This is a genomic window from Duganella sp. CY15W (genome assembly GCF_009857555.1).
Taxonomy (GTDB): Bacteria; Pseudomonadota; Gammaproteobacteria; order Burkholderiales; family Burkholderiaceae_D; genus Rugamonas; species Rugamonas sacchari.
Window position 1 is genome coordinate 792,588 of sequence record NZ_WWCQ01000003.1, and the last position, 57,671, is coordinate 850,258.

Sequence of the window (57,671 nt, forward strand, 5' to 3'; positions counted from 1 at the left end):
GGAGGGGGCGGCGATGCCGACACCTCCAGTTCAAAAATGAAATTGCTGGGCGCCGCAGTACAGGGCGCAGAAACCACCGCGGCGGCGGCGTGTCCAGCCTGGTCATCCACAGCGATCTACACGGTCGGCATGTGCGTGACCTACAGCGGCAAGACCTACACCGCCAAGTGGTGGACGCAGAATAACGTGCCAGGCACGGAAGAATGGGGACCATGGGCGGTGAGCGCCGCGCCGCCAACCCCGACACCAACGCCGACACCGACACCCACTCCAACGCCGACGCCGACACCGACACCTACTCCGACGCCGACTCCGACGCCAACGCCTACGCCGACCCCAACTCCGACGCCGACCCCAACTCCGACGCCAACGCCAACCGGCGGCCGTGAGATCGGTTCATACTTCGCGCAGTGGGGCGTGTACGGCCGCAGCTACGAAGTGGCTGACATCCACACCACCAAGACGCCGGTCAACGGCGTGCAGACCAGCGTTGCCGACCAGCTCACGTTCATCAACTACGCCTTCGGCAATACCTACGCTAAAAACGGCGGCTACGAGTGCGATATGGTCACGCGTACCGAAGTCGGCAACGACAATCCGACCTCGCCTGCAGCGGGCACCGGCGGCGACGCGTATGCCGACTACCAGCGCTCGCCGGGCCGTACGGTCAATGGTCAGGCGGTACCGTGGGACGCTCCGCTCAGCGGCAACTTCCTGCAACTGAAGCTGCTGAAAGCCGCGCACCCGAACCTGAAAGTGTTCATCTCGCTGGGCGGCTGGAGCTGGTCGAAAAACTTCTCGGCCGCAGCCAAGACCGACGCGCTGCGCAAACAGCTGGCCAAGTCCTGCGTGAAGCTGTTCATCGCCGGCGACCTGCCGGTACAGGATGGACGCGGCGGCGCTGGCTCAGCCAAAGGCGTGTTTGACGGTATCGACATCGACTGGGAATACCCGGGCGGTGGCGGCCAGCCATACAACACGGCGGACGCGGTCAACGACAAGCACAACTTCACGCTGCTGATGCAGGAGTTCCGCGCGCAGCTGGATGCGCAAGGTGCGACTGACGGCAAGCGCTACCTGCTCACCGCCGCCATCGGCGCCGGCACCGAGAAGATCGCGCAGACCGAACCAGCCCTGTACTCGCAATACATGGACTGGGTCAATCTGATGACCTATGACTTCCACGGCGGCTGGGAAACCACCACCAACTTCCACGCACCGCTGTACCACGATCCGGCTGATCCATCGACCGGCGTGCTGGCCAAGTACAACACCAACGACGCCATCACGGCGCTGGTGGCGGCCGGTATGCCGAAGAACAAGATCCTGCTGGGCGTACCGTTCTATGGGCGCGGCTGGAAGGGCGTAGCGGCTGGCCCTAATGCCAATGGCCTGTATCAGAGCACGACTGGTGCGGCTGCAGGTACCTATGAAGCCGGCATTGACGACTACAAGGTCCTGGTCAACAAGTCCGGTTCGCGCTGGTACCACCCCGTCACCAAACAACTGTTCCTGTACACTGGCACGGGAGAATGGTGGAGCTACGATGATCCGACTGTCATCGCAACCAAGATGCAGTACATGCGCGATCAAGGCCTGCGCGGCGCCTTCTCCTGGGAGCTCGATGGCGACGCCAGCGGCGCTTTGACTAGCGAAGTGTGGAAAGGACGATAAACGATGAACCGTCATGGTGCCGTACCGCAGACCGACGTCAATGACTCATGGCGTGGCTGGATCGCCGAGAACCTGATACTCGGCGGCCATCCGGAGACGCTGGTCGGCATCATGGTCCAATCGGGCATTGTTGAATCTTCGGCGCGCGCGGAGGTCGATGCCGCGCTGCGCAGCCCTTACCTGCGGGGCGTATCGCGTCTGCACAACCGGCTGGCCAAGCGTGACTGGGTGCTCGGCATCCAGTCGCGCCTGAACCAGCTGGCGCAGTACGAGGTGCCGCGCAGGGAGCGGCTGTCCGGCGAGGTGTTCCTCAACGAGCACTATCGGCGCAATCAGCCGGTCATCATCACCGGCATGCTGGATGATTGCGTGGCCCGCAGCCGCTGGACTTTCGACTACCTGGCCGCGCAACTGGGCGACCGCGAAGTGGAAGTGCAGTTTGGCCGCAACGCCGATCCCGACTACGAATTAAACAGCATGTCGCACAAGCGCCGCATGCCTTTTGGCGAGTACGTGGCGATGGTGCGCGACGCAGGCGTCACCAACGATTTCTACATGACCGCCAATAACGACGGTCACAATCGCGATGCCTTGCGTGAGCTGATGAGCGATCTGCCGCCGCTGACCGAGTATCTGCAGGAAGGCAGCAACGGCTTTTTCTGGTTTGGCCCTGCGGGAACGATCACGCCGTTCCACCACGACCTGACCAACAACTTCATGATCCAGATAGCCGGGCGTAAAAAGGTGCGGCTTATCGCGCCTTGCGACACGCCCAAGGTGTACAACCAGCGTCACTGTTTTTCGCCGGTCGATGGACGCAACATCGACCTGCAGCGCTTCCCGATGATGGCAGACGTGCCAGTCATCGACTGCGTGCTGGAACCGGGCGAGATCCTGTTCCTGCCAGTGGGCTGGTGGCATTTTGTAGAAGCACTCGATGTAACCATCACGGTCTCGACTACCCACTTCAAGTGGGATAACGACTTCTATACGCATTACCCAAGAAATCAAGACTTCTAAAAGGGGACAAAAATGAAGCAAAATCTTTTGATGCTGACGCTAGTCGGCAGCACTCTGGCCGCCTGTGGTGGCGGCAATGGCACCACCGACGCACCCGCCGGCAAGACGCTCGGCGGCGTACGCATGGGCGCCGCTGCCGCGACTTGCGATGCCTGGAGCTCAACGGCCGTCTACACCGCCGGCATGTGCGTGACCTACAACGGCAAGACCTATAGCGCCAAATGGTGGACGCAGAATAACGTGCCGGGCGCGGAAGAATGGGGACCATGGGCGCTGCAAACCACGCCAACTCCAACGCCGACGCCTACACCAACGCCCACTCCGACACCGACACCCACTCCGACGCCAACGCCAACGCCAACGCCAACTCCGACACCTACGCCTACGCCGACACCTACGCCGACGGCGACACCAGTCGCATGCCGTCCGGATGGCCTGACCACGCCGGTGCCGAACGTGAACTACTGCGGCGTCTACGATACCAACGGCCGCGAGAAACTGGCCAATGGCCTGAACCGCCGCATCGTCGGCTACTTCACCAGCTGGCGCACCGGCGCGGGCAACACACCGTCCTATCTGGTGCCGAACATCCCATGGGACAAAGTCACCCACATCAACTACGCCTTTGCCTCGGTCGGCACGGACGCCAAGGTGCAACTGGCCAGTGGCGCCAACAACCCGGACACGGGCCTGACCTGGCCTAACATTCCGGCCGCCGCCATGGATCCGTCCTTGCCGTACAAAGGCCACTTCAATCTGCTGTCGCAATACAAGAAGCGCTACCCTGGCGTGAAAGTGATGCTGTCGGTGGGCGGCTGGGCAGGCAGCGGCGGCTTCTACGGCGCCACCACCAACACGGATGGCTCGGTGAACACCGCAGGCATCAACACCCTGGCCGATTCCATGGTTGCCGTGCTGCGCCAATACACCTTCTTCGACGGTATCGACATCGACTACGAGCATCCGACCACCAACGATGAAGCAGGCAATCCGCTCGACTTCCCGACCAGCAAACCGCGTCTCGCCGGTCTGATGAAAGGCTATAACGCACTGCTGAAAACCGTGCGTGAAAAGCTCGACAACGCCGCTGTTGCGGACCACAAGTACTACATGCTGACCATCGCCGGTTCGGCCTCAGGCTGGATCTTGCGCGGAGAAGAAAACCTCTCCGGCCTCAAGTACCTCGACTACGCCAGCCTGATGTCCTACGATCTGCACGGCGGCTGGAACCAGTACGTCGGCCCGAACGCACCGCTGTTCGATGACGGCAACGACGCTGAACTCCGCGCCGGCAACGCCTACAGCTACGGCGGCATCGGCTACCTCAACGTCGACTGGGCTTACCGCTACTACCGCGGCGCACTGCAGGCGGGACGCATCAACATCGGCGTGCCGTACTACACGCGTGGCTGGAAGGATGTCACTGGCGGCACCAATGGCCTGTGGGGCACCTCGCCGGTCGTCACCAGCACCGTCACCTGCGCTGGCGTGAAAACCTGCGGCACCGGTGCGGTCGGCATCGACAACGTCTGGTATGACCTGGATACGACCGGCAAGCCGGTACCTGGCGGCGGCAATCCGCTGTGGCATGCGCTGAACCTGCAGAACGCCATCGTGCCGGACTACCTGGATGCCTACGGCGTCACCGAGAAGACCATCACCGGCACCTACACGCCGAACTACAGTTCCACCATGGCCGCACCGTGGCTCTGGAACGCGACGCGCAAGGTGTTCCTGTCGGTTGAAACCGCACAGTCGATTGCTGCCAAAACGCAGTACATCATCGACAACGGCATCGGCGGCATCATGATCTGGGAGCTGGCTGGCGACTATGGCTGGGACGCAGGCAAGAATGCCGGCAAGGGCGAGTACTTCATGGGTTACACGCTGACCACCAATATCTACAACGCCTTCAAGACCGCCAGTGCCTATGGTGCGGTACGGGCGGAGTCGGTGATCCCGGCCAGCAGCGCCAAAGTCAGCATCGCGCTCGGTGGCTGGAAGCTGGGCGACAGCAACTACCCGATCAACCCTGTCATGACCGTCACCAACAACACGACGGTCACCATACCGGGCGGCTCGGTGGTGGAGTTTGACTATCCCGTGTCGGCGCCTGCCAATATGAGCGACCAGTCGGGCTATGGGCTGACGGTGACCAAGGCCGGTTACTCGGGGCCGAACAACATCGGCGGCTTCAAGGCCAACTTCAACCACGCCAAGTTCACCATTCCGACGTGGCAGTCGCTGGCCCCTGGCGCTTCGGTGTCGCTGACGCTGAACTATTCGCTGCCGATCTCCGGGCCATCCGCCTACGTGATCACGGTGAACGGCACGCGCTACGCGCTGAGCGAAGAGTATCCTGACCTGCCGGTCTTGCTGAAGTAAGGGGAGGGCGAGATGAAGAACCATTTCATACTCGCCTCGCTTACCGCTGTACTGCTCACCGCCTGTGGCGGTAGCAGCAGCGATCAGGCGAGCAGCGCATCGCCACGTCTGCTGATGGGCGGCGTGGCTGGCGTGGCGGCGGCATCCTGCCCGGCATGGAGCGCTACTGCGGTCTATACCGCTGGCAGCTGCGCCATCTACCAGGGCAAGCAGTACGAAGCCAAGTGGTGGGTGCAAGGCACCGTGCCGAATGCAGGTGACCAGTGGGGGCCATGGAAGTACGTTGGCGACGCCACCAACCCGCCGACCGATCCCACCACACCGACCACGCCAGGTGGCGTGCCGACCAAGGCGCAGGCGGAAGCGCGGGAAGCGGATCTCACCAACAATGACTTCTTCCGCAAGGTCAAAGCCTCGATCCGCACGCTGGACAACGCACTGGTGGACGCTGTCGCACCCGGCGCGTCGGCCAATCCGGCCAACGTCAAGCGCGTGGAACGGTTGCTGAGCTCCGCCAAGTGGGACTACTACTTCGGCATCCGCGAGCCAAGCTACACCTACACCCGCTTCCTGCAGGCGGTCGCCAAGTTCCCGGCCGTGTGCGGTGACTACACGGATGGCCGCGATGCCGATGCCATCTGCCGCCACTCGCTGGCAACCATGTTCGCCCACTTTGCACAGGAGACGGGCGAGCACAATGCCAGCCTGCCGATTCCGCAGTGGCGCCAGGGCCTGAAGTATTTGCGGGAACTGGGCTGCGATGAAAACGGCACGGGCTGCGGCTACAACACCGAGTGCGCGGATCCGGTCTTCAATTCCGTCTGGACTTGCGGGAAGAACGCCGACGGCAGCTACAAGAAGTATTACGGGCGCGGCGCCAAGCAGCTCTCGTACAACTACAACTACGGGCCGTTCTCGCAGGTGATGTACAACGGCGACCAGTCGGTGCTGCTGAAGAATCCCGACCTGGTGGCGTCCACGTGGCTGAACCTGGCCTCGGCGACGTTCTTCTTTGTCTATCCACAACCACCCAAGCCATCGATGCTGCATGTGCTGGATGGGACCTGGGTACCGAATGCGGCGGATAACGCGGCGGGAGCGGGCAACAACTTCGCAACCACCATCATGATTATCAACGCCGAATGCGGTACGGGCACGGAGAAGCCGGCAGCGCAGAACCGCATCGACTACTACAAGCAGTTCGCGGCGGATCTGGGATGGAATGTGGGGAGTGAACAGCTGTCGTGCGCCAGCATGCAGCGTTTCAACTCAAGCAGTTCGGCGGCCTACAACATCTACTGGGAGAAGAACTGGAACACTGGCGGCGATTACCAGTGCCAGCTCGTGAGCTATCAGACGCCGTACAGCGCCCTCATCGCCGGCAACTACACCAAGTGCGTTGAGAAGAACTGGAACGTCACGCTGAAGTAAGGTTGTACAATCGACTGGCCGACATTGCTCACGGAGGCCAGTCATGCCCATGCACTACCTGCGGACCTACGCCGGTCCGCACCGCACCGACATCAGCAACCGCCGCCTTGGCCGTTCGCTTGCCTTCGTGGCTGGCGCGGTCAACGCAGGCGGTTTTTTCGCTGTGGGACAGTACACGTCGCATATGTCCGGCATCGTGTCGGCGCTGGCGGACAACCTGGCGCTGGGCGAATTGGCGCTGTTGTGGGCGGGACTGGCGTCGCTGGCGGCATTCTTCATGGGCGCCGCCACGTCGGCCATCCTGATTAACTGGGGACGCCGGCACGAAGCCCACAGCCGCTATGCCTTGCCCTTGCTGCTGGAGGCAACGCTGCTGCTGGTGTTCGGGCTCACGGGCGCGCAACTCGCATCGCAGGGCCATGTCGCCGGCACTGTCGCTTTGCTGTGCTACGTGATGGGTTTGCAGAACGCCATCGTCACCACGGCGTCGCGTGCGGAGATCCGCACAACGCACGTGACGGGCCTCGTTACGGACATCGGCATCGAACTGGGCAAGCTCGCCTACTGGAATCGCGATGTCAACGCCGCCCGCGTCACGGCAGACCGCCAGCGTCTGGCGCTACTGGGCTCCCTGCTGGCCATGTTCCTGCTCGGTGGCGTGACTGGCGCCTTTGGTTTCAAGTACCTGGGTTTCATCGCCACCGTGCCGCTGGCCGTGGTGCTGCTGTTGCTGGCTATTGTTCCGTTGTTTGATGATGTGCGCGGGCGCGTGGGAAGTAGTCTTTGACGTAGCGCTTGGGCACTTCGACAAAACCGTAGTCTTCGTAAAACAGGTGCGCTTGCGGGCGGCGCATGCTGCTTGAGAGTTCGGTATGGCTGCATCCGCGCCGTATTGCCTCCTGTTCCGCGCAGCGCATCAAGGCGCTGCCTGCGCCGCTGCGGCGTACGGCCGCATCCACCACAAAGGCGCTGACCACGGCATATTGCGCGGTGGTGCTCATGGGAAGAACGTAATTCTGGGTCAGTACGCCGATGATGCCGGCCGGCGTTTCAGCGATCCAGCAATCGGCGTCGCGGTCATGGAAAGCTGGCCAGCGCTGCGCCAGCTGTTCAAGCGTGTTGGGATAGCCCAGCTGGAAAAATAATTCGGCAATGCGGGGCAGGTCGGTGGGTTCGGCTTTTCGGATAATCATCGTGCTTGAAATAGATGCGCAGGGACGGCGCCATCCCTGCGCTGGTTAATCATCAGAATGCGTGACGCAGGCCGATGTTGAACTCGCGCGTACCCGCCACCGCGCCGGTTTGCGTTGCCGTCGGCAGCGTGGCGTTATAGGTGTGGTAGGTGGCGCCATTCTTGTTGGTGACGCGCGCAGCGGACATGTAGGCGATGGTGCGCTTGGACATATCGTAGGTCCAGGTGACGGCAATCTGATGGGCGTCCTTGTCCGCGCTGCTCTTGTCGTCCTTGCGGATATAGCTGGCCAGCAGGGTGTTGGCGCCAAACGGAATCGATGCGCCCAGCAGCAGGTCGCGGTTGTCGGTGCTGCCCGTGCCCTTGTTATTGCCATAGATGGCGATGGCCTTGAGCACCTGGAAGTTGTAGCTGCCGCTGATAACGTAATTGGTCGACTTGTCCGTGGCGGTGGCATTGTTCAACGAGTTATAGCCCACCTTCACCAGCACCGGGCCATCCGCATAGGTGATGGAGGCGCCGATATCGCGGCCGGCGGCGTTATTGCCTGCCACCTCGCCAAAACCATACAGCACGTCCGCAGTCACAGCGCCCATGGCCGGCGTGGTGTACTTGACCGAATTGTTCACGCGCTTGCCATTGGTGGCGAAGAAGTTACTGCCCGCGCCGGCAAAACCGTCATCCATCGGCTCGACCAGCTTCCATGCCAGATACTCAGGCCCGTACTGGCGGCCCAGCGTAATCGCTCCCAGCGTATTGCTCTTGAGTCCCACGAACGCCTGGCGGCCAAACAGCACGCCGCCCTGATCGGAAGCGCCGGTATCCGCCAGGATGCCCGATTCCAGCGTGAAGATCGCTGACAGGCCATTGCCCAGATCTTCGGCGCCACGGAAGCCAAGGCGGCTGCCTTGCAGCGTACCGCTTTGCATCTTGGTGTCGTTGCCATTGAAGCCGGTGCTGCCTGCCGTGGCACCGGAAACGGTGGCAACGCTCAGATCCATCACGCCATAGATGCTGACATTCGATTGCGCCAGCGCGGCGCCGGTGCAGCTTGCGCACAGCGCGGCCGCCAGGAGGTGTTTTTTCATTGCGATGATTTCCATTGAGAGATGGTGGGGTGGAGCGCCGAAGCTTAGTGATTAATTATTACAAGATCGTGACGTCTAGATGACTAAATCTATTTTTCAAAATAAAATAGAGACGTCTAGATGTCATTGTGTTGTCACATTCGATGGCTAAGATGGCGTCGCTGGCTGATGCGCCGGCGTTCCCGTTCAACTCATTGGAGTCGTCAATGCTTCGCCCATCTCTCCGCAAGTCGATGATTGCTGTCCTGTCTTTGCTGGCCATGTCGGCCCATGCCGATACCACGCTGACCGTCTACACCGCACTGGAAGCCGATCAGCTGAAGGCCTACCAGTCGAAATTTGAAGCGGATAACCCGGACATCAAACTCAAATGGGTGCGCGATTCCACCGGCATCATCACCGCCAAGCTGCTGGCGGAAAAAGCCGCGCCGCAGGCCGATGTCGTCATGGGCGTGGCCGCGACCTCGCTGCTGTTGCTGGACAAGGAAGGCATGCTGCAGCCGTATGCACCAAAAGATATCGACAAACTGTCCAGGCGCTATGTGGACAGCGCCGTGCCGCCTACCTGGGTTGGCATGGACGTATGGGGCGCCGCCATCTGCTTCAACACGGTGGAAGCGGCCAAGCTGGGATTGAAGAAACCGGAATCGTGGAAAGACCTGCTCAAGCCCGAGTACAAGGGCAAGATCGTGATGCCGCATCCGGCCTCCAGCGGTACTGGCTACTTCGACGTCACGGCGTGGCTGTCGCTGTTCGGCGAGAAGGAGGGTTGGGCCTACATGGACAAGCTGCACGAGAACATCGCGCAGTACACGCACTCCGGTTCCAAACCATGCAAGCAGGCTGCCGCCGGCGAATTCCCGATCGGGATCGCGTTTGAATACCGCGCCGCCAAACTGAAAGAGGGCGGTGCACCGCTGGATGTGGTGCTGCCGAAGGAAGGTCTGGGCTGGGACGTGGAAGCAACCGCCATCCTCAAAGCCAGCAAGAACCAGGAAGCTGCGCGCAAGCTGGCCGATTGGGCAGCATCGCGCGCGGCCAATGAGCTGTATGCGAAGAACTTCGCCATCGTCGCTTACCCGGGCGTGACCAAGCCGCATCCTGCCATTCCTGCTAACTATGAAACGCTGCTGATAAAGCAGGATCTGAAATGGTCGTCGCGCGAACGTGACCGCATCCTCACTGAATGGACCAGGCGCTACGACGGCAAGGCAGAACCAAAGTAAGGCAATCAACATGAAACAGACCGACTTACTGCTCTCCGATATCGCCCTGGTGGCGCCGCAGCCGGACTGGCTGCGCATTGAAGGCGTCAGCAAGCGCTTCGGCACCGCCGTGGTGCTGGAGCAGATCAATCTGGCCGTGCGGCGTGGTGAATTCGTTTGTTTGCTTGGCCCTTCGGGCTGCGGCAAGACCACGCTGCTGCGCATCATCGCCGGTCTGGAGCAGCAGGATGGCGGTGTGGTGGTGATGGGCGGCCGTGATATCGGCCGCCTGCCGCCGGGGCAGCGCGACTACGGCATCGTATTCCAGTCGTATGCGCTGTTCCCGAATCTGACAGTGGCGCAAAATGTGGCTTATGCACTGCGCTTGCCGCGCAAGGAGCGCAAGGAACGCGATAAGCGCGTGGCGCAACTGCTGCAAATGGTGGAGCTGGATGGCAAGCAGGAACACTATCCGGCGCAATTGTCCGGTGGCCAGCAGCAGCGCGTGGCACTTGCGCGTGCGCTGGCGACGTCGCCTGGCCTTCTGCTGCTTGATGAACCACTGTCGGCGCTGGACGCCAAGGTACGCGACAACCTGCGGCAGGAGTTGAAGACCTTGCAGCGGCGTCTGGGCATTACCGCCATCATGGTGACGCACGATCAGGAGGAAGCGCTGGCGATTGCGGATACCATCGCGGTCATGTCGCGCGGCCGCATCGAGCAGACCGGAACGCCGGAGCAGGTCTATCGCGAACCAGCGACGCGCTTCGTCGCCGATTTCGTCGGCTGCGCCAACTGGCTGCCGGTGCGGCAGGACGATGCTGGCGTGGTGTCGGCTGGCGACCTGTCCTTCGGATTCAGCCTGCCCGCTGGCGCCCGCTCGGCGACAGCGTTTTGCCGGCCGGAGGATATCTGCGTCGAGCCGCATTGGTCGGCAGGCGGCAAGATGACCATGGCCATCGTCGAGCGCGTCGATTTTCTGGGGAGCGTGCGTCGTGCCTTGCTGTCGCTGGCGTCGTCGCGCGACGTGCAGCTGACCGTGGACGTGGCGCGCAACGAGCCGGGCTACGATTTGCTGGTACCGGGCCAGCGCGTGCCGATTTCCGTCGCTCCGCACAAGGTGCGCTACTTTGTCGATGGTGCGGCGTGATTGCGTTGCCGATGCCATCCTGGCTGGCCAGGCCCGGCTTTCAGAGCGCAGAGGATCGCATCGCTGCGCTGCTGCAGTGGCTGTGCCTAGCCGCGCTGCTGGTCTTTATCGCTTTGCCGCTGGCTGCCATCTTCATCAAGGCCGCCGAGGATCGCAGCGGCGCCTATGTCGGGCTGTCGCAGATTGTGCAAACCGTCTCCGAGCCGCGCATACAGGACGCTGCGTGGAACAGTCTCCAACTGGCATTCGCCACGTTGGCGCTGGTGCTGCCAGCCGCCTTCCTGTTTGCTTTCGCGCTGACCCGCTCGCGCATCGCAGGCCAGCCGCTGCTGCGATTGATCGCGCTGTCGCCATTGCTGGCGCCATCGCTGATGCCGGCCATCTCGCTGGTCTACCTGTTCGGCAACCAGGGCCTGCTCAAAAACTGGCTGGGTGGCGCAAGCATTTATGGTCCGCTTGGCGTCGTGCTGGGCGAAGCTTTTTACACCTTCCCGCACGCGCTGCTGATACTGACTGCCGCGCTGTCTGTCGCCGACGCGCGCCTGTACGAAGCTGCCACCGCCATGGGCGCCAGTCCATTGCGTCGCATGCTGACGATTACGCTGCCGAATGCGCGCTACGGCCTGGTGTCTGCGGCAACGCTGGTCCTGACCATGGTGGTGACCGATTTCGGCGTACCCAAGGTTATTGGCGGCCAAACCAATCTGCTCGCGCTGGAAGCCTACAAGCAGGTGCTGGGCCAGCAGAACTTCAATCGCGGCGCCGTCATCGGCCTGCTGTTGCTGCTGCCGGCACTCGTCAGCGCGATCATCGAGCGCCGCGTTGCGCGTCGTGCGCAGGCGGCAATGAACGGCCGCTCAGTGCAGTACCGCGCCAAGTCCAATCTGCTGCGCGATGCGCTGCTGATGTCGGCTTGCGGCGTGGTGTCGGCATTCCTGCTGGCGCTGGCCGGCGTGGCTATCGCTGCGGCGTTCATCAAGCTGTGGCCCTATAACATGTCGTTCACGCTGGCGCATTTCGACTTCGACCAGCAGGATGGCGGCGGCTGGCGTTCCTTCCGCAATAGCCTGCTGCTGTCCGGCGCCAGCGCGCTGATCGGCACGTTGTTCATTTTCCTGAATGCCTACCTGACCGAGAAGCAGCCTGCCGCGCGCAGCGCTGCCCAGCTGTCGCGTGCCATTGCCATGATACCGATGGCCGTACCCGGCATGGTGCTGGGGCTGGGCTACGTGCTGTTCTTCAACGCGCCCGCCAACCCGCTGCATGGGCTGTATGGCGGCATGGTCGTGCTGGTGGTTTCCTGCATCTGCCACTTCTACACCACCGCGCACCTGACGCTGACGACATCGCTGCGCCAGATCGATGGCGAGATCGAAGCCGCCGCGCGCAGCCTGGGGCGCGGCTGGTGGGTGTGCTGTCTGCGCGTCACACTGCCGGTGGTGCTGCCCTCGATGCTGAACGTCTTCCGCTACCTGTTCGTCTCTAGCATGACGACCGTGAGTTGCGTGATTTTCCTGTATAGCCCGCAGACCGAGCTGGCGTCGCTGGCGGTCCTCAACATGGACGATGCAGGCGATACCGCCGCAGCCGCCGCCATGGCCACGCTGATCTTCGCTGGCGCCTGCGCAGTGTCGCTGCTGGTGAATGCCATCGGTTGGTGGTGCGAGCGCCGCGTGCAACGCTGGCGTGCTGCCTGAACGGATTCTGATTTTTCACCTCACTTGATATGACACACATGCAAGCTCCATTGTTGTTAACTCCGGGTCCACTGACCACCACCGTCCGCACCAAGAACGCCATGCAGTCCGACTGGGGTTCGTGGGACAGCGATTTCAACGCGCTGACCGCGCGCGTCGGCCGCCGCCTGCTGTCCATCATCGATGGCGAACAGGATTACGCCTGCGTGCCATTGCAAGGCTCGGGCACCTTTGCGGTGGAAGCCGCCATCGGCACGCTGATGCCGCAGGACGGCAAGCTGCTGGTGCTGGTCAACGGCGCATACGGCAAGCGCATGGCGCAGCTGACCAGCATCATGGGCCGCCGGGTCGAAGTCGCCGATTTTGGCGAAACCTCGCCAGTCGATCCTGCCGTGGTGCGTGCGCGCCTGGCTGCGGACCAGGACATCACACACGTCGGCGTGATCTACTGCGAAACCAGTACCGGCATCCTGAATCCGCTGCCCGCCATCGCGCAGGAGGTGGCGGCGGCAGGCCGTAAGCTCATCATCGACGCCATGAGCGCATTCGGCGCGCTGCCATTGTCGTGCCGCGAACTGGCGTTTGAAGCAGTCATCGGCTCCAGCAACAAGTGCCTGGAAGGCGTGCCCGGCATGGGCTTTGTGCTGGCACGTAAAGACGCGCTGGCACAGGCGGAAGGCCGTTCGCATTCGCTGTCGCTGGATTTGCATGCGCAGTGGCGCTACATGGAGCAGACCGGTCAATGGCGCTACACGCCGCCGACGCATGTGGTGGCAGCCTTCGATTGTGCACTGGACCAGTACGAGGAGCAGGGCGGCCAGCCGGCACGCCTGGCGCGTTATCAGGACAACTGCAAGGCGCTTATCGACGGCCTGGCCGGTATCGGACTGCGCTCGTTCCTGCCTGCGGACATCCAGGCGCCCATCATCGTCACCGTACACGCGCCGGATCATCCGAACTGGAACTTTACTGAGTTCTACCGCCGCGTAAAAGAGCGCGGCGTGATTCTGTACCCGGGCAAGCTGACGGCGGTGGAGACGTTCCGCGTCGGCTGCATTGGCGCCATCGACGCCACGGATATCGCCCGCGCCGTCGCCGCCATCGCTGCGGTGATGGCGGACATGGGACTGCGCAAGCGCCGCGCCTATCATGGAGGTGTGCAGGCGGTGATCTTCGACTGGGCTGGCACCATGGTGGACTTTGGCTCGTTTGCGCCAACGCAGGTATTGATTGACGCCTTCGCCGGCTTCGGTGTGGACATCTCGCTGGCGGAAGCCCGCGTGCCGATGGGATTGGCGAAGTGGGATCACATTCAGGCGCTTGGTCGCCAGGATGGCGTTGCCCAGCGCTGGCAAGCGCGCTTTGGTGCGCCGATGTCGGACCAGGACGTCGATGCGCTCTACCAGGCCTTCCTGCCGCTGCAGGTGGAGCGTGTCGGCCAATACTCCGCACCGATCAACGGCGCGGTGGACGTGCTTGCAGGGCTGCGCCAGCGTGGCATCAAGATCGGTTCCTGCTCCGGCTACCCGCGCATCGTGATGGACAAGCTGCTGCCGCGCGCCGCCGCCGATGGTCTGGTGGTGGACCATGCCGTCGCCACCGATGACTTGCCGCCCGGCGGCCGTCCCGGCCCATGGATGGCGCTGGAAAACGTCATCGCGCTGGGCGTGAAGGACTTGCCGGCCTGCGTCAAAATCGACGATACCACTCCCGGCATCGCGGAAGGCCTGGCGGCTGGCATGTGGACGGTGGGGGTGGCGCTGTCCGGCAATGAAGTTGGCCTGACCGAACAGGAGCTGGCCGCGCTGCCTGCACACGAACGCGCGCGGTGCGCTGCCGTCGCGGCGGACAAATTGCTGGCGGCGGGCGCCCACTACGTCATCGGCAGCATCGCCGAACTGCCGCAGGTGATCGAACAGATCGAAGCCCGCCTGCAACAGGGAGAACGGCCATAGGCGTGCATACCACTTCACCGTTAAATATGCGACAATCGGCGCGGTTTCCTTTATGCCCGATGGAGTACTGCTGAATGTCCGAAAATTTGATCGTCCGCCAGACCGGCACCGCCGTCTGGAAGCAGATCCAGGAATCGCTGGGTAACGAGATCCTGTCCGGACGTCTGCAGGGCCGGCTGCCGAATGAAACTGAACTGGCCGAGCGCTTTGCCGTCAACCGCCACACGGTGCGGCAGGCGGTCAAGGCGCTGGTGGAGCAGGGCATGGTGCAGGTGGTGCATGGCCGCGGCACTTTCGTACGCGATGATTTCATCGATTACCAGATCGGCCGCCGTACCCGCCTCGCGCACAGCGTGGTGAAGGCGCGCCGTGTCGGTAAAAGCGAAATCCTCGATTGGGAGAGCGTGCGGCCGACGGCGGAAATCGCCGGCCTGCTGGAACTGTCCGCACGCGCCAAGACGCTGGCCATCAATTCGCTGGACGTGGTGGACGGTAAAGTCATCGGTGTCTGCACGCAGTACTTCCCGCTGCCGCGCTTTGACGGTTTCGGCGAGGCCTATGCGGAGGTGGGCAAGACTCATCTGGCGCTGGCGCAGTTTGGCGTCGAGCAGTTCCAGCGCAGGTTAAGCCGCATCACCGCGCGCCTGCCGACCAACGAAGTGGCGCAGCAGCTGGGACAACCGACTTCGCTGCCTATCCTGTATGTTGAAACGGTCTATGTCGATCAGGACAACAAGCCCTTCGAATACGGCATCTCCAACTTCAGCAGCGCTGCCGTGCAACTGGTGATTGAGCCGGATTAAAGTTGGTCTATACTTGGCGGATGAATGAAACCGCTACCACTCCCGTAGACAATCACCAGAAGCGTGCCGGCATCGAGCGCCGCGAACGTACCAGGGCGCTGCTGATCCGCAGCGCCATCGGCGTGTTTGCCCAGCTAGGCCCGGATGCGCCCGTGATTGACGACTTCATCGCCGCCGCCGGTGTCGCGCGTGGTACTTTTTACAATTATTTCAAGACCACCCACGAGCTGCTGGCTGCCGTCACGGCGGAGCTCAATGAAGAGGTGCTGGGCATGGTCGATCCGCACGTGCTGCGCTACGACGATCCGGCCGAACGCTTCTGCATCGGTACGCGTTTATACGTACACTTCGCGCTGCGCTATCCGGTGTGGGGCGCCTTCCTGACGCGCATCGGTCCTGCCCATGCGGTGCGCGGGCGTCGTCTGGACCGCTTCCTCACGCGCGACCTGGAGCTGGGCATCGCCAATGGCCGCTTTGCCGCCGGCAGCGCGCTGGTGGTGCGGGACATGATACTGGGTTCAGTCTTCTTCGGCATCGAGACCTTGCTGACCGAAGGTGGCAGCAGCCAGCATATCGAAGACATGCTGTTCACCGTATTGCGCGGCATCGGACTGGCAACGGAAGAAGCCCGGCGCATCGCCTATATGCCGCTGCCGGAAATCGGCCCGGTATCGTCGCCCGTCTTCGCCACGTTGAAGACGGTGCAGGATAACTGATGTGGTCTTGCTCATCCGTGCGCCGTATCGGAATGGGAATTGATATCATCGGCACCTGCTAACTTCGGCTAACTCTGACCCTATGCCATGACCAAGGCCAGCACCGCCACCGCTATCGACATCACCAGCTGCGAGCAGGAACCTATCCGCACGCCGGGAGCGATCCAGCCGCACGGCTTTTTGCTGGCGCTGGACGCGCAGCGCGCCGTGGTGCAGGCCAGCGATAATCTGGCGCAGTTCACCGGCGTGACGCCGGAACAGGCCCTGGGGCGTCCCCTGGCAGAGGTGATCGGCCCCGCAGCAGCCAATATGCTGGCATCCCAACTGGAGGAGCCGCTGCGCGAACGGCCCACCTACCTGGCGACGGTGCGCCTTGACGAACATCCCTATGAGGTGCTGGCCCACGCTGGCGACCAGCTGGCGATACTGGAGTTTGAACCGGGTGCCGGTGCAGGCCTCCAGCATTTATATCCGCTGGTCGGTGACTTCCTTAACAAAATCAGCGAAGCCGATTCCATCGTGGCGCTGTGCCGCCTTGCCGCCGCCGAAATCCGTGCATTGACCGGTTACGGCCGGGTGCTGGTGTATAGCTTCGACGAAGAGGGCCATGGCAATGTGCTGGCCGAATGCCTGGCCGATGGCTATGAAAGCTATCTGGGCCAGCGCTTCCCGGCCAGCGATATTCCGCGCCAGGCGCGCGAGCTGTACGTGGCCAACCGCATCCGCATGATCCAGGACGCCAACTACACGCCTTCGCGATTGACGCCCGCCGATAATCCCGTGAACGGCAAGGCCAGCGACCTGTCGTTTGCCGCCTTGCGCAGCGTGTCCCCTGTCCACCTGCAATACATGCGCAATATGGGGACCCTGGCGTCGATGTCGGTTTCGCTGGTAATCAAGGACCATTTGTGGGGACTGATCTCCTGCCACCATGCCGAAGCGCGCCCGCTCAGCTTCCACCAGCGTACTGTGTGCGAACAGCTGGGGCAAATCCTTGCGCTTCACATCCGCAACCGCAGCGATGCGGATGAACTGCAATTCCGCCTTGAAGTGCGGCGTGCCATGGTGCGCGTGCTGGGCGGCCTGACGCAGGGCACGGACTTCATCGACAACCTGCGCAGCGTGCTGCCCGAGCTGCTGCACTTCGCCCGCGCCGGCGGCGTGGCCGTGGTGGTCGAGGACCGGCTCATCACTTTTGGCGACACGCCCACCGATGACCAGGTGCGCGCGCTGACGCAGTGGCTGGCGGCCAATGTGCAGGACGACATCTTCCACAGCGCGCACCTGAGCGAACGTTATGCGCCAGCGGCGGAATTCAGCAGCAGTGCCAGCGGCTTGATGGCGATGCCGATTTCGCGCATCCACCAGCACTATCTGCTGTGGTTCCGTCCCGAGCACGTGTACAACATCGACTGGGCGGGGCGCCCGGACAGCAAGCAGGGTGGCGCCGCCCAGCTGTCGCCGCGCACCAGTTTCCAGCTGTGGCGCCAGACCATACACGGCACCAGCGCGCCGTGGCGCGAGGCGGAGCTGGAACTGGCACTGGAGTTCCGCGGCGCGCTGCTCGGTATTGCGCTGGAACGCGCCGAGCAGATGGCCGACCTGGCCGAAGAACTGGGCCGCGCCAACAAGGAGCTGGAGGCGTTTTCGTATTCGGTGTCGCATGATTTGCGCGCGCCCTTGCGCCATATCGTCGGCTTTTCCGATCTGCTCATGGAAACAGCCGGCAGCGACAACCCGGAACGGCGCCAGCGCTTCCTGGCCAATATCAAGGACGCCGCCCGCCTGGCCGGCAAGCTGGTGGACGACCTGCTGAGCTTTTCGCAGATGGGCCGCGCGGCGCTGCGCCCCATCCGTTTCAGCATGCGTGACATGGTCCAGGGCTGCATCGACAAGCTGGCCCCCGATCTGCCGCCACACCGCATCAACTGGGAAATCGAACCGCTGCCAGAGGTGGTGGGCGATCCCGCCTTCCTGCAGTTGGCGTTGATTAACCTGCTGTCCAACGCCGTGAAATTTACCGCCAACGCGCATCCCGCCGTCATCCGTATCAGCAGCGAGGAGCTGCCTGGCGAGACGGTGTTCCATGTGGCTGACAATGGCGTCGGCTTCCATATGGAGTATGTGCATAAATTGTTTGGCGTCTTCCAGCGCCTGCACCGCATGGAAGACTTCCAGGGCACGGGCATCGGCCTGGCCAATGTGCGCCGCATCGTCGAGCGTCATGGCGGCCGTGTCTGGGCCTACTCTGCGCCGGGCCAAGGCGCTACATTCTCCTTTACCCTGCCTCATCCTGATTAAGAAACAGAAACGCCTATGCTGAAACCTATCTTGCTGGTCGAAGATAACCCACACGACCTGGAACTGACATTGATCGCGCTGGAGCGCAGCCAGCTGGCCAACGAAGTGATCGTGGTACGCGATGGCGCCGAAGCGCTCGATTACCTGTATTTGCGCGGCGCCTACGCGAGCCGCGAGCAGGGCAATCCGGCCGTGGTGCTGCTGGACCTGAAGCTGCCCAAAGTGGATGGCCTGGAAGTGCTGGCGCAGATCCGCGGCACCGGTTCGCTGAAAAGCACACCGGTGGTGATGCTGACTTCTTCCAAGGAGGAGCAGGATCTGGTGCGCAGTTACGAATTGGGCGTGAATGCCTACGTGGTCAAGCCCGTCGACTTTTCGGAGTTTGTACGCGCCATTGCGGACCTGGGCATCTTCTGGGCGGTGCTCAACGAGCCGCCGCCAGGATCGCACCGTTATATCAAGCCGCAGTAGTGGAGCGGCGCCGCAGCAGGTGGCGGATGCGCGCGCTCATGGTCTCGGCGTTGTAGGGCTTTTGCAGCAGGTGCACGCCTGGCGGCAACTTGCCATCGTGCGCCAGCACGCCTTCCGCATAGCCTGAGGTGAACAGCACCTGTGCCTGCGGCTGCAGGCGTCGTACCAGTTCGCTCAATTGCAGGCTGCTGACGCGGCCCGGCATGATGACGTCGGTGAACAGCAGGTCGATGCGCGTGCCGCTTTCCAGCATCTGTGCCGCTTGCTCCGCATCGGCAGCGCTGAGCACTTCATAGCCCAGTGCCGATAGCAGGTCGACGGTGGCGGTGCGTACGTCTTCCTCATCTTCCACCACCAGGATGGTTTCCACGCCGCTGCTCAAAGGCGGCGGCGCGGGATGCGTGTCCGTCGCCAGCGCGCCATGGCTGCGCGGCAGGCAGATTTGCACGCAGGTGCCTTGCTTCACCACGCTTTGCAGCGCGATCTCGCCGCCGGACTGCTTGACGAAGCCATACGCCATGCTCAGTCCCAGGCCGGTCCCCTGGCCGGTAGGCTTGGTGGTGAAGAAGGGCTCGAAAGCGCGCTGCATTACTTCTGCCGGCATGCCGCAGCCGGTGTCGGCAATCTCAATCAGCACATAGTCCTTGTCGCGGTTGCCCTCCGAGCCTGGCAGCTGCGAACCGGCCGGCAGATTGCGCGCGCGGATGGTCAGCGTGCCTTCGCCGTCCATGGCGTCACGCGCGTTGATGGCGAGATTGAGGATGACGTTATTGAGCTGGCCGACATCGACTTCGGTATTCCACAACTGCGGCGCGATGTCGGTCCGCACCACGGCGCGCGGCCCCAGCACGCGGCGCAGCATGTCCTGGATATCCGCCAGCAGCGGTGACAGTGCGACCACCGTATTTTGCAGCGGCTGGCGGCGCGCGAAGGCCAGCAGGTGCGCCGCCAGCTGGGCGCCGCGCTCGACGCCGTTCTGCGCATTGCGGATGCGTTCCATGCCCTGCGCATTGACGCCGCCCGTCATCTGCAGCAGGTGCAGATTGCCGGCGATAATTTGCAGGACATTGTTGAAGTCATGCGCCACGCCGCCGGTCAGCTGGCCGATGGCTTCCATTTTCTGCGACTGGTGCAGGGCGGCCTGGCTGGCGCGCAGTTCCTCTTCGCGCTGGCGCAGTTCGAGGAAGGCGGCGTCGCGTTGCAGGCGGGCCTGGTAAGCGGCGCTGTGATAGCGGATGCGCGCTTCCAGCTCGCGCGCGTCGGGCCATTTGACCAGGTAGTCGTTGGCGCCCAGCGTAAAGGCGCGGGCTTTGACGTCGGCGTTGTCCTCGGAGGACAGCAGGATGATGGGCACCTGTTCGGTGTCCGGCTGCGCGCGCAGCATGCGGATCACGTCAAAGCCGTCCGCACCGGGCATGCGCAGGTCAACCAGCACCACCGTCGCCTGGATTTCACGGCAAAGCGCCACCGCCTGTAACGCATCGTGGTGGTAGCGCAGGCGTATCCCGGGCTGGTGTGACAGATGGTAGCCGATCAAATCCTCGGCCATGGCCTCGTCGTCTATCAGCAATACGGAGCAATGGAGAGAGAGGGTATCGTTCATTAGGAGCGCAAGTATGAATGCACTGATTCTACCTGAGCACGCACCCAAGGCGCGCGCGGTACGGTTATGTTAAATTGCCAGACTCAGTTAATCAGGGGAATGACGTTGGATGTATTAACCGCCTTGCGCGCAGCGACCGCGCAGCGCCACACAGAACTGGACACGCGCACGCCGCTGGCCGCGCCGGAGCCGGATCTGCGCGCCTACCGCAACCATTTGCAATTGCTGGAAGCGTGGCTGGCGCCGATCCACGCGTGGCTGCTGGCAGCACCGCTGCCGCAACTGCAACGGCGCGATTATCTGACCCTGATCCAGTCCGACCTCGCGCACCCTGCGTTGCAGGACGTAGCGGCGGCGCCGGCTCTGGCCGACGCGGAACCCTGGCCTCAGCAGGAGAGCGAGGCATACCGCTGGGGCGTGGCGTATGTGATCGAGGGATCTCAGCTGGGTGGTGCGGTGCTCTACAAGCGCCTGAGAGAGCGGCTGGCGCCGCACCCGTTGGAATATCTGCGCGGCGAGGGCAACCCCGGTCCGCGCTGGCAGCAGTTTTTGACCGCCTTGCGCGGCGCCGTGGTGACGGCGCCGCAGATCGAAGATGCCTGTCGGGGCGCCCGGCAGGCATTCGACAGCCTGATTGCGCTGCTTAATAGCTCGTCAGAGGAGACGGCTGGCCGCCCTTGAAGGTGAAGATGGTCACCGGCGACTGCTTCATGTCGCCTTTGGCATCAAATGCGTACACGCCGGCCACGCCCTGATACGAAGCGCCGCTGATGATGGCCTGCACCTTCTGCGCGTCGATGCTGTTCGCTTTCTGCATGCCCTGGGCGTACATCATCACGGCGTCGTAGTAGGCCGCCGCATACACGTCCGGCTCCTGCTTGAAGCGGGCCTTGAACTTGGCCTTGAAGGCCGGGCCGGCCGAGGCCTTGTCCAGGATCGCGCCGCCCTGTGAGCACAGCACGTTGTCGCCAACAGCATCGCCCCCCAGTTTGCCCATCTCCGCTGTGCAGATGGTGTCGCCGCCCAGCAGCTTGGCGTTGATGCCCAGCTGTTTCATCTGGCGTGCCATCGGCGCGCCTTGCGGTGCATAGCCGCCGAAGAAGATCGCTTCGACCTTCTTGGTTTTCAGTTTGGTCAGGATGGAGGTGAAGTCGAACGCCTTGTCGTTGGTGAACTCGTGGCCGGCCACGGTCATGCCGGCGGCCTTGGCCTGCTTCTTGAATTCTTCCGCCACGCCCTGGCCGAAGGCGGTACGGTCGTCGATCACGGCAACGTTCTTCAGTTTCAGTTCATTGGCGGCGTACAGCGCCATTTTGGAGCCCAGTTGGGTGTCGCTGGCGTTCACGCGGTACAGGCCTTTATAGCCTTGCTGCGTGAGCTTGGGGTTGGTGGCGACGGTGGCGACCAGTGCGCCAGCGTCGTTGTAGGCGCGCGAAGTCGGGATGGCGACACCGGAATTATAAGGACCGACGACGTAGCGCACGCCGGCGTCGATGAGCTTCTGGGCGGCGGCCATGCCGGCTTTCGGGTCGCCCTGGTCGTCTTCCGACAGCAGTTCGAATTTCAGTTTTTTACCGGCCACGGTGATCGGTTTGGCGTTGAGCTCTTCCACTGCCAGGCGCGCGCCGCTTTCATTGTCCTTGCCTGAGAAGGCCTGGGAGCCGGACAGCGGGCCGCTATGGCCGATTTTCACGACGGTGTCCTGGGCGTGGGCGCCAAAGGCGGTCATCAGCGCCAGGGCGGCGGCGGTAAGCTTCAACTTCATGTGATCTCCTGATAATGATGAGTAGTGCGGTCTGACGATTATCGCCAAAAACACAAAATATTATCGTCCGAGTTGGGGCCTCAAACAGCAGCGGTTCAGAATTTAATTCGGTGTGCGCTGGCGGATGCGTGCCAGCGCGGCGTTGATGCGGTCGATGATGCCATCGTCCTTGTCGCGCGCGATGGCGAAAAATACGCCGCTGTCGGTGCTCAATGGCTTGGGCAGCACGCTGAAGCTGGCGTTGGCGGCCGGGCCGATGGCGCGCAGGCGCGGCGCCATGTAGGTGTTGATTTCCGTCTCGATCTCATGTGCGCTCTGGGTGCTGGGCTGGAACAGCAGCACCGCATCGACGCGCTTGAGCATCAGGCGCGTGAGGCGGGTGCCGCGCGAGGCGATGTCTTCATCAGTGCGGAACTGGTGGCTGTGGCGGGCATTGTCGAATTCATCGCCGTAGTGGTAACCGCGGACGATGCCGATGGCTTTGCCGCGCAAGTCGTCGATGGTGTTGAAGGAGAAGGTAGCGTCGCTGCGGGTGACGATCCACAGGTTGTTGTAGGCGGCGACATTGGAGTAGCGCAGGGTGTGCAGGCGGTCGGCGTTGATGGGCAGGCCGAAGATCAGGCCTGCGCCGTCAAGCGCATAGCGCTCGGCACGCGCCCATGGGTACATGTGCAGCTCGAAGGTGATGTTGAGTTCTTTTTCCAGCGCGTCCAGCAGCTTGCGTTTGAGCGGGTTGAGAGGTTTGGGCTTGCCCTGTTCGTCGAGCGTGTCGCCGATCAGCAGCGGGACGATGGGTGCTGCGATGGCGCGCGGCGCCAGCATGCACCATAGCAGCAGCGCGAGCAGAAAGCCCGTCATTGCAAGGCGCGGCGGCGGCGTGGTGGATGGCATGCGCCAGATTATTACAGAAAACCCGGCTTGCAATGAAAAAACCCGCAAGGCCACAAAGGGGTCTGACCCCGTGCGGGGTCAGACCCCGGCTCAGCGCACCGGTTGAGGGGTAGAGCCGGTAGCCGCTAAGGCGCGGTGCCGATCGCGCGCGAAGGTGTGGTTGCGTTCACCGCCCCCACCCGTGGGATGGTGGCGTTGTTGGCTTGTGCTGCACGCGCATTGGTGCCGGCGACATCGTTGACGTTATAAGCTGCAATCGCAGCCGCCAGCGCCGGATTCGATCGCAGATCGCCAGGCGCTTGTGCCGCTGCCTGCTGTGCTGCGGACTGCGCGGCATTCGCCTGTTCGGCGGCTGTCTGCGCCGCAGCGGCTTGCTGTGCGGCGCTGGCGGCGGCTGCCGACTGTTGTGCGGCATCGGCTGCGGCAGCGTTGGCCGCAGCCATGTTGGAAGCTGCTTCCTGCGCGGCAGCGGCTTGCTGGGCAGCCACGCTGGCCGCCGTGGCTGCGGCTTCCGGCGTGCTGGCATTGGCTTGCGCCGCACGGGCCTGTGCCACGGCGGCAGTAGCGGCTGCGTTCTGCGCGGCCATCGCCTCGGCGGCATTTTGTGCCGCCTGCGCCTGCACCGCGGCGGCATTGGCGGCGGCGTTGGCCAGCGCCACTTGTGATGCGGCGTTCTGCGCGGCATTGGCCTGCTGGGCGTTGTTGCTGATGTTGGCTGCTGCCTGTGCCGCATTCTGCGCCGCAATCGCCTGCTGGCCGGCTTGCTGGCTGGCAGTGGTGACGGTGTTCAGCGACGTGCCGGACTGCTGGCGGGTGGTCTGGGCTTGCGCGGACGCGCGCGCGGCTTCGGCAGCGGACTGCGTTGCCGACTGCTGCGTACTGGCCTCTTGCTGCGTCTGCTGCGCCTGCTGGGTCGCGGCCTGCTGGGCGGCTTGTTCGGTTGCGGCCCGGTTGGCCGCTTGCGTCTGCAACAGCGCCGCAGCCTGCGGCGCTTGGGCCTGCTGTGCTGCTTGCAACTGCTGGGCCGTCTGCGAAATCTCTGCCCGCTGCGCCGCCTGTGTCTGCGCGAGCTGGGCCTGCTGTGCCTGAGCTGCCTGCGTGATCTGCGTCTGTTGCGCATTCTGGCCCTGCAAGGCCTGTGCCGCATTCTGCGCCGCCAGCGTTTGCTGATTGTTGGCTGCCTGCACGGCGTTCTGCGTGGCTTGCGCCTGTTGCGCATTCGCCTGCTGCTGCGCGTTCTGCAGTACCTGCGCCTGTTGGGCGGCGGCTGTCTGTGCCGTTTGATTGTTGGTCGCCTGCGCCGCATTTTGCGCTGCTTGCGTCTGCGCCAGTTGGACATTTGCGGTTTGCTGATTGTTTGCTGCCTGGGCGGCGTTTTGCGCAGCCTGTGCCTGCTGTGCATTTGCTGTCTGCGTTGCCGATTGCAGCAGTTGCGCGCGTTGTGCATCAGCGGCCTGGTCGGCCTGCGCGATCTGGGCGCCGGCGGTCAGGTTGGCTTGGGCCTGTTCCGGCGTCAGGCCATTCTGTGCCGCCAGCTGCTGATTGATGATCGGCGACCGCGTCTCAGCTTGCTGCTGTAGATTTCCCAACTGGTCCTGCTGCGCGCGCTGTGCGGCCAGGCGGTCTGCTGCCGTTTCGCGTAGTGGATTGCTGGTCAGGTTGTCCAGCTCCGCGCGCGCCAGGTCCAGCCGCGCATTGGCCGCCAGATCTTCCGGCGTCAGCGCTGGCTGCTGTGCCGACGCCAGTGCCGGCAACTGCGCGCTGCCTGTCCCCGCCACGCGTTCGGCGAAATCGGTTGCCAGGCGTCGGAAACTGTCCAGCGTATTCTGCAAAGTGGATGTGGTCTGCTGATTGTTCGCATTGAATGAGGCGCGCAGCACTTCCTGGTCCAGCGACAGGCCGCCAGTCAGGTCCGACAGCAGCGGCGGCTGCAAGGTCAGGCCCACACGCGACAGATTCTGCGCCTGCGTATTGGCATTTTCCGCCGTCTGCTGGTTCAGGTTATTGACCAGGCTATTCAGCAGTGAGGCTTGCTGTGGCTGCGCCTGATCGAAATTCACCGAGGGCAGCAGGTTAAACGCATCCACCACATTCTGCACCGCACTGTTGAGCACATCCGCGCGCTGCGCCGCATCCGGCGCGCTGTTCTGCAGCTGAGCTAACTGTTCCTGTGAATTGGATACGGTCAGCAGGAAGCTGGCCACGGGCGACAAGTCCACTGTTACCGAAGCGGCTGGCGGGGCATCCGTCGCCGTGCCGACCGCATTGATGCCGGCATTGTTGACCGCCGAGGTTTCCGCGGTCCGCGCCACTGGCTGCAGCTCAGCCGCGCCGGACGTGCTTAATGATGAGATGGGAAACATGCCGCTCTCCTTCAACATAGTGTGCGTCGTTTTTAGCATCCTCCTTATAAGCGCTCCCGTCCGTGTGTTAATTCACATAGGAAGGCATTTTTCACATTGTTAGCTTCCGCACGGTCAAGCGTGGTTGATGGGTCTATCTTGTCAGTTCCTACACTGCAAACACAACGAGAGGATCTCATCATGGATAACAGCAATAACAGCATCGACAGCAAAATCAGCAATGCCCGCGAAGGCGTCACCCAGATCGGCAAAGACCTGCGTTCGGACGCGCATGCCACCATCGACAAGATTGCCGATAAAGTGCCGCCAGCCACCGACCGTCTGGCCAGCCAGGCGCATGATGGCGTCGACAAGGTCGCCGACACCGTGGAAAACGCCTCGGAACGCTGGGCCGCACGCGGCAAGCAAGTGGTCGATGGCTACAAAAACATCTGCGAAACCAGCCGCACCCGCGTGCGTGCTGCACCAATGGTGTCGGTACTGGTAGCTGCAGCAGCAGGCTATGGCATCTCGAAACTGCTGGGCTCCCGCAACAACAAATAATTTTCTCCAGCCCGGCCGGTATCGCTGCCGGGACGATCGGTGGCGCTCCGGAGCGGGCGCCGTTCGTCTCGTTTGAAGGATATCCATGGCTACCACTAAAAATTCGCCGGCCTCCATCATGGGTGCCGGTACTGTATTGAGCACCGTATCGGGACCATCATCAGCAACGCTGCCGTCCAATCTGGGCGGTGCCAGTACGCAAGACCAGGCCTTGCTGGACAAGGCGGAAGGCGGCCAGCAAATGGCGCACGCCATGCCATTCAACGCCAACAAGGAAGGCGAACATGGCGAAGCCGCACGTGAACCTCAGCCGGGACGGACCTGTCCTGTTCCGCATCCCGTTTCCACTTCAAGCACGGCCGGCGAAACCAGCGCCTCGCCCAAGACCGGCAGCGGCGTGCCGCCGTCCGGCGTTTGCCCGGCCGGCCATCTGGACCGCGTGCGCGCCGATGGCGGCGAGCAGCCCCTCACCACCAATCAGGGCGTGCCGGTAGCGGACAACCAGAATTCGCTCAAGGTCGGCCTGCGCGGACCGACCGCCATGGAAGACTTCATCCTGCGCGAAAAAATCACCCATTTCGATCATGAGCGTATTCCGGAGCGCGTGGTGCATGCGCGTGGCTCCGCAGCGCATGGTTATTTCGAGAGCTATCAGGATCTCAGCGCCGTCACCCGCGCCGCGCCCTTTGCAGAAGCAGGCAAGCGCACGCCGGTGTTTGTGCGCTTCTCCACCGTGGCCGGCGAGCGCGGCTCCGCCGACACCGTGCGCGATGTGCGCGGCTTTGCCGTCAAGTTCTACACGGACGAAGGCAACTGGGACCTGGTGGGTAATAACATCCCCGTGTTCTTCATCCAGGATGCGATGAAGTTCCCGGACCTGATTCATTCCGTGAAACCGGAGCCGCATAACGGCATCCCGCAGGCGGCCAGCGCGCACGACACCTTCTGGGACTTCGTCACGCTGATGCCGGAATCGACGCACATGCTGATGTGGCACTTGTCCGACCGCGCTATTCCGCGCAGCTACCGCACCATGCAGGGCTTCGGCGTGCATACCTTCCGCCTGGTGAATGCCGACGGCGCATCGGTATTCTGCAAATTCCACTGGACGCCGGTGGGCGGTACGCACTCGCTGGTGTGGGACGAAGCGGCCAAGATCATCGGCGCCGATCCTGACTATCACCGCCGCGACCTGTGGGAGGCGATTGAAGCGGGCGCGTATCCGGAATGGGAACTGGGCCTGCAACTGTTCACCGAAGAACAGGCGGAGCAATTCCCGTTTGATGTGCTGGACCCGACCAAAATCGTGCCGGAAGAACTGGTGCCAGTGCAGCCGGTCGGCAAAATGACGCTGAACCGCAACCCGGATAACTTCTTTGCCGAGACCGAGCAGGTGGCTTTCTGCACGGCGCACATCGTGCCGGGCATCGACTTCTCCAACGATCCGCTGCTGCAGGGGCGCATCCACTCGTATCTGGATACGCAGATCAGCCGCCTGGGCGGCGCCAACTTCCACGAGATCCCGATTAATGCACCGCTGGCGCCAGTCCACAACAACCAGCGCGACGGCATGCATCGCCAGGCCGTGCATCGCGGCCGCGTGGCGTATGAGCCGAATTCACTGGGCGGCGGCTGTCCGTTCCAGGCGGGCATGGCCGGCTTTACGACAGCGTTCAGCCGCATGCCGCAGCCACCGGAAGACAAGGTGCGCGGCAAGCCCGAGCTGTTTGCCGACCACTACTCGCAGGCACGCCTGTTCTGGATCAGCCAGACGCCGGCCGAGCAGGCGCACATCGTCAATGCCTACCGCTTCGAGTTGAGCCGGGTGCAGGTGCCGGCCATCCGCGTGCGGCTGCTGTCCATGCTGGCGAACGTCGATCCTATCCTGGCCGAAGGCGTGGCGCAGGGCCTGGGGCTGGAAGTGCCAGACCCGATGCCGCTGGCTTCCCAGGCGCCTGCGCCGCAGTACGAGCCATCGCCGTCACTGTCGCTGTTGACGCGGCCCGGCACCACCGGCATCAAGACCCGCAAGGTGGCGATACTGGCCGCCCATGGCGTGGAAGCGGACAGCCTGAAGACGGTGTATGCCGACTTGCTGGCGGCAGGCGCCGTACCGCGTGTGGTGGCGCCGCAACTGGGACAACTGGCCGCTGCCGATGGTTCTCGGCTGGACATCGAGATCTCGATCGAAGCCGGCCCCGCCGTGCTGTATGACGCGGTAATCGTCGCCGACGGCGTCGCCAGCGCCGCGATGCTGGCCGGCGATGCCGATGCCCGCGACTTCGTGCGCCAGCAGTTCCGCCATTGCAAACCCATACTGGCCATAGGCGCAGGCAAGGAGCTGCTGCAAGCGGCCGGCATACCGGCGGCAATGCAGGACGGTGCGCCGGACCCCGCGCTGTGGATGGCGGCGGGCGACGCGGTGGGGCCTGAGCTGGAGCACTTCAAGCATGCGCTGGCAGGGCACCGCAACTTCCAGCGCGAGATGGACGCAGCACCGCTGTAACCCCTCTCACCATTGAAGTATTCAACTCTGACGAGCATAGTGATATGCTCGTCATATCTTTTCGTCTATTCCTGACCACCGCATGGACGTATACGCCCCTCAAGTCTGGCAACCGCACGAGCGTCCCACCTTGCCTGGGTCGCCGTCCACTCCACATCACGCTTTCGAAAAACGCATTGCATTCCTGGTGGTTGGCTTCATCGTGGCGATTACCGGCGGCCTGGGAAATGCGCTGGTATCGGTCAACCTGCCGTACCTGCAAGGTTCGCTGGGCGTGTATTCGGCCGAGATCCAGTGGCTGCCGGCGGCGTATGTGATGGCCAATGTGTCCATGAACCTGTTGCTGGTCAAATTCCGCCAGCAGTATGGCCTGCGCCTGTTCACTGAATTGTTCCTGCTGCTGTATGCGGTTGCCACCGTGGCGCACTTGTTTGTGCACGGTCTGGCCTCGGCCATCGCGGTACGCGCAGCGCACGGCATGAGCGGTGCGGCGCTGACCACACTGGGCCTGTACTACACGCTGCAAGCCTTCCCGGCGCAGCATCGGCTCAAGGGTGTGGTGCTGGGCATCGGCTTCTCGCAACTGGCGGTGCCGATGGCGCGGCTGTTCTCGTCCGAGCTGATGGAGATTGCCGAATGGCGCGGCCTGTACTTCTTCGAACTGGGGCTGGCGCTGCTGTCGCTGGGCTGCGTGCTGTTCCTCAAACTGCCGCCGGGCGACCGCATCAAGGCGTTTGAGAAAATGGACTTTGTCACCTTCGGCCTGTTTGCGCCGGGCGTGGCTTTGCTGTCGGCCGTACTGGCGCTGGGCCGGACGGTATGGTGGCTGGAGTCGCGCTGGCTCGGGTATGCGCTGGCCGGCTCGATTGTGCTGATTGCAGCCGCGCTGGCGATCGAACATAACCGCGCGCGGCCGCTGATTAACACGCGCTGGCTCAGTAACGGCAATATGGCGCGGCTGGCCTTGTCGGTGCTGCTGATACGCGTGGTGCAGTCGGAGGCCAGCGGCACGGTAGGCTTTTTGCAGGCGCTGGGCCTGAATAATGACCAGATGCTGGAACTGTGGTGGATCACGATGGTTGGCGCGGTGGCCGGCATGGTGGTCAGCGCGTTGACGATCACGCCGGCGCGCATCCAGGGGCAGCTGATCTTTTCCGTGGCGGTGATGGCGCTGGGCGCGTACATGGATTCCGATGCGACCAATCTGACCCGGCCTGCCGACCTGTATGTGAGCCAGTTCCTGCTGGGCTTTGGCGGCGCCATGTTTGTCGGGCCGACCTTCGTCTCCGGCTTTGGTGCAGTGATCGCAGCGCCGAATAACCTGGTCAGCTTTTCGGTCATGTTCAGCATTACGCAGACGCTGGGCAGTCTGCTCGGCACCGCGCTGACCGGGACGTTCCAGGTCTGGCGCGAGAAGTACCATTCCAGCATATTGGTGGACCATCTGACGCTGCTTGATCCGCAGGTGGCGGCGCGCATCCAGTCCGGCGGGCTGGCGTCTCTGGGCGGCGTGGCCACGCGTGAAGCCAATATCCTCGCATATAACGATGTCTTCCTGGCCGTGACGGTGCTGGCGCTGATTACCATGGCGTGGCTGCTGGCGCGGTATCTGTGGTCGATCTGTGTCGTCTGCCAGCCGGCGCCTGCGCATAATGCGCAGACCGGCATGGCCAATGTCTCTCTCAATAACTCCGGAGCCCGTTGAAATCCATGGCCAATAACAATACTCCAGACAACGAATCCTCGTCCGAAACCCGCGTCGCCGCGGTAGCTGCCGCAGCTGCGGCGGCAGCAGTCGCCGCCGCCGCGCCAACGGCGCCGGCGCCGGACCGGCGGGCGCAGATCATCTCGGCGATTCTTTTCTCGCTGGTGGCGCTGGTGGGTGTGCTGATCGTGTTGTATGCGTGGCGCCTGCCGCCGTTCAGCAGCGCCATCGTCTCGACCGAGAATGCGCTGGTGCGCGGGCAGGTGACCCTGATCGGCACGCAGCTGCCGGGTTATGTGGTGGATGTGAAGGTGCAGGACTTCCAGAACGTCACCAAGGGCGAGCTGCTGGCGCAGATCGATGACCGTATCTATCAGCAGCGCTATGAGCAGGCGCAGGCGCAGCTGGCGGCGCAGAAGGCGGCGATGGATAACTGGGTACAGGCGCACAAGACGGCGGAAGCTGGGGTGGTGCTGAACCAGGCCACGCTGGCCAACGCGGAGGCGCAGGCTGCCAGGTCGGTGGCGGACCTCAAGCGTGTCGATGCGCTGGCTGCCGATGGTTCTCTGTCCTTGCGGGAGCAGGACTCTTCGAAGGCGGCACGGGCGCAGACGGCGGCTGCGGTGGCGCAGGCGCGCGCCAGCCTGGAGATCGCGAAACAGCAGGTACGCACGGTGGCCGTCAACAAGCAGTCGCTGGAAGCTGCGGTGGCGAACGCCGAAGCGGCGTTGAAAGCGGCCAAGGTGGATCTGGATAACACCCACATCACGGCGCCGGAAGATGGCCAGCTGGGGCAGGTCACGGTACGCAAGGGCGCGTATGTGAACACCGGCGCGCAGTTGATGGGATTGGTGCCAAGGCAGCTGTGGGTGATCGCCAACCTGAAAGAGACGCAGATGAACAATGTGCAGGTCGGCCAGCCTGCCACGTTCAAGGTCGATGCGCTGGATGGCGCGCAGCTGACCGGTGTGGTGGAACGCATTTCACCTGCCACGGGTTCCGAGTTCAGCGTGCTGCCGGCCGATAATGCGACCGGCAATTACGTGAAGATCGCGCAGCGCATACCGGTGCGTATCCGCATCGATCCGGGCCAGGCCAAGGCGCGCCGCCTGGCGCCGGGGATGTCGGTGATAGTCAGCATCGATACCTCGGTGGGAGCGAAGCAATGAGCCGCTGCCTGCCTCGCGCCAGCGTCAGTGTGGCCGTGGTGCTGGCGCTGGCCGGCTGCGCGGCTTCGGTGAAGGCGCCGCCCGCATCGTCCTTGCAGATGCCGTCCGCGTGGCGCACTGCGGTGGAAGGGCAGGGCAGCGGGCCGGTGGCGCAGGAATGGTGGCAAGGCTTTGGCGATCCGGCGTTGACGGCACTGGTCAACCGGGCGTTGCAAGGCAATGGCGATTTGCGCATCGCCCGCGCGCGCGTGGAGCAGTACCGGTCCCTGATGGGCGTTGCAGCGGCGGGCCAGAAAGCCAATGTGATCGTCGATACGGCGCCAACGCGGACGCGCCAGCTGGCCTACAACGGCGTGCCGTATGTGACCAATGTTTATCAGGCCGAGTTCCAGGCCAATTACGAAGTCGATGTGTGGGGCCGCCTGGCCGCGCTGACGGATGCGGCCACGGCGACCTATCAGGCGGAGCAGGCCAATGCGGATGCGGCAGCCCTGTCGATCGCCGCGACGGTGGCCTCTGGCTACCTGAACCTGCGTGGCCTGGATGCCCAGCTGGCGCTGACCGAGGCCACGCTCAAGCTGCGCGAGCAATCGCGCGATCTGGCAAAGAAGCAGTTTGATGTCGGCTATAGCTCGCGGCTGGAATGGCTGCAGGCGCAAGCCGAGTACCAGACTACCGCCGAGCAGGTGCCGCAGCTGAAACGTGCCATCTTTGAACAGGAAAATGCCTTGTCCATCCTCACCGGCGGCAATCCCGGCCCCATCGCGCGTGGTGTGGAGCTGGAGGCCTTGCAGCCGCCGGGCGTGCCTGCGGGCCTGCCATCCGAACTGCTGCGCCGTCGCCCGGACATTGCCCGCGCCGAACTGAATCTGGTCGCCATCAACGCCAACCTGCAGGCGACCCGCGACCAGCTACTGCCGTCGTTCAAACTGACGGCAGTGGGCGGTGTGCAGAACCTGAAGTGGCATGATTTCGTCAACGCGCCAACCGCGTTGTGGCGGCTGACGGGCGCTGTGGCCGCGCCGGTGTTTGAAGGTGACCGCGTGCAGTATCAAACCGATTCGGTGGCGGCGCAGCGCGACCAGGCCATCTACGCTTACGAGAACAGCGTCCGCACGGCATTTTCCGAAACCGATAACAGCCTGGGCGCCATCGTGCGGCTGAAAGAGCAGGCAGTGCAGAACGACGCGCGCCGCGCCACGGCGGCAGAAACCCTGCGCATTGCGCACAACCGCTATAACAACGGCTACGCTTCGTATCTGGAAGAGCTGGACGCCCAACGCACGCTGTTCACAGCCGACGTTGGGCGCTTGCAGTTGAAGACGCGGATACTGGTCGCTTCAGTGGACCTGTACCGCGCCATGGGCGGCGGCTGGACTAGGCCTTGACCGGAACGCAGAGTTCCGCTTCGAAGACGCCGGTTTCCTGGTCCAGCAGATAGTCGGCGGCGTAGCGTTCAAAGCACACACCCGCATCGGCCTTGCCTTCGGCGTGCAGCTGGCCGAAGAACTCACCCCATGCCGCCGGCACGTCGGCGCCGGTGCCACGGAACCTGGCGACGGCGTAGCGGCCTGCGGGAATATGGGCTTCCTTGGCTGGCGGCTTGATCTCGTAGCCGGCCGATACTTCCACGCAGGCGTCATAGCGGCATTCGCTGGCCGGCGTGGTGTTCGGGTCGTCCTGCGCTACGCCATAGGTGACTTTGTCAGCCAGGCCATAGGCATTCTGCCATGGCGTGACTACCTGGTGCCAGAAGTCGCCGATGGCGGCGCCGAACGGGCCTTTGTAGCGCAGGTAGGCAACGCGGACTTCAGGCAGTTCTTTTATCTCGTACTGCATGTAATTCTCCTTGACGGTCAGGGGAGGCAGCCGGCTCGCGGCGCAGCTTGCCCAGCATGCGTTTCATCCAGTGTTCCAGGTCATCGACATAGGTGAACACCGCAGGTACCACCAGCAGGCTCAGTAAGGTCGAGGTAATCAGGCCACCGATGACGGTAATCGCCATCGGCGAGCGGAAGCTCGGATCTGCGCCCCAGCCCAAGGCCAGCGGCATCATGCCCGCGCCCATGGCGATGGTGGTCATCAGAATCGGACGGCTACGTTTGTGGCACGCATCGACCAGCGCTTCGAACCTCCCCATGCCCGCCTGGCGCGCCAGAATAGCATAGTCGACCAGCAGGATCGAGTTCTTGGTGACGATCCCCATGAGCATAATCAGGCCGATCATGGACGGCATGGACAGTGCGCTGTGCGTGATCAGCAGCGCCACAAACGCACCACCGATCGACAGCGGCAGCGCTGCCAGAATCGTCGCCGGCTGCATGAAGTCCTTGAACAGCAGCACCAGCACGCAGTAGATGCACAGCACCCCGATCAGCATGGCGAGGCCGAAGCTGGCGAAGAGTGACGCCATTTCCTGCGTGTCGCCGAGTTCTGCGATCTTGACCGATGGCGGCAGGTTTTTCAGCGACGGCAGGGCGCGGGCTTCGGTGTTGACTTCACCCAGCGAGCGTTTGCCCAGTTCCACTTCCAGCGTGACGTTGCGGCTGCGGTTCAGGCGATTGATTTGCGCCGGGCCGCTTTCCATGGTGATCTCGGCCACGGTGGCCAGCAGTACCGGACCGTTCTTGCCTGGCACGGTCAGGCGGCCGATGGCGTCCAGGTCGGCGCGCACGGCATCCGGCAGCTTGACGCGGATCGGTACCTGGCGTTCCGGCAGGTTCATCTTGGTCAGGTCGGTGTCGTAATCGCCGGCGGTGGCCACGCGCACGGTCTGGCCGATGGCGGCGGCGGTCACGCCCAGGTCCGCCGCTTTGGCGAAATCGGGTTTGACGATGATCTCCGGCCGCACCAGCGATGCGGTCGAACGCACGTTGCCCACGCCTTTCAGCGTACGCAGTTCACGTTCGGCCTTCTGTGCCGCCTCTTTGAGTGCGACGGGATCTTCGGAGCGCAGCACCAGCTGCATCTTGACGCCGTTGTCCGGCGGGCCGACCTTGAAGCGGGCGCCCGGGATGGCGTTCAGTTTCTGGCGGATTTCGGCTTCCAGGTCCGGCATGGATTCCTTGCGTTTGGTGCGGTGCACGGTGGACAAGGTCAGCACGGCGCTGCGGGCTTCTGCGGCGGCGCCCGGTGCGAACGAGTCGCCGCTGGAACCGCCACCGATGGAGCTGAATACCGACTTGATGCCTTTGACTTCCATGGCGGCGGCGCGTGCGCGTTCGGCCACCACCCTGGTTTCTGCCAGCGTGGAACCAGGCGGCAGTTCCAGGTTGATCTGGGTTTGCGCGCGGTCCGCCGCCGGCACAAAGCCGGTAGGCAGCAGGCCGGTCAGCATGATGGACGAGACGAAGAATGCGCCCGCTGCGCATGCGGTGACCAGGCGGTGGCTCAGGCACCACTTCATCACACGCATGTAGCGCGTCATCAGCCAGCCGTCCTGTTCTTCCTTGTGGATGGCTGGCTTGAGCAGGTAGGCGGCCATCATCGGCGTCAGCAGACGCGCCACCACCAGCGATGCCAGCACCGCAATCACGGCGGTCCAGCCGAACTGCTTGAAGAACAGGCCGGGAATGCCGCTCATGAAGGCGGTCGGCAGGAACACGGCGACCAGCGCGAAGGTGGTGGCAATCACCGCCATGCCGATTTCGTCGGCCGCTTCCAGCGCCGCTTCCATCGGGGTTTTACCCATGCGCAGGTGGCGTTCGATGTTTTCGATCTCGACGATGGCGTCGTCCACCAGCACGCCGACCACCAGGGCCAGCGACAGCAGCGTCACCATGTTCAGCGTGTAGCCGAACAGGTAGATGCCGAGGAAGGCCGGCAGCACGGACAAGGGCAGCGCGGCGGCGGCGACCAGGGTGGCGCGCCAGTCGCGCAGGAACCACCACACCACCAGCACGGCGAGGATGGCGCCTTCGTACAGCAGCTCCATCGAGCCTTCAAAGTTTTCTTCCACCGGGAAGGCGTTGTCGATGACCTGCGTCAGTACGACTTTGGGATTGTTCTGTTGCAGCTCGGCGATGGCCGCGCGCACACCTTTGGCGACCTCGGTTTCGCTGGCGCCCTTGGTACGGAAGATTTCAAAGCCGACCACCGGCTTACCGTCCTGCATGGCGATGGCGCGCGGTTCGGAAACGGTATCGGTAATGGTTGCCACCTGGTCGAGGCGCACGCGGCGGCCGTCCGGCAGCGGCAGGTCGATGGTGGCCAGTTCGGCGGCGGTCTTCACGGTGGCGATGGTACGTACCGATTGCTCGGCGCCGCTGACATCGCCACGGCCGCCCGGCGCTTCCTTCTGCACCAGGCGCAGCTGGCGCGAGACGTCCAGCGCGGAGACGCGCAGCGCGGCCATGCGGGCGTCGTCCAGCTCCACCCGGATCTCGCGGTACACGCCGCCGACGCGTTTGACGGAGCCCACGCCGTGCACGTTGAGCAGCCGTTTGGCGACGGTGTTGTCGACGAACCAGCTCAGTTCCTGGGTGTCGAGTTTTTCGCCCGGGCCTTGCGCGGCCTGCGCGGTGAAGGTTTGCACCACACGGCCTGCGGTGGTGGCCTTGGTGACGCTGGGGTCGCGCAGTTCGGCCGGCATGTCGGCCTGGACGCGGGCCACGGCGTCGCGCACATCGTTCACCGCGTCGGAGATATTTTTCTCCAGGATGAATTCGACGGTGGTGGTGGAGACGCCATCGAGCACCGTGGTGTAGATGTTTTTGACGCCTTGCAGTGTGGCGACCGAATCCTCGATCTTGCGCGAGACTTCGGTTTCCAGCTGCGCCGGTGCGCTGCCATCCAGCGCGGCGGTGACGGTGACAATCGGCAGTTCGATATCCGGGAAGTCCTGCACCGGATTGGCTTTGTACGCCATGAAGCCGGCCAGCGACAGCAGCACAAACAGCATGATCGCCGGAATCGGGTTCTTGATGGAGAGGGCGGAGAAGTTCATGGTGCTTCCTTATTTGGCCGCGAGCGTTTCTGCCACGATGTTGACCAGGTCACCATCGTTGAGGAAGCCTGCGCCGCGTACTACGACTTGCGTGTCGGCGTTGAGGCCGCCCAGCACTTCGATGCGGTCGCCCAGGCGGCGGCCCGGTTGCACCTTGATCTGGCTGACATGCCTGTCGGCGTTGAGACGGAATACGAAGCTGAAGCCGTCGCGCACCACGATGGACTGCTGCGGCACGGTCATCGCCGACGAGGCGCCCAGCTCAAACTGGCCGCTGGCGAACATGCCGGCCTTGAACGGTGCATCCTTGCTGCCGGCGTTGAGCGGCAGGTCGACATAGACCAGCGCGGAACGGGTTTGCGGATCGACCGTCGGCGCGATCATGCGGACCTTGCCCGTGACTTCGCTGCCGTTGGCGGCCTTGACGACGGCGCTGACGCCTGGCTTCAGGTTGCGCAGGTCGGTCGACACCACTTCGGCGCGCCATTCCAGGCGGCCCTGGCGGATCATGCGGAACAGTTCCACGCCCGGATTGACGACGGCGCCCACGGTGGCGCTGCGCGCCGAGATCACGCCGCTGTCCGGCGCCACCACCCTGGTGTATTTCAGGCGCAGCTGCTGGATCGCCAGCGCGGCCTTGGTGGAGGCGATGCGGGCATTGGCGGTTTGCTCGGCCGTGTTGTACTGGCTGATCTGCTGTGCGCTCAGCGCGCCGGAATTTTGCAGCGTGCGTGCGCGGGCGGCGTTGGCGGCGGCATCGGCGGCATTGGCTTCCGCTTCACGCACCGTGGCCTGCGCCTGCGCCAGGTCGGCGTTGACGGTGTCGGACGAGAACACGGCCAGCACATCGCCTGCCTTGACCACATCGCCGACGTTGACGCGTACTTCGGTCAGACGCAGGCCGGTGGTTTCGCTCGATACGCTGGCTTCCTGCCATGCGGCGACGTTGCCGTTTGCGGTCAGCCTGATCGGCAGGCTGGCGGAGGTCGGCCTGGTGGCGGTCACGGTCAGTGCCGGCTTGGGCGCATCGATCTTTTTTTCGTCGGCGGCTTCGGCCGGAACAAAGGTGGCGATGGCGGCAGCGGCAACTGCAAAGGCGGCGGCCAGAATGTAGGCGACGGGTTTGAGTTTGGTTTTCATGGTAATCAGTTCTGGTTAGTTGGCGGCGACAGTGGCTGGCGCGGTGAAGCCACCGCCAGCGGCGCGGTACAGGGCGACCCACGCCGCGCTGCGTTCGCGTTGCAGGTTGATGACGGTTTGCTCGGCGCTCAGTCGCGTGCGGCGCGCGTCTTCCAGTTCGAACAGGCTGGCCATGCCGTTCTTGTAGCGGTCCTCGACTGCGCTGTAGTTGGCGCGATAGCCTTCCAGCGCGGTTTGCGCATCGCCTGCGCGGGCGCCGGTGGCGTCCAGGTTGACCAGCGACTGTTCGACTTCGCTGACGGCATTGCGCACGGTGGCGCGGTAGCTGCTGACGGCGGCGTCGTAGCGGGCGCCGGCTGCATCGACATTGGCGCGGCGGCGGCCGGCGTCAAAGATGGGCAGCGACAAGGACAGCGGGCCGATAGTCCAGGTGTCGGTTTTTGTGTTGTCGCCATTGGCGCGGAAGTTGGCGACGCCGATTGAGCCGGACAAGGCCAGGCGCGGATAGCGCTGCGCTTGCGCGTTGCCGACATCGGCGCTGGCGGCGGCCACTTCGCGTTCGGCAGTGAAGACGTCCGGGCGCTGGCTCAGCGTATTGGCCGGCAGCTCGGCGATGGCGATGGATGGCGCATTGAACACCGCGCCTGGTGTGGCGGCGGCCAGCTTCTGGCGCAGTGCCGGCTCGGCGATCGCGGTCAGCGCCGACAGCACTTTCACATCAATGTCGCACGCGGCGCGCTGGGCGATGTAGCGGCTGTTGCCGTCGGCCGCGCTGGCGCGTGCCAGCGCCAGGCTGGCCGGCGACTGGAAGCCCGCCTTGGCGCTGAGTTCCGTCAGCCTGGCGGTGTCGGCGCGCGAGGTGGCGTCCTGGCTGGCGACGGCCAGCAGCTGTTCGCAGGCGCGCAGGCCGTAGTATTGGTTCGCCACTTCGGCGGCCACCGAGACGCGCGCGTCGTGCCAGCCGGCGTGGGCGCTTTCCAGGCGCGCCTGCGCCGCATCGCGCGCCGCGCGGTTGGCGCCGAATACATCGATCTCCCACGAGGCTTGCAATGCCGCCTGCGAGGTGGTCCCCATCGGCAGCGCCGACTGCTGGTTCGACCGGTTGACGCTTGCCGTTGCATCGAGATTCGGCGCCAGCGCCGCACCCGCCGCCACGCGTTCCGCACGCGACTGCGCAATGCGCGACGCTGCCGAAGTCACGCTCGGGCTGACTGCCTGCGCCGATTCGATCAGCTGCACCAGCAGGTCATCGGCCTGTCCGCGCCACCAGTTGGCGAGGTCGGTCTGGCTGCCGTGGTGCGGCAACGGCGCTTGCCACTGCTGCGGCGCCTGCGCGTCTACCTGCTTCGCCGGGCCTTGCACGGCGCAGGCGCTCAGCGTCGCGGCGACAGCCAATACTGTCGCGCGTAAAAAGATACTCATGCTTTCCCTTGTTGAAGTTTGGTTTTTTCCGCCTTGACCAGCACCTCGGCAAAACCGGTCAGATGGTCGGCCCAGTCGGCAATCGCTTCCGGCGTGGCCATCATGTGCGGCGTAATCTGCGCGATGATGTCGCGGCCTATCATCATCTGCACGCACATGGCGGCGATGGCGTAGGCCAGGCGGTGCACGCTGTCAGTGGGCTTTTTAAGTCCCAGGTGGCGGCACAGCACAGCCACCAGCGCCAGGTGCTCGGGCATGATGTTGGTCTCGATTTCACGTTGCCAGATGCCGGTCGGTTCCAGCATTTCGCGGTAGAAGAGACGCAGCAGCACGTCGGCATCGTCGCCCGCCATGAGCGGCGCCACCATCTGCCGGTAGAAGCCGTGCAGCGCTTCGCGGAGCGTGAAGTGCGGCTGGTTGAACTGGGCGATATTGTCCTCGGCCGGCGTGCAGATGGCGGTAAAGCAGGCCTGGTACAAGCCGGCCTTGTCGCCAAAGTAGTAGCTGATGGCGGCGACGTTGGCGTTGGCTGCCTGGGCAATCTCGCGCGTCGAGGTTTTCGAAAAGCCCTGTTCACCGAACAGGCGCATGGCTGCCTGCAGCAGGCGCTCGCGCGACTGCTCGCCGTCTGAGCGGGGCTTGCGCGCGTCGTCGGCTGGCTGGCTGGATTCGTGGATGGTGGGTTTAGCGTTCATGGCCGGCATTACATCACATAATTTAAACAAATGATATAACTAAATCGATCGTTTAATTTACTTCTGGATAGACTGACCTATGCGTAGACGTACGCCTGCCGCGTTTATTGCAGCAATTGAAAAATTTTTAGCGAAGAGGGGGAGGCAGAGGGAGGGGCGGCGGGACAGCAGGGCAGCGGGGCAAAAAAAAACCCGCGACCACACGGTGCGGGTTGAATTCCAATGTTCAGCGAACGGTTGGAGGAGACAGTTCCTACTATACCCCTCCTTATGTTGCACTGCAATACCGTAGAATTACGTTGTCATTATAGTCATCTTCTTGAATACTCAAATCCTCATTTGGCGGGAAGGGCCAGCGTGAAGGTGCTGCCGTGGCCAAAGTCGCTCTTGAAGAACAGCGAGCCGCCAATCAGGTTGGCCAGGTTCTGGCACAGGTAGAGGCCCAGGCCTGCGCCTTCCGCGTGGCGCGTGGAAGTTGAGTCCAGCTGCGAGAAGGCCTGGAACAGCTTGGTCTGGTCTTCCTCGCGGATACCGGCGCCGCTGTCGGCGACGGAAAATTCAATGAAGTGTTTGCCGCCTTCGCCCGGCTGCTCGGTCAGCGTGACGCGCACGGTGCCCGCTTCGGTGAACTTGATGGCGTTGTTGCCGAGGTTGAGCAGGATCTGCGTCAGCGCGCGGCGGTCGGTTTCCAGCACGATGGCGGGATCGGCCAGCTCCATTTCCAGCTTGAGGTTTTTTTGCACGGCCAGCGGGCGCAGCGTGTCCACCACATCCTTGACCACTTCCTGGCACTGCACGGTTTCCAGTTCCAGCGTGACCTTGCCGGCTTCGATCTTGGCCACGTCGAGGATGTCGTTAATCAGCGAGAGCAGGTGGCGCGCGCTGGTGCGGATGGTGTTGAGCTGCTTGTCCTGCTCCGGCGTCAGCGGGCCGGGGAGCTTCATGAGCAGCGCGCCGGTGAAGCCGATGATGGCGTTGAGCGGTGTGCGCAGTTCATGCGACATATTGGCGATGAAGGCCGACTTCATGCGGCTCGCTTCCGCCAGCTCCAGATTCTTCAGCGCGATTTCGCGGTTGATGGTTTCCAGTTCGCCCGCGTGGTGGGCCAGGCGCATATTGAGTTCGATAACCTGGCGTTCGCGCGCCTGCAGTTCGCTGTTGACCTGCACCGCCTGTTCGTAGGTGGAGATCAGCAAATCGAGGATCTGCTGGCGGTCGGCATTGATGAAGTGCTTTTGCTCGCCCAGATACAGGGCAATGCCGATCTCCATGTTCTGGTTCTTGCGCAGCTTCTGGTTCATCAGCATATGGCCGATGCGGTTGAGCAGATAGTCTTCCGCATACGGCTTGCGGATGAAGTTATCGGCGCCGCATTCGATGCCGCGGATGATGTCCTTCGGATCCATCAGCGAGGTCACGAGGATGACCGGGATGTCGCGCAGTTCGGGATCGGCCTTGATGGCGCGGCATAGCGTATAGCCATCCATCTCCGGCATCACGATGTCGGACAGCACCAGGTGCGGCTTGTGTTCGCGGATCGCTTCCAGCGCCAGACGGCCGTTGGACGCCACGCGCGCGTTATAGCGCATGGACTGGATCAGACGTCGCAGTCGTTCAGCCTGGGTGGGGCTGTCTTCAACGATCAGGATTTCGATTTCATCAGGCTGTATTTCGTAGCTGGTGTCCACAGACCACCCTCCTGGTACATAGTTTTAGCTATACAGACTATATCGGATTTAGCCCTTCAAGGCGAACTTTCCTGTCCCTGGAATCCTCCGGTGCGCCAGGTCAGCACCAGCGTGTCGCGATGGCCATGCGCCGCCAGCGGCTGGATCGGAGTGGATTCATGGATGACAGTTGCGTCATCGAGCAGCAGCATGGTCCACGGCACCGTCATGGTGAAACGTTTGCCATTCGGGCCATCGGCTTCAAACACGCGCGTCTCGCCGCCCTTGATGCCTTCACGCGCGACCAGCAGCACGGCGACGAAGTCCACGCCGTCGCGGTGCGCGCCTTCCGGTGTCGGGCGGCCGATGCCGTCGGTGGTATCGATGCGGAACTGGTGCGCCTCCACATACCACGGCGCCGGCTGGTCGGCGGCGCTGCGGCCGCGTGCTGCGCTGCACACCTGGCCGATGGCGGTAATCAGCGCCGGCCATGCGGGCAGGGTCACGGTGGCCGGCTGCACCGGCTCGAACAGGCGGTGCATGCCGCCGTGCAGCGCGTTGTATTCCAGCGGCTGCCAGTGGGCGCGGTGCGCCGTTTGCGTCAGCTGGCGGCCATCCTGCACGAAGCAGGAGTGGCGGCGACGGCGATAGCGGCCGCCGTCCTTGAGGTAGTTGTCCAGCTCCAGCGCGTCCCAGCTCGGGATCAGGTCATTGAGCGCGGCCAGCGGCAGGCCGGCCAGCGCGGCCACGTCCTGCGGTTGCAACAAGGCGTAGCCGTTCTGGCGCAGCGCGTCAGCCGCATCGGCCAGCGGCGTGTAGATAGGTGTGGTCATGGTACTTGGGTTAAGCGGAGGCGTTCATCAGGCTGGAACGCAGTTCATCGAGTTGCTGTTTCATGCCGACTACCTGGTCCAGCGTGCATTGGGTCGCTTGCAGGATGGACGGCGGCAGTTTGGCGGCTTCATGGCGCAGCGCGTCGCCGTGCGGGGTCAGCTTGATGATGACCTGGCGTTCGTCGTTGGCGGCGCGGGTGCGGGTCAGCAGCTCGGCCGCTTCCATGCGCTTGAGCAGTGGCGTCAGCGTGGCCGAATCGAGGAACAGGCGTTCGCCCACTTCCGACACGGTGAGTTCGTTTTTCTCCCACAGCACCATCATCACGAGGTACTGGGAATAGGTGAGGCCGAGGCCGCGCAACAGTTTGCGGTACAGCTTGCTCATGGCCAGCGAGGTGGAGTACAGGGCGAAGCAGAGCTGGGCGTCCAGTTGCGGGACGGCAGAGGTGGTGTGAGTAGATGTTTCCATGTTCCCAGTATAGGTAGCGCACTATATAATTGCAAGCTCAGCCGGGAAAAATAGTTTTGGCGGGCAATTCCGCTCGGTTTATGATGGTGGTAAGCACACACGGGGGAGTAGCAGCAGATGAATGTCAAAAAGGCCATCGTCCTGATCGTCGATGAAGCTGCGGACAACCTGATCCAGATGCACGGCATGCTGGAGGATCAGTACGAAGTGCGGCTGGCCAACAGCGGCCGGGCGGCGCTGGACCTGATGCAGCACGTGCCGCGCCCGCACCTGGTGGTGGTGGATGCGGACCTGGTCGGCCTGGATGGCTACAGCGTGTGCCAGCAGCTCAAGTCCAGCCCGGACACCGCCGACATTCCCGTCATCGTGCTGCAGCGCGCACCGGCCGAGCAGCGCGCGCTGGATGCCTGCGCGGCCGACGTGGTGCCGAAGCCGGTCATCGGCGAGGTGTTGCGCGCACGCGTCGACACCCACCTGCAGCTGCGCCACTCGCGCGAGCTGCTCAAGCAGCAGCGCAATCTGCTCGAACACGTGGTGGAAGAGGTCACGCTGGAACTGAGCCAGATGCTGGACGCGATGATCTGGGCCATGGCCTCGCTGGCCGAGACGCGTGAATACGAAACCGCCAACCACCTGCGCCGCGTGCAGCATTATATGGCGGCGCTGGCGCGGCAGCTGCAGCACCACAAGCGCTTTGAAGAAGAGCTCAGCGACGCCAACATCAAGGCGCTGTTCAAGGCGGCGCCGCTGCACGACATCGGCAAGGTGTCGATCCCGGATGCGATCCTGCTCAAGCCCGACCGCCTGACCGACGAAGAATTCGCCATCATGAAGAAGCATACGGTGTATGGCCGTGACGCCATCGTCAATGTCGAGAATGCGCTGGGCTATACCAACACCTTCCTGCGCTATGCGCGCGAGATCACCTACTCGCATCAGGAGAAATACGACGGCTCCGGTTATCCCGAAGGCCTGCGTGGCGATGCGATCCCGATGTCTGCCCGGTTGATGGCGGTGGCAGATGTGTACGACGCGCTGATTTCCAAGCGCGTCTACAAGCCCGCCTTTACCCATGAAACCGCGATGGAGATGATACGGCAGGGAAGCGGCGAACACTTCGACCCGGACGTGGTGGATGCCATGCTGACGGTGGAGGAGGAGTTCATGGCCATCGCCGAACGTTACAGCGACCCCGCCTGACCATGCGCGGGCGCGGCTACCTGGCTTTCTTTGTCGGGATATGCCTGACAGCCTGGACCTGTTTCTTCGTGATGGAGGAGCAGCAGAAGCAGCAGGTACGCGCCAGCTTCCAGCGCGACGCCGAAAAGGTGGCGCGCGATACCCAGAGCCGGCTGGCGATTTACTTCGACACGCTGCACGGCATGAAGGGCATGTACGCCGTCAATGACCGCATCGACCGGCTGCACTTTCACCGCTTCGTCAACGAGCTTAAGGTCGACCGGCGCTATCCGGGTTTTCAGGCGCTGCAGTTTGTGCGCCTGGTGCCGGAGGCTGAACTGCCGGCGTTTGTGGAGCGCGTAAAGCGCGACAACAGCATCGAGCCGCAGGCCTATCCGGACTTCTATGTGCATCCCGCCAGCCGCCGTCCGGTACACTACATCGTTGAATACACCGAACCGCTGAAGGGCAATGAAAATGCCTTCGGCCTGGATCTGTCGGCGCTGTCGCCGCATCTGAAGGCGCTGGAGCTGGGCCGCGATAGCGGCGAGATCGTTGCCACCATCCCCATCACGCTGGTGCAGGACGCCAGCGGCGGCGAGCCAGGCTTTGTCGCGCGCGCGCCCGTGTACCGCAACGACCTGCCGCGGGAAACCACGGCGCAGCGGCGCGAGGCGCTGGTGGGCTTTGTGGCGATTGTCTTCCGCGTCAATACGCTGATGCGCGAGGTGATCGATCCGACGCTGCTGGAACATCTGCATGTGCGTATCGAAGACGGCGGCCTGCTGAATGGCAGGCCGCCGGAACCCGGCGATGACACTCTGCTGTATGACAGCGACGGCAAGGCCGAGACGCATCAGGAGCGCGCCGAAGTGGTGCCAGGGCTGGTCACCAGCACGGCGCTGCCGGTGGGGCAGCGCAACTGGATCATCAAATTTGAAGGGCGCTCGGGGACGCGCTATGGGCGCTCGCAGCTGCCGGTGCTGCTGATCGGCGCGGTGGGCGTCATCATCAGCGCGCTGATTGCGGCGCTGCTGGTGGCCAACCGGCGCGAATCCGCCGCGCGCCACGGGCTGGAGTTCAGCCTCAAGGAGCTGGAGCTGCAAAAGAATAATGTGGAGCTGGCGCGCGGCGATCTGGCGCGCGTGGTGGCGACGCTGAAGCAGGCGCAGACCAATCTGCAGACCTCGGAGAAGATGGCGTCACTGGGGGCGCTGGTGGCGGGTGTGGCGCATGAACTGAATACGCCGATCGGCAACAGCCTGCTGACCGCCAGCGCACTGGGCGACATGGTGCGCGACTTCGAACGCCGTCTCAAGGCGGACGGCGGCTTGAAGCGTTCAACGCTGGAAATGCATATGGCGGATGCACGCAAGGCCTGCGACATCATGACCAACTCGCTGACGCGCGCGGCGGACCTGATTACCTCCTTCAAGCAGGTCGCGGTGGACCAGGCTAGCGGCCAGCGCCGCCGTTTCCGTCTGGATGAAGTGCTGCACGATACGCTGGCGACGTTCGCGGCGCAGCTGCGTCGCGCCGGCTGCGCGGTGACGGTGAATGTGCCGGCCGATATCGTCTTCGATTCCTACCCCGGCAGCTTGAGCCAGGTATTCAGCAACCTGATAGGCAACGCGCTGCTGCATGGCTTTGATGGCCGCGAATGCGGCGCCATCACCATCAATGCAAGGCGCGAGGGGAATGATCTGGTGGTGCTGGAACTGAAGGACGACGGTGTCGGCATGAACGACGTGGTGCTGCACAAGATATTCGACCCCTTCTTTACCACCAAGATGGGCCAGGGCGGTTCAGGCCTGGGAATGAATATTGTTTATAACATTGTCACCAGCGTGCTGAAAGGGACGATACGCGTGGACTCCATGCCAGCGGCAGGCACCGTGGTGACACTGGTGCTGCCGCTGTGGCCCGAGGAGCAGGCGGCTTACGCCGCGTAGCGCTGGCGCAGCAGGGCCAGCATCGCCACGTTGAGTTCCCACGCGTTCGAGACTTCCTTCTGCGTGTAAGGCAGGGTCTGGGTATAGGGTACGGGGCCGAATTCCGGCGTCAGCGTCATGCGTTCCGCACCGGCGGCGCGGCGCAGGCGGATCACTTCGTCCCACCAGCTTAAATGCGCTTCCAGTGCGGCCTGCGATTCCGGCGCGCGGAAGTCGGCGACCTGCGGCCCTTGGGCGTGGCCTACGCGGGCGTGGATGTGGCGCACGTGCGGCAGGGTCTGGGCCAGCGTTTCCGGCTGGTCTTCCAGCAGCGATTCGCAGGCGCAGCACCAGTGCGACAGGTCGGCGGTCAGCTGCAGATCCGGCATCTGGCGCAGGTAAGGCAGCAACAGCATCGGGTGGCCGCTGAAACGGCTGCGGTGGATCTCGTGATAAATCGGCACGCCGTGCTGGCGCGAGATGCCGGCGGCAAGGTCCAGCAGTTCGCGGTTTTGCTCCGGCGTGTAGTAGTCCTTGCCGGTGTGCGAGTTCACGTGTAGCGGCTTGACGGCGCAGGCGTTGTGCAGCAGTTCGGCCAGCGCTTGCTTGTGCGCGTCAAACGCCGGATGGAACACCGTCTCCCACTGCGCCACGATCAGGCCCAGGCCCGCATCGGCGATGCGGCGTACCCATTCGTCGCGTGCGGCCACGTCCAGCGGCAGCGACATCTCGATGCCGTCAAAACCAGCAGCCTTGACGCGGTTGATGAAGACCTGAGGTTCCAGTTCGTTGTTGCCCCAGTGGGCGGCGAAGATCTGAATCTGCATTACAGGAAGCCTCGCGCTGGCAGTTTGTCGTCGCGCTGTATCCAGTTTTGCGGCGAGTAGCGGGTGGCGCCATCGGTCACGTGCAGCGTGTAGGCGTGGCGCGAGACTGGCGAGCGGTTCGGCGCGCTGTAGTGCGGCAGCAGGCCGTGGAAGCAAACCAGGCTGCCGGCCTTGCATTCCAGCGGCACGGCGGTGCTGTTGTCCGGCCAGGCCAGGTCGCTCAATTTTTCCATCTCGACCTTGTCGCCATTGCGCAGGAAGCGTTCGCGCATCGGGCCGCGATGGCCGCCCGGTTCGGCCCACATGCAGCCGTTGTCCAGCGTAGCGTCTTCCAGCGCGAACCAGAAGGTGGTGACGCTGACGGGATCGGTGTCGAAATAGGTGGCGTCCTGGTGCCAGCGGACTTCGCCGCCGATGCCGGGCTGCTTGAAGATGTACATCGATTGCCAGACTTTCGGATCACTGAGGCCCAGTTCACGTGCCAGCGTTTCCAGGCGCGCGTCCGCAGTGAAGGCGCGGAACGCCGGGTCGAGGTCGTGCATGGCGTGGCCGATCTTGTTGATCGACAGTTCCTTGGCCTGTTTCAGCTTGCCGTCCGGGCCGAAGGCTTCTTCTTCAAAGAAGCAGCGCACGGTGTTGTCGGAGCCGAGGAAGTAGTCGTCGGTGGTCTTTTCCTGCTCGATGGTGCTGAAGATGCCGGATTGGGCACCCGGGTCAAAATCGTTGACAATCTGTGCAGCGCGGGCGCGCAGGGCGGCGATCTCTTCCGGGCTCTTGAAGCCCGGAATGACGATGAAGCCATCGCGTTGGTATTGTTGTTTTTGTGCTTCTGTGAGCATGTCCAGCTCCCTGGGGAATAGTCGATGGATGACATTTTACGGGGCGGCCCACTGCGTCACAATCCGCAAAAGGTTGACACATTGTCGCCGGAATGGCGACAATCGTGCCATGGATCAGTTACGGGCAATGGAGATATTTGTCGAGGTGGCGAGGCAGCGCAGCTTTAGCGAGGCCGGACGCCGCCTGGGACTGACGCGCGCCATGGTCAGCAAACATATCCTGCAGCTGGAGGAAAAACTGGGTGCGCGCCTGCTGCATCGCTCGACGCGTGAAGTCAGCCTGACCGATGTGGGGCAGGCCTATCTGGCGCCGTGCATGGCGACGGTGGCGCAGGCGCAGGAAGCGGCGCGCGTGGTGGCGCAGACCGGCGCCGATCTGGCCGGGCCGTTGCGCATACAGGCGCCGTCGAGTTTTGGCAGCGAGTGGCTGGCGGGCGCGTTGGCGCGCTTTGCGTTGCTGCACCCGGCGCTGGAGCCGATGCTGTACGTGGATGATGCGCTGCTCGATCCGATCGAACATGGGTTTGACCTGACCATCCGTGTGGGCGGCATACCGGATGTGCATGCGCTGGCCATGCGGCCGTTGGCGCCGTGCCGCGGTGTGCTGTGCGCGTCGCCGGCGTACCTGGCGCGGCATGGCATGCCGGTCACGCCGCAGGATCTGCAGCAGCACCGCTGCCTGCACTTCAGCCATCTGACGGACGGCACGCAGTGGCATTTCAAACGCGGCAATGAAGCGGTGTCCGTGCGCGTGCCGGCTGCGTTCACCGCCAACAATGGACTGGTATTGCAGCAGGCTGCCCAGCGCGGCCTGGGCATCGTCTATAACACCACCTTCCTCGCGTGGCGCAGCCTGATGGAAGGCACGCTGGTGCCGGTGCTGACGGACTGGGAACTGCCGCTCAACCATCTGAGCGCGCTGTATCCGGCGAGCCGCCAGCCATCCCCTAAAGTCCGCGCACTGATCGACTTCCTGGTGGCCGAATATCATCCCGTTCCGCCATGGGACCGGGAGTTGCAGACTTCTGGACTGCTTTAGATCTGCCAGGCGCCGTCCTGATAGACGCGTTGGCCGTCCAGGTACACGCCTTCGGTCACGGCAAACACGTCGATGTGGTAGCGCGCGTCTTTGCGCTTGAGCTGGGGCTTGGTGTAGACGCCGTGCTTGGCGCCCAGCGACAGGTGGATGCCGCACATACGTTCATAGGTGCCGATGTCATCGACCATGCGCTCGCGCGAGAAGGCGCGGTTCATGCCGAAGCCCAGTTCGCGCAGCCACACTTCGCCTTCGTGTTCGCGGATGATGGACAGCATGGTGTCGAATTCCGGCGTGCTGTTTTCCGTGCCGGCCACGCGGCCTTTGTCGACGATGATGGTGATGGGCGTCGCCGGGCGGTTGACCAGGAATTTGGTGTCGCCAAACACAAAGATGTGCGCGCGGCCGCTCACCGCTTCCAGGTCCTGCGCCTCGGTGAACACTTCGCCCAGCGGGAACTGGCCGCCGACGTTGTTCATGCCGCTGTAGTCGCCGATATTCAGCTTGGCCGATTCGAACGGCGAGGCGAATACCAGTTGCGCGCCATTGCCGCTATCGACCATGCCTTGCCGGGCAGTGTCGATGCGGGCCTTGAGCGCATGGCCGACACCGCGGTAGTAGGACGGCTCGTACGCCAGCGAGTCGATGTACAGCAGTCCCTGTTCGTCCGGCATGCGCGACAGGTGCACATGCTCGATCACCTTGAGGCCGCGCTTGAACAGTTCGATGCGGATGCGGTAGGCGTCCATGCGGAAGCTGGAGGACTGGATCAGCACCACCAGGTCGTCCGCCTGCATGCGTTCAAACGTCGCCAGGATGTCCGCCGGCGGTACGCTGTCGAAATCGATGAAGCGGGCATCCGGCACCACGCGGCGGTAGGCTTCGGTCAGCGCGCGATTGAGGTCGGTGCGGGTGTCGTAGACGATCAGCGCGGCGTGCGGGGCGCGGTGTTCGATCGCGTGGGCCAGCGTGTCGCGGACATTCTGCTCGGCGGTAGTAACGGCGGCTTCGGGAATGGCGCCGAAACGGGAGGGGAAGGACGTCATGGTGAGGCGGTTTATGAGGATCAGCCCGCATTATAAGGGAGTTGCGGTGTACGCCACGGTGATGCAGTTTCTCCTTGTAAAGGCCGAAAGGGGGATATAGAATTAAAAAATAGCCTACAAGCAACTCCGTGGCAATAACAACAGGAAGCGTGATGACCGTATTAATGGGACAGGATTTACCGCTGGAGCGACCGGATACGACCGGCCGTGCAGCGTTGTTCGTGCCGACGGCAGCGATCAAGGCTGACATACTGGAAACGGTGCGGATGGGCGCGGCGATTGTCGGTTACGGCAATCATGACCGGACCTTGACGATTTATTACGAAAGCAACCGCTTCAACGAGGCCAATCTCGTGAAGTGGGAGCAAAAGGCGCGCAAGGCGTTTGAACGGCTGGCGGAAAACCTGCCGACAGTGTCCAAGATGGTGAGCAAGCCTGACAACTTCGAGCAGGTCGGCTACATCAGCAGCAAGGGCATCCTGATCCGCCGCATGGCAAAACTGCAAAACTGGTTGGAGAAGTCCGACGCGCTGGATACCGGTCCGGAGTCGGAAACCATCGACTTTGCGCCGCCGCCGCCGCCCAAGAAAATCGTCGCAGAATAAGCCCCTCACTGGCGTGCGCTGCGGCTTGCGGCGCCGATGTATGCTCTTGGAAACAAACATTTTCCAGGAGAGGACCATGATGATGCGTTATGTCGCAGTGGCGCTGACCGCGCTGGCGCTGCTCGGCGGCTGCCAGAAGAAGGATGACCCGAGCGAAGCCGGTCCGGCCGAACGCGCGGGCCGCAAGATCGACCAGGCCACGCAGCAGGCCGGCGAAAAACTCGATAGCGCCGCCAAACAGGCCGACCAGCAGCTCAGCGATGCCGCCAAGGACACCAGCCAGAAGCTCGACAAGGCAGCCGACAAGGCCAGCGAAACCCTCAACAACGCCACCAAGGAAGCCGGCCGCAAACTGGAACGCGCCGGTGAGAAGATGCAGACCGCCGCCGACGAGCGCGAGGCTGCGAAGAAGTAATCAGTGTCCGCCCTTGGTCTGGGCGGCGTGTTTGATGGAGACTACGTTGGTGTGCTCCGTCGGCGTGGTGGGATGGGTGCCGGGATCGCCGCCCAGCACCACGCTCAAGTCCACAAAGCCGGAACGCCAGGCGCGTTCCAGATCCTGTTCGATGGCCTCCATCGACGTCAGATGGAAGTTCTCGAATCCCCGCACGCCGTAAGCGCGGTTGCGGCCATGCGCCTTGGCCAGGTAGAGCGCCATGTCGACCAGGTTCACCGCGCGTTCCCACGGTAGCGGCTCGCCGCCCGGCACCAGCGGGAATGGCGAAAAGCCCACCGAGACATTCACCGAAATATCGTGCTCCTGGTAGCGCAGCGACTGCGAGGAAATGGTGGTCAGGATGCGGCGCGCGATTTCGTCCACGCCATTGCGCGGGATGGCCGGCAGGAAGGCGAGGAACTCCTCGCCGCCCCAGCGCACGATCATGTCGGTTTCGCGCAGCGCGATGCGCAGGTTCTCGGCGATCATCTTCAACACCGCGTCGCCGGCCGCGTGGCCGTAGTTGTCGTTGATGTGCTTGAAGTGGTCGACGTCGAGCAGGAACAGCGCGCCGACAATGTCGTCATGGCGGTTCTGTGGCCCCAGGCTGCGCATGAACTCCTGGAAGTGGCGGCGGTTGTACAGGGAGGTCAGCGGGTCCAGCGTGGACTGCGCCTTGAGCTCCAGATTTTTCACCTCCAGCTGGGCATTGGTGTGGCGTACCTTGCGGTACAGCAGACCCACCACGGCTGCCGCCAGCGCAAACACCAGGGCCAGCAGCCACCAGACGCGCTGCTGCAGGCGGCGGTTGTCGATCTCCGCGCCCTTGACCTGGTTTTCATGGCTCAGCATTTCGATCTGGCGCTGCTTCTTCTCGGCCTCGTATTTTTCCTGCAGCTCCAGAACGGCCTGCTGGCGGCGCCGCTCAAACAGCTCGTTGGAGATGGCGCGTTCGCGGTGATAAGCCGATATCGCGCCGGCCAGATCGCCCGCGCGTTCCAGCACTTCGCCATATTCGATGAGCGCCATTTGCAGGTCGGGCTTGTTGTTCTCCTGCTCGTAGCGTTTCAGTCCCAGTTCGTACTGCTTCTTGCCCTCGGCCACGCGGCCCATGCCGATGTAGGCCTGGCCCAGATTGATGCGGGCGGTGGCGGCCGTGGAGTCGTCGTTGGTGCGTTCGGTGGAGCGCAGCGACTCCTGCGCGTACTGCACTGCGCGCGGATAGTCGTGGTCCTTCAGATAATTGTCCGACAGGTTGACCAGGGTGATGCCGACCATGCGTTCGGCGCCCATCTTGCGTTCCAGGTCCAGGCTTTGCATCAGCGCGCGCAAGGCGCGCTTGGGCTGGCCGGAGTCGATGGCCAGGCCGTACTCGGTGTTCTTGGCGATCGCCATGCGGCCCGGCGATTTGAGCTTCTCGGTTTCGTTGAGCAGTTCGTCCAGCGTTTCCGAGGCGTTCTCGTATTCCTTCATCTGGACGTAAAGCTTGGCCAGCGCGTTCAGCGCCGCCACCAGGCTGACCGGATCCCCGGCGGGCGGCCGCGCCATGTCGACGGCGCGCTGCAGCTTGACCAGCGCCGCCGGGAAGTTGCCCTGTTCGGCGTGCGTCTGGCCGGCGGTGACGGTGGCCTGAATCTTGAGCGGGTAGTCCTGCGTGGTGAGCGCCAGCTTCTCCGCCTCAAACGCCAGGCGGTGGGCGGCATCGACTTCCGCCTGCGCGAACAGCACATAGGTCTTGGCCAGCATGCCCTTGGCGATGATGGCCGTATCGTGCAGCGACTTGCCGAGCGCGATCACCTGTTCAGCGGTTTCCAGCGCGACGTCGTTCTGCCCCAGGCGCATGCGCGTGGCGCTCAGCTGGCTCAGGAATTCGGCACGGGTGTAGGCGGGCGCGGCAGTCAGTTCGGGTTGCAGTTTTTGCAGCTGCTCCAGGGCCTTGTCGGGCATGAAGCGGCTCTGCTCGCGGATCTCGAGAATGCGCTCATCGAGCGGGGTTTGCGCTGCCACGCAGGCAGGCGCCAGCGCGAACGCAAGGGCTGCGGCCATGGCTCGCCGCTTCGTGTGCCACCATCCGCCATTTCTTAATCCTGCCAACTTGACGCCCCCGCGATTGCAACGCAATGTCTAGACAATTATATGCTTGTTGCAAGCGGGAAAGCCTCAAGATGTGCGATTTTTCTCGAAAATCGCACAGTTTTTCACTGCTGCGGCGCTGCCTACGCGGCCAACTGTTGCAAAAGATATAGGCGTTGGTACAAGCCGCCGTTGATCTGCATGAGCTGATCGTGCGGACCGATTTCGGCGATGCGGCCATGGTTCAGCACCACGATGCGGTTGGCGTCGCGGATGGTGGACAGGCGGTGCGCAATCGCGATCACCGTGACCTTGCCGCGCAGTTCATCCAGTGCCGTTTGCACAATCTGTTCGGTTTGCGAATCGATGTGCGAGGTGGCTTCGTCCAGCAGCAGGATGCGCGGCGTGCCGGCCAGCGCGCGCGCAATCGCGATCAGCTGTTTCTGGCCCACCGACAGGCGCGAACCGCCTTCGCCGAGCGGCGTGTCATAGCCCTGGTCCAGCGCTGTGATGAAGTCGTGGGCGTGGGCGGCGCGGGCGGCGGCTTCGACCTGCTGCTGCGTCAGGCCGCGGCCCATGTCGATGTTCTCGCGTGCGGAAGCGGCCAGCAGGAACGGGTCCTGCGGCACCAGCCCCACTTCGGCGCGGAAGCGTTCATTGTCGATGGCGTCGAGCGGCATGCCGTGCACCATGATGCTGCCATGCTTGGCGGGATAGAAACGTAGCAGCAGCGACAACAGCGTCGACTTGCCGCTGCCCGTGTGGCCGACGATGCCGACGAAATCGCCTTGCGGGATCTCCAGCGACAGATTGTGCAGCACCGGGTGGCCTTCGTTGTAGGCGAAGTTCAGATGGCGGATGGCGACGGCGGGCGCGTTGCTGTCGTTGGCTGCGACAGTGCGCGTGGCTGCAGTCGCGGCGGCGGTGTGTTCCTGCGCCGTGCCTTCATCGAGCAGCGTTGCCACGCGCGCGCTGGCCACCACCGACTGCTGCAACTGGCTGAACTGCATGGTGATCTGGATCAGCGGCTCGATCACGCGCGCCAGGTAGCTGATGAAGGCATACAGTATGCCGACTTCCGTGGCCGTCATCTCGCGGTGGCCGAACATGAAAATCACGGCCGCCAGCAGGATGATGTTGAACATATCGAGCGCAGGGCGCAGCAGCCAGGCATTGGCGCGCAGCTCCGACAGGCGGGCCGTGTAGTGATCCTGATTGGTGCTGGCGAAGCGCTTGCCGAAGCGCGCTTCGGCATTGCTGGCCTGGAGCACGCTCATGCCGCCGATGGATTCCGCCATCTGGCCATTGATCTCGCTGCGCAGCGCGCGGGCGCGGGTGACGGCGGGCGCGCTCCAGCGCTGGTACAGCCAGACGATGAGCAGTACCGCAGGCAGCAGCGCCAGCACGATCAGCATGAGGCGCCAGTCCAGCCACGCCATGGCGCACACGGTACCGATCAACACGATGGTCGAGTCGAGCATCACGAACAGCACCTGGATGTACAGGTTCTTGACCGCCTCGGTATCGTTGGTGACGCGCGACACCAGCTGGCCCGTGATGGCGCGATCGAAGAAAGCCATCGGCAGCAGCAGCACGTGGGTGTAGACCATCTCGCGCAGGCGCATCACCGAACGCATGGCAAGGCCGGACAGGCGCACCAGCTGCAGGTAGCGCAGGCCGCTGGCGATCCAGCCGGTGAGCACCACGCCGGCCAGCAGGCCAGCCATGCGCGGCCAGTCCAGATGGTGCGGCAGGAGGTGTTCGTCGATCAGCGCCTTGCCCATGATGGGGCCGAGCACCTCCAGCAGTGCGGCCAGGACCAGCCACAAAATGGCCCAGCCCAGATGATGCTGGTCGGGCAGCGCGGCACGGCGCAGCAGTGCGATGGCCTGCCGCATCTGGCCGCGGGTGGATTGATGTTCAGGCTTCATCGAGGCTGGCTTCCAATTGTTGATAGCGCCACTGGCTGGCGTACCAGCCGTCCAGTGCGAGCAGTTGTTCGTGATTGCCGGTTTCGCTGATGCGGCCATCGCGCAGCACCACAATCAGGTCGGCGTTGACGACGGAACTTAGACGGTGGCTGGCGATAATCGCGCTGCGGCCTTTGCGCAGCTGGCGCAGTTCCTCGAGATGCTCGAGGATGCGCGTTTCCGTGCCGGTATCGACGGCGGACAGTGCATCGTCCAGCAGCAGCAAATCGTTATCGGCCAGCAGCGCGCGGGCGATGGCGACGCGCTGGCGCTGGCCGCCTGACAGCGTGATACCTTTCTCGCCCACCTGCGTCTCATAGCCATCGGGGAACAGCCGGATGTCATCGTGGATGGCGGCGAGACTGGCGGCGTGCTCGATCTGCGCGCGGGTGGCGTCGGGACGGGCCAGCGCGATATTGTCGGCAATCGAGGCGGAGAACAGGAACGACTCCTGCGGCACCCAGCTGATGGCGGCGCGCAGGGCCTGCAGCGTGTACTCGTCGAGCGCGTGGCCGGACCATTCAACACGGCCGTGCTGCGGCGTGAGCTGGCGCAGCAGCACGCGCAGCAGCGTCGACTTGCCGCTGCCGGTCGGGCCGACCAGGCCGAGCGTCTGTCCCGGCTTGAGCACCAGCGTGATCTCGCTGATGGCGGGCGTGCTTTGTTCCGCGTAAGCGTAGCGGATGCCGTGCAGTTGCAAGGGACCCGATGGCACGGTGGTGAGCGTGCCATGGTCGTCGATGGCGAGTGGCGCATCCAGCATCGGCTGCAAACGCTGCCAGGCGGCGCGGCCACGTTCGATCAGCGACAGCACCCAGCCGGCGGCAAACATCGGCCAGATCAACTGCCCCAGATACATCGTGAAACTGGTCAGCGCGCCGATGGTCAGCTGACCGTGCCAGATCAGATAACCGCCCAGACCGAGCGTGAGACCGCTGGCGGCGGTCAGCGTCAGGCCGACGGCGGGTTCATAAGCGGCTTCCCACACTTGCGCGCGCAGGCTGGCATCGGAGGCCTTGCCGGCGAGTGCCGAAAACTGCCTGGCGCTGCGCTGCTCCAGACCGAGCGCGCGCAGGGTGCGTACTCCGGACAGCGTTTCCTGCACATGATCGTTCAGGGCGCTGAAGCGCTTGAGCGAATCAGTCGATGCAGTGTGGATGTGGCCCGAGATATACCAGAAGGCCCACGCCATCAGCGGGAAAGGCAGCAGCGCAATGCACGCCAGGCGCCAGTCGACGCCGAGCAGCATCACGCCCAGCACCATCACCAGCGTCAGCGCGCCGTCAAAGCCGGCCAGCATGGCCTCGCCGGCGGCCATCTCGATGGCGTCGATGTCATTGGTCGCCAGCGCCATCAGATCCCCGGTGCGCTGACGCTGATAAAAGGCCGGACCTTGCAGCGTCATGCGCGTATAGAGGCGCGTGCGCAGCGACACGCCAAGCTGATAGGCAGCGCCATACAGAATCTGCCGCCAGCCCACGCGCAAGAAATAAATACCGAGACCGACCAACAGCAGCCAGCCAATTTCCATCAGCAGCGCGTTGCCGGACAGCGTATGGTTAGCCAGGCCATCAATCATGGCGCCGACCTTGCGCGGGACCAGAATGCTGAGCGTCGCCACGCCTGCCAGCATGGCACCGGACACAATATAAGCGCGACTATGCTGGCGGACAAAACCGCCGATAAGCCGGGAGAGATTAGACATGTTGCCTCGGGAGAGCGTATAGCCCGCTAGGATACAACATGCGCAAAAAAGACGGGGTCAGGTCCGTCATTTCTACACGAGCCCAGCTGTAAAGGCGATGACGGCACAGTCCGTGTAGAAAAGACGGACCTGACCCCGGAGCCGAGGCGATTACGGCTCAGTTCGTGTAGAAATGAAGGACCTGACCCCGGAGGGTTATTTTTTAGGAGGCTGGGCCGGTTTGGCTTTGGGTGCGGCGGCGGCTTTGGCGGGCTTGGCTTCTGGCGACAGTTCGATGGCTTTTACGGGCGGCTCGGGAAACAGCGCTGGCTTGACCTCGGCTTTGACTTCGATGAAGCTGTCTTCTTCCGCGTCAGGAATCGGCGCCGCCGCTGGTTTGGCTTTCGGCGGGGCTTTGGCTACCGGTTCGGTGATCGGTTCGTTGGCGGCAACCACGGCTGCGCTTACCGCTGCGGCCAGCGCGGGCGGCGTCTTGTCTAGCACGGTGGCTTTGGTAGCGGCCAGGTCGGTGACCTGCTTCAGCGTGCTTTGGGCGCTCTGGATCAGTTCGCTCTGGGCGGTGGAGGCGATGCTGTACAGCTCGCGGCCGTAGGCCAGCAGGCTGTCGAAACTCGCAGGCTCGGTCGTGCTCAGGGTGAAGAATTCTTTGGGATCTTTGGCGGCCAGCAGTTTCTTGGCGGCGGCCGAGGATTTTTCTACCGAGGCTTTGGTGGTGCTGATGTTGAGGGCGATAACTTTTTCAGCGCTCTCCACGGCCGCGCTGGCCAGGCTGCTGAAAATATGGAATTGCGCTTCCAATTGCGATTTCGTGGCGACGGAAAACTGTTCGGTGATCGAAGACATGGTTTCTCCTGAAATTATGATGCAACGCAATAAGTCCATTCTAGCGACGATTTTGCATCTTGAAAAGTTATTTTTTCTACCATGGCAACACAAGCACCCCAACAGAATTAATGCAATGCAACAATTTGCTGTATTTTGATGAATATGCCTACAATGGTTTTACTGAAAATCAATGGGAGCGCCGATGGATGTCGTGATACGCAACGCCAGTCTGGCTGACGGGCAGCAGGGTGTGGACGTTGCCATCGAGCATGGCCGAATTACGGCAGTCGGGCCGCGTTTGCCGGTGGCGGCAGCGCTGGAGATCGACGCCGGCGGTGATTTGCTGAGCGCGCCGTTTGTCGATGCCCACTTCCACATGGATGCCACGTTGAGTT

At 63.3% G+C, this 57,671-nt stretch carries 46 protein-coding genes and 1 pseudogene (2 of these 47 cut by a window edge); 26 read left to right on the plus strand and 21 right to left on the minus strand.

Annotation, left to right across the window (positions count from 1 at the left end; translation table 11 throughout):
- The 5 genes in view from GTP58_RS18630 to GTP58_RS18655 are tightly spaced (at most 43 nt apart) and all read left to right on the plus strand, a layout consistent with a single transcriptional unit that may run on beyond the window.
- Positions 1–1,674, plus strand: partial view of a glycosyl hydrolase family 18 protein gene (locus tag GTP58_RS18630; protein ID WP_161078697.1) — the 3' portion only. Its footprint begins 66 nt before the window's first position; the window shows 1,674 of its 1,740 coding nt (coding positions 67–1,740); its start codon lies beyond the left edge, outside the window; the stop codon is at positions 1,672–1,674.
- A gap of 3 nt (positions 1,675–1,677) precedes the next feature.
- Entirely contained in the window at positions 1,678–2,694 is a 1,017-nt protein-coding gene (locus GTP58_RS18635; RefSeq protein ID WP_161078698.1) for a cupin-like domain-containing protein, read from the plus strand.
- A gap of 12 nt (positions 2,695–2,706) precedes the next feature.
- Entirely contained in the window at positions 2,707–5,079 is a 2,373-nt protein-coding gene (locus tag GTP58_RS18645) for a chitinase C-terminal domain-containing protein (RefSeq protein WP_202413754.1), read from the plus strand.
- Between the two features lie 12 nt (positions 5,080–5,091).
- A complete protein-coding gene (locus GTP58_RS18650; protein ID WP_202413755.1) occupies positions 5,092–6,510 on the plus strand; it encodes a glycoside hydrolase family 19 protein in 1,419 nt (472 codons plus the stop codon).
- 43 nt (positions 6,511–6,553) lie between these two features.
- On the plus strand, positions 6,554–7,297 hold the full coding sequence (locus tag GTP58_RS18655) for a YoaK family protein (protein WP_161078699.1): 744 nt from the start codon (positions 6,554–6,556) through the stop codon (positions 7,295–7,297).
- On the opposite strand, the gene GTP58_RS18660 is transcribed toward GTP58_RS18655, so the two are convergent.
- Positions 7,245–7,703 carry a GNAT family N-acetyltransferase gene (locus GTP58_RS18660; RefSeq protein ID WP_161078700.1) on the minus strand — a complete coding sequence of 153 codons (459 nt, stop codon included), beginning with the start codon at positions 7,701–7,703 and terminating at the stop codon, positions 7,245–7,247. The two genes, GTP58_RS18655 and GTP58_RS18660, sit on opposite strands and share 53 nt — an antisense overlap.
- A gap of 52 nt (positions 7,704–7,755) precedes the next feature.
- Positions 7,756–8,790: a porin gene (locus tag GTP58_RS18665; protein ID WP_161078701.1), complete on the minus strand. Its 1,035-nt coding sequence runs from the start codon at positions 8,788–8,790 to the stop codon at positions 7,756–7,758.
- Between the two features lie 206 nt (positions 8,791–8,996).
- Between GTP58_RS18665 and GTP58_RS18670 the strand changes: the two genes are divergently transcribed.
- The 9 genes and pseudogenes from GTP58_RS18670 (at position 8,997) to GTP58_RS18705 (ending at position 19,088) form a co-directional block, all read left to right on the plus strand.
- Positions 8,997–10,016: a putative 2-aminoethylphosphonate ABC transporter substrate-binding protein gene (locus tag GTP58_RS18670; protein ID WP_161078702.1), complete on the plus strand. Its 1,020-nt coding sequence runs from the start codon at positions 8,997–8,999 to the stop codon at positions 10,014–10,016.
- A 10-nt stretch (positions 10,017–10,026) separates the two neighbouring features.
- Positions 10,027–11,145, plus strand: a complete 1,119-nt coding sequence (locus GTP58_RS18675; protein WP_161078703.1) for a putative 2-aminoethylphosphonate ABC transporter ATP-binding protein — start codon at positions 10,027–10,029, stop codon at positions 11,143–11,145.
- An 11-nt stretch (positions 11,146–11,156) separates the two neighbouring features.
- Positions 11,157–12,842 carry a putative 2-aminoethylphosphonate ABC transporter permease subunit gene (locus GTP58_RS18680; RefSeq protein ID WP_161078704.1) on the plus strand — a complete coding sequence of 562 codons (1,686 nt, stop codon included), beginning with the start codon at positions 11,157–11,159 and terminating at the stop codon, positions 12,840–12,842.
- A gap of 29 nt (positions 12,843–12,871) precedes the next feature.
- A pseudogene (locus GTP58_RS31420) lies at positions 12,872–13,978 on the plus strand (2-aminoethylphosphonate--pyruvate transaminase); the annotation flags it as partial.
- Positions 13,964–14,797 carry a phosphonoacetaldehyde hydrolase gene (phnX, locus tag GTP58_RS31425; RefSeq protein WP_255490711.1) on the plus strand — a complete coding sequence of 278 codons (834 nt, stop codon included), beginning with the start codon at positions 13,964–13,966 and terminating at the stop codon, positions 14,795–14,797. The pseudogene GTP58_RS31420 and the gene phnX, both read left to right, overlap by 15 nt.
- A 74-nt stretch (positions 14,798–14,871) precedes the next feature.
- Positions 14,872–15,600 (plus strand): phosphonate metabolism transcriptional regulator PhnF, encoded by a 729-nt coding sequence (gene phnF, locus GTP58_RS18690; RefSeq protein ID WP_161078706.1) that lies wholly within the window; start codon positions 14,872–14,874, stop codon positions 15,598–15,600.
- A 20-nt stretch (positions 15,601–15,620) separates the two neighbouring features.
- Complete coding sequence (locus tag GTP58_RS18695; protein WP_161078707.1) at positions 15,621–16,316, plus strand: TetR/AcrR family transcriptional regulator; 696 nt, start codon at positions 15,621–15,623, stop codon at positions 16,314–16,316.
- A gap of 87 nt (positions 16,317–16,403) precedes the next feature.
- On the plus strand, positions 16,404–18,617 hold the full coding sequence (locus tag GTP58_RS18700; protein ID WP_161078708.1) for an ATP-binding protein: 2,214 nt from the start codon (positions 16,404–16,406) through the stop codon (positions 18,615–18,617).
- 15 nt (positions 18,618–18,632) lie between these two features.
- On the plus strand, positions 18,633–19,088 hold the full coding sequence (locus tag GTP58_RS18705) for a response regulator (protein ID WP_161078709.1): 456 nt from the start codon (positions 18,633–18,635) through the stop codon (positions 19,086–19,088).
- Here GTP58_RS18705 and GTP58_RS18710 read toward each other — a convergent pair.
- A complete protein-coding gene (locus GTP58_RS18710) occupies positions 19,075–20,691 on the minus strand; it encodes a response regulator (protein ID WP_161078710.1) in 1,617 nt (538 codons plus the stop codon). The two genes, GTP58_RS18705 and GTP58_RS18710, sit on opposite strands and share 14 nt — an antisense overlap.
- A 99-nt stretch (positions 20,692–20,790) precedes the next feature.
- Between GTP58_RS18710 and GTP58_RS18715 the strand changes: the two genes are divergently transcribed.
- Positions 20,791–21,372, plus strand: coding sequence for a biliverdin-producing heme oxygenase (locus tag GTP58_RS18715; protein WP_161078711.1), 582 nt, complete (start codon positions 20,791–20,793; stop codon positions 21,370–21,372).
- On the opposite strand, the gene GTP58_RS18720 is transcribed toward GTP58_RS18715, so the two are convergent.
- The 3 genes from GTP58_RS18720 to GTP58_RS18730 form a co-directional block, all read right to left on the minus strand.
- Entirely contained in the window at positions 21,335–22,456 is a 1,122-nt protein-coding gene (locus GTP58_RS18720; RefSeq protein WP_072789945.1) for a branched-chain amino acid ABC transporter substrate-binding protein, read from the minus strand. The two genes, GTP58_RS18715 and GTP58_RS18720, sit on opposite strands and share 38 nt — an antisense overlap.
- A gap of 102 nt (positions 22,457–22,558) precedes the next feature.
- The gene (locus tag GTP58_RS18725) at positions 22,559–23,347 is read right to left on the minus strand and encodes an ABC transporter substrate-binding protein (RefSeq protein ID WP_229215637.1); all 789 of its coding nucleotides are present in this window, start codon (positions 23,345–23,347) and stop codon (positions 22,559–22,561) included.
- A gap of 125 nt (positions 23,348–23,472) precedes the next feature.
- Positions 23,473–25,710, minus strand: a complete 2,238-nt coding sequence (locus GTP58_RS18730) for a hypothetical protein (RefSeq protein ID WP_161078712.1) — start codon at positions 25,708–25,710, stop codon at positions 23,473–23,475.
- Between the two features lie 180 nt (positions 25,711–25,890).
- On the opposite strand from GTP58_RS18730, the gene GTP58_RS18735 reads away from it, so the two are divergent.
- The 5 genes from GTP58_RS18735 (at position 25,891) to GTP58_RS18755 (ending at position 33,021) form a co-directional block, all read left to right on the plus strand.
- Positions 25,891–26,253, plus strand: a complete 363-nt coding sequence (locus GTP58_RS18735) for a hypothetical protein (protein ID WP_161078713.1) — start codon at positions 25,891–25,893, stop codon at positions 26,251–26,253.
- 85 nt (positions 26,254–26,338) lie between these two features.
- Positions 26,339–28,759: a catalase gene (locus GTP58_RS18740; RefSeq protein ID WP_161078714.1), complete on the plus strand. Its 2,421-nt coding sequence runs from the start codon at positions 26,339–26,341 to the stop codon at positions 28,757–28,759.
- 82 nt (positions 28,760–28,841) lie between these two features.
- Positions 28,842–30,464 (plus strand): MFS transporter, encoded by a 1,623-nt coding sequence (locus GTP58_RS18745; protein ID WP_161078715.1) that lies wholly within the window; start codon positions 28,842–28,844, stop codon positions 30,462–30,464.
- Between the two features lie 5 nt (positions 30,465–30,469).
- Positions 30,470–31,633 (plus strand): HlyD family secretion protein, encoded by a 1,164-nt coding sequence (locus GTP58_RS18750; protein WP_072789981.1) that lies wholly within the window; start codon positions 30,470–30,472, stop codon positions 31,631–31,633.
- Positions 31,630–33,021 carry an efflux transporter outer membrane subunit gene (locus tag GTP58_RS18755; RefSeq protein WP_161078716.1) on the plus strand — a complete coding sequence of 464 codons (1,392 nt, stop codon included), beginning with the start codon at positions 31,630–31,632 and terminating at the stop codon, positions 33,019–33,021. The genes GTP58_RS18750 and GTP58_RS18755 overlap by 4 nt, the downstream gene beginning before the upstream one ends.
- Here GTP58_RS18755 and GTP58_RS18760 read toward each other — a convergent pair.
- The 8 genes from GTP58_RS18760 to GTP58_RS18795 form a co-directional block, all read right to left on the minus strand.
- The gene (locus GTP58_RS18760; protein WP_161078717.1) at positions 33,011–33,472 is read right to left on the minus strand and encodes a GyrI-like domain-containing protein; all 462 of its coding nucleotides are present in this window, start codon (positions 33,470–33,472) and stop codon (positions 33,011–33,013) included. The genes GTP58_RS18755 and GTP58_RS18760 overlap by 11 nt on opposite strands.
- Positions 33,444–36,578, minus strand: coding sequence for an efflux RND transporter permease subunit (locus GTP58_RS18765; protein WP_161078718.1), 3,135 nt, complete (start codon positions 36,576–36,578; stop codon positions 33,444–33,446). Before GTP58_RS18765 ends, GTP58_RS18760 begins: the two co-directional genes overlap by 29 nt.
- Positions 36,579–36,587: 9 nt before the next feature.
- Entirely contained in the window at positions 36,588–37,718 is a 1,131-nt protein-coding gene (locus tag GTP58_RS18770; RefSeq protein ID WP_161078719.1) for an efflux RND transporter periplasmic adaptor subunit, read from the minus strand.
- Between the two features lie 15 nt (positions 37,719–37,733).
- The gene (locus GTP58_RS18775) at positions 37,734–39,140 is read right to left on the minus strand and encodes an efflux transporter outer membrane subunit (RefSeq protein ID WP_161078720.1); all 1,407 of its coding nucleotides are present in this window, start codon (positions 39,138–39,140) and stop codon (positions 37,734–37,736) included.
- Positions 39,137–39,835 carry a CerR family C-terminal domain-containing protein gene (locus tag GTP58_RS18780; protein WP_072789983.1) on the minus strand — a complete coding sequence of 233 codons (699 nt, stop codon included), beginning with the start codon at positions 39,833–39,835 and terminating at the stop codon, positions 39,137–39,139. Before GTP58_RS18780 ends, GTP58_RS18775 begins: the two co-directional genes overlap by 4 nt.
- 335 nt (positions 39,836–40,170) lie before the next feature.
- Complete coding sequence (locus GTP58_RS18785; protein WP_161078721.1) at positions 40,171–41,523, minus strand: response regulator; 1,353 nt, start codon at positions 41,521–41,523, stop codon at positions 40,171–40,173.
- A 56-nt stretch (positions 41,524–41,579) separates the two neighbouring features.
- The gene (locus tag GTP58_RS18790) at positions 41,580–42,335 is read right to left on the minus strand and encodes a 2OG-Fe dioxygenase family protein (protein ID WP_161078722.1); all 756 of its coding nucleotides are present in this window, start codon (positions 42,333–42,335) and stop codon (positions 41,580–41,582) included.
- 10 nt (positions 42,336–42,345) lie between these two features.
- Complete coding sequence (locus GTP58_RS18795) at positions 42,346–42,804, minus strand: MarR family winged helix-turn-helix transcriptional regulator (RefSeq protein ID WP_161078723.1); 459 nt, start codon at positions 42,802–42,804, stop codon at positions 42,346–42,348.
- Positions 42,805–42,921: 117 nt separating this feature from the next.
- Here GTP58_RS18795 and GTP58_RS18800 point away from each other — a divergent pair, with 117 nt between their 5' ends.
- Positions 42,922–44,004, plus strand: a complete 1,083-nt coding sequence (locus GTP58_RS18800; protein WP_161078724.1) for an HD-GYP domain-containing protein — start codon at positions 42,922–42,924, stop codon at positions 44,002–44,004.
- A gap of 2 nt (positions 44,005–44,006) precedes the next feature.
- Complete coding sequence (locus GTP58_RS18805; RefSeq protein ID WP_161078725.1) at positions 44,007–45,935, plus strand: CHASE domain-containing protein; 1,929 nt, start codon at positions 44,007–44,009, stop codon at positions 45,933–45,935.
- On the opposite strand, the gene GTP58_RS18810 is transcribed toward GTP58_RS18805, so the two are convergent.
- Together GTP58_RS18810 and GTP58_RS18815 are read right to left on the minus strand one after the other, a co-directional pair.
- Entirely contained in the window at positions 45,923–46,741 is an 819-nt protein-coding gene (locus GTP58_RS18810; protein WP_084560306.1) for a sugar phosphate isomerase/epimerase, read from the minus strand. The two genes, GTP58_RS18805 and GTP58_RS18810, sit on opposite strands and share 13 nt — an antisense overlap.
- A complete protein-coding gene (locus GTP58_RS18815) occupies positions 46,741–47,580 on the minus strand; it encodes a phytanoyl-CoA dioxygenase family protein (RefSeq protein ID WP_161078726.1) in 840 nt (279 codons plus the stop codon). Before GTP58_RS18815 ends, GTP58_RS18810 begins: the two co-directional genes overlap by 1 nt.
- A 109-nt stretch (positions 47,581–47,689) precedes the next feature.
- On the opposite strand from GTP58_RS18815, the gene GTP58_RS18820 reads away from it, so the two are divergent.
- The gene (locus GTP58_RS18820; RefSeq protein ID WP_229215638.1) at positions 47,690–48,619 is read left to right on the plus strand and encodes a LysR family transcriptional regulator; all 930 of its coding nucleotides are present in this window, start codon (positions 47,690–47,692) and stop codon (positions 48,617–48,619) included.
- Here the strand turns inward: GTP58_RS18820 and GTP58_RS18825 are convergent.
- Positions 48,616–49,662 carry a hypothetical protein gene (locus GTP58_RS18825; protein ID WP_161078727.1) on the minus strand — a complete coding sequence of 349 codons (1,047 nt, stop codon included), beginning with the start codon at positions 49,660–49,662 and terminating at the stop codon, positions 48,616–48,618. The genes GTP58_RS18820 and GTP58_RS18825 overlap by 4 nt on opposite strands.
- A 152-nt stretch (positions 49,663–49,814) precedes the next feature.
- On the opposite strand from GTP58_RS18825, the gene GTP58_RS18830 reads away from it, so the two are divergent.
- Complete coding sequence (locus GTP58_RS18830; protein ID WP_161078728.1) at positions 49,815–50,267, plus strand: hypothetical protein; 453 nt, start codon at positions 49,815–49,817, stop codon at positions 50,265–50,267.
- Between the two features lie 76 nt (positions 50,268–50,343).
- A complete protein-coding gene (locus tag GTP58_RS18835; RefSeq protein WP_072787867.1) occupies positions 50,344–50,682 on the plus strand; it encodes an apolipophorin in 339 nt (112 codons plus the stop codon).
- Here GTP58_RS18835 and GTP58_RS18840 read toward each other — a convergent pair whose 3' ends face one another.
- From GTP58_RS18840 to phaP, 4 genes are all read right to left on the minus strand, one after another.
- Positions 50,683–52,749 (minus strand): GGDEF domain-containing protein, encoded by a 2,067-nt coding sequence (locus GTP58_RS18840; protein ID WP_161078729.1) that lies wholly within the window; start codon positions 52,747–52,749, stop codon positions 50,683–50,685.
- Between the two features lie 170 nt (positions 52,750–52,919).
- On the minus strand, positions 52,920–54,707 hold the full coding sequence (locus tag GTP58_RS18845; RefSeq protein WP_161078730.1) for an ABC transporter ATP-binding protein: 1,788 nt from the start codon (positions 54,705–54,707) through the stop codon (positions 52,920–52,922).
- A complete protein-coding gene (locus tag GTP58_RS18850) occupies positions 54,697–56,451 on the minus strand; it encodes an ABC transporter ATP-binding protein (RefSeq protein WP_161078731.1) in 1,755 nt (584 codons plus the stop codon). Before GTP58_RS18850 ends, GTP58_RS18845 begins: the two co-directional genes overlap by 11 nt.
- Positions 56,452–56,646: 195 nt before the next feature.
- The gene (phaP, locus tag GTP58_RS18855) at positions 56,647–57,294 is read right to left on the minus strand and encodes a TIGR01841 family phasin (protein ID WP_161078732.1); all 648 of its coding nucleotides are present in this window, start codon (positions 57,292–57,294) and stop codon (positions 56,647–56,649) included.
- Positions 57,295–57,478: 184 nt separating this feature from the next.
- Between phaP and GTP58_RS18860 the strand changes: the two genes are divergently transcribed.
- Positions 57,479–57,671, plus strand: the 5' end (the start) of a protein-coding gene (locus tag GTP58_RS18860; protein WP_161078733.1) for an amidohydrolase family protein. It continues 1,082 nt past the right edge of the window; the window shows 193 of its 1,275 coding nt (coding positions 1–193); its start codon is at positions 57,479–57,481; its stop codon lies beyond the right edge, outside the window.

Bases quoted from the DNA above. Each gene is read 5' to 3' on its own strand.
- GTP58_RS18635 (WP_161078698.1), top strand. From the start codon at position 1,678: ATGAACCGTCATGGTGCCGTACCGCAGACCGACGTCAATGACTCATGG.
- GTP58_RS18645 (WP_202413754.1), top strand. From the start codon at position 2,707: ATGAAGCAAAATCTTTTGATGCTGACGCTAGTCGGCAGCACTCTGGCC.
- GTP58_RS18650 (WP_202413755.1), top strand. From the start codon at position 5,092: ATGAAGAACCATTTCATACTCGCCTCGCTTACCGCTGTACTGCTCACC.
- GTP58_RS18655 (WP_161078699.1), top strand. From the start codon at position 6,554: ATGCCCATGCACTACCTGCGGACCTACGCCGGTCCGCACCGCACCGAC.
- GTP58_RS18660 (WP_161078700.1), bottom strand. From the start codon at position 7,703: ATGATTATCCGAAAAGCCGAACCCACCGACCTGCCCCGCATTGCCGAA.
- GTP58_RS18665 (WP_161078701.1), bottom strand. From the start codon at position 8,790: ATGAAAAAACACCTCCTGGCGGCCGCGCTGTGCGCAAGCTGCACCGGC.
- GTP58_RS18670 (WP_161078702.1), top strand. From the start codon at position 8,997: ATGCTTCGCCCATCTCTCCGCAAGTCGATGATTGCTGTCCTGTCTTTG.
- GTP58_RS18675 (WP_161078703.1), top strand. From the start codon at position 10,027: ATGAAACAGACCGACTTACTGCTCTCCGATATCGCCCTGGTGGCGCCG.
- GTP58_RS18680 (WP_161078704.1), top strand. From the start codon at position 11,157: ATGCCATCCTGGCTGGCCAGGCCCGGCTTTCAGAGCGCAGAGGATCGC.
- phnX (WP_255490711.1), top strand. From the start codon at position 13,964: ATGGGACTGCGCAAGCGCCGCGCCTATCATGGAGGTGTGCAGGCGGTG.
- phnF (WP_161078706.1), top strand. From the start codon at position 14,872: ATGTCCGAAAATTTGATCGTCCGCCAGACCGGCACCGCCGTCTGGAAG.
- GTP58_RS18695 (WP_161078707.1), top strand. From the start codon at position 15,621: ATGAATGAAACCGCTACCACTCCCGTAGACAATCACCAGAAGCGTGCC.
- GTP58_RS18700 (WP_161078708.1), top strand. From the start codon at position 16,404: ATGACCAAGGCCAGCACCGCCACCGCTATCGACATCACCAGCTGCGAG.
- GTP58_RS18705 (WP_161078709.1), top strand. From the start codon at position 18,633: ATGCTGAAACCTATCTTGCTGGTCGAAGATAACCCACACGACCTGGAA.
- GTP58_RS18710 (WP_161078710.1), bottom strand. From the start codon at position 20,691: ATGAACGATACCCTCTCTCTCCATTGCTCCGTATTGCTGATAGACGAC.
- GTP58_RS18715 (WP_161078711.1), top strand. From the start codon at position 20,791: ATGACGTTGGATGTATTAACCGCCTTGCGCGCAGCGACCGCGCAGCGC.
- GTP58_RS18720 (WP_072789945.1), bottom strand. From the start codon at position 22,456: ATGAAGTTGAAGCTTACCGCCGCCGCCCTGGCGCTGATGACCGCCTTT.
- GTP58_RS18725 (WP_229215637.1), bottom strand. From the start codon at position 23,347: ATGCCATCCACCACGCCGCCGCCGCGCCTTGCAATGACGGGCTTTCTG.
- GTP58_RS18730 (WP_161078712.1), bottom strand. From the start codon at position 25,710: ATGTTTCCCATCTCATCATTAAGCACGTCCGGCGCGGCTGAGCTGCAG.
- GTP58_RS18735 (WP_161078713.1), top strand. From the start codon at position 25,891: ATGGATAACAGCAATAACAGCATCGACAGCAAAATCAGCAATGCCCGC.
- GTP58_RS18740 (WP_161078714.1), top strand. From the start codon at position 26,339: ATGGCTACCACTAAAAATTCGCCGGCCTCCATCATGGGTGCCGGTACT.
- GTP58_RS18745 (WP_161078715.1), top strand. From the start codon at position 28,842: ATGGACGTATACGCCCCTCAAGTCTGGCAACCGCACGAGCGTCCCACC.
- GTP58_RS18750 (WP_072789981.1), top strand. From the start codon at position 30,470: ATGGCCAATAACAATACTCCAGACAACGAATCCTCGTCCGAAACCCGC.
- GTP58_RS18755 (WP_161078716.1), top strand. From the start codon at position 31,630: ATGAGCCGCTGCCTGCCTCGCGCCAGCGTCAGTGTGGCCGTGGTGCTG.
- GTP58_RS18760 (WP_161078717.1), bottom strand. From the start codon at position 33,472: ATGCAGTACGAGATAAAAGAACTGCCTGAAGTCCGCGTTGCCTACCTG.
- GTP58_RS18765 (WP_161078718.1), bottom strand. From the start codon at position 36,578: ATGAACTTCTCCGCCCTCTCCATCAAGAACCCGATTCCGGCGATCATG.
- GTP58_RS18770 (WP_161078719.1), bottom strand. From the start codon at position 37,718: ATGAAAACCAAACTCAAACCCGTCGCCTACATTCTGGCCGCCGCCTTT.
- GTP58_RS18775 (WP_161078720.1), bottom strand. From the start codon at position 39,140: ATGAGTATCTTTTTACGCGCGACAGTATTGGCTGTCGCCGCGACGCTG.
- GTP58_RS18780 (WP_072789983.1), bottom strand. From the start codon at position 39,835: ATGAACGCTAAACCCACCATCCACGAATCCAGCCAGCCAGCCGACGAC.
- GTP58_RS18790 (WP_161078722.1), bottom strand. From the start codon at position 42,335: ATGACCACACCTATCTACACGCCGCTGGCCGATGCGGCTGACGCGCTG.
- GTP58_RS18795 (WP_161078723.1), bottom strand. From the start codon at position 42,804: ATGGAAACATCTACTCACACCACCTCTGCCGTCCCGCAACTGGACGCC.
- GTP58_RS18800 (WP_161078724.1), top strand. From the start codon at position 42,922: ATGAATGTCAAAAAGGCCATCGTCCTGATCGTCGATGAAGCTGCGGAC.
- GTP58_RS18805 (WP_161078725.1), top strand. From the start codon at position 44,007: ATGCGCGGGCGCGGCTACCTGGCTTTCTTTGTCGGGATATGCCTGACA.
- GTP58_RS18810 (WP_084560306.1), bottom strand. From the start codon at position 46,741: ATGCAGATTCAGATCTTCGCCGCCCACTGGGGCAACAACGAACTGGAA.
- GTP58_RS18815 (WP_161078726.1), bottom strand. From the start codon at position 47,580: ATGCTCACAGAAGCACAAAAACAACAATACCAACGCGATGGCTTCATC.
- GTP58_RS18820 (WP_229215638.1), top strand. From the start codon at position 47,690: ATGGATCAGTTACGGGCAATGGAGATATTTGTCGAGGTGGCGAGGCAG.
- GTP58_RS18825 (WP_161078727.1), bottom strand. From the start codon at position 49,662: ATGACGTCCTTCCCCTCCCGTTTCGGCGCCATTCCCGAAGCCGCCGTT.
- GTP58_RS18830 (WP_161078728.1), top strand. From the start codon at position 49,815: ATGACCGTATTAATGGGACAGGATTTACCGCTGGAGCGACCGGATACG.
- GTP58_RS18835 (WP_072787867.1), top strand. From the start codon at position 50,344: ATGATGATGCGTTATGTCGCAGTGGCGCTGACCGCGCTGGCGCTGCTC.
- GTP58_RS18840 (WP_161078729.1), bottom strand. From the start codon at position 52,749: ATGGCCGCAGCCCTTGCGTTCGCGCTGGCGCCTGCCTGCGTGGCAGCG.
- GTP58_RS18845 (WP_161078730.1), bottom strand. From the start codon at position 54,707: ATGAAGCCTGAACATCAATCCACCCGCGGCCAGATGCGGCAGGCCATC.
- GTP58_RS18850 (WP_161078731.1), bottom strand. From the start codon at position 56,451: ATGTCTAATCTCTCCCGGCTTATCGGCGGTTTTGTCCGCCAGCATAGT.
- phaP (WP_161078732.1), bottom strand. From the start codon at position 57,294: ATGTCTTCGATCACCGAACAGTTTTCCGTCGCCACGAAATCGCAATTG.